This window comes from Rhizobium sp. AAP116, assembly GCF_001295785.1.
Lineage (GTDB): Bacteria > Pseudomonadota > Alphaproteobacteria > Rhizobiales > Rhizobiaceae > Allorhizobium.
The window spans coordinates 1-44,173 of record NZ_LJIB01000018.1 but is presented as its reverse complement, the minus strand read 5'-3'; the positions used below and the strand labels follow the sequence as shown (position 1 = coordinate 44,173).

Here is a 44,173-nt window from a genome sequence, read left to right as displayed (position 1 = left end):
GGGGGGGGGGCGCATTGCGCAACGCCATGTGGAAAACGCTTTGCCGGTCCGCCCCCTCACCCTGCCTCCGCTACGCTCGGCTTCCCTCTCCCCGAGGGGAGAGGAGGGGGTACTCCATCGTCGCGGTCAATTCCCCTCAAGGGGAGACTGACGCACTCACCGCGAATAGGCCGTGATCACCTCAAGAAACGCATCGCCGTAACGCTCCAGCTTCGATTGCCCGATGCCGGAAATCGACAGCATCTCATCCTCGTCCATCGGCCGTTCGGTGGCAAGCGCAACCAGCGTCGTGTCGGGGAAGATGACGTAAGGCGGCACGCCTTGTTCTTTTGCAAGCTCCATGCGCTTGGCGCGCAGGGCCTCGAACAGTTCCTGATCCGCCTGGTCGAGCCCCGCCTTGGCCTGCGCCGTGCGCGAGGACTGGCCACGCGCTGCCTTGCCCGTGGTCGGCCGGTCCTTGCGGAAGCGCACATCGACCTCGCGCTTGAAGACCGCGCGTGCGCTTTCCTCGAGCGTCAGTGCACCAAAGGCCGTGTGATCGACGCGAATGTATCCGGCGGCAAGCAGCTGGCGATAGACCGATTGCCAGGTCTTCGCGGATAGATCCTTGCCCGCGCCGAAGACCGGCATGTCCGTATGGCCGAAACGCATCGTCTTGTCGTTTTCGTTGCCCATGAGCACGTCGATCAGATGCCCGGTGCCGAAGCGCTCGCCTGTCCGGTAGATGGCGGCCAGCGCCTTGATCGCCGCCTCGGAGCCGTCCCAGGTCTCGACAGGTTTCAGGCAGGTATCGCAATTGCCGCAGCCGCCGGCGTGGCTCTCGCCGAAATGCTTGAGGATCGCCTGGCGCCGGCAGCCGGGCGTTTCGCAGATGGCCAAGAGCGCATTGAGCTTGGCCCGTTCCACCCGCTTGATGTCGTCGGCCGCCCCGCCCTCATCGATCATCCGCCCGCGCTGGATGACATCGGCCATGCCATAGGCCATCCACACCTCGGAGGGCAGACCGTCACGCCCCGCGCGCCCCGTCTCCTGATAATAGGCCTCGACCGAACCCGGCAGATCCAGATGCGCGACGTAACGCACATTCGGCTTGTCGATGCCCATCCCAAACGCAACCGTGGCAACCAGGCATAGGTCTTCCTCTTTCAGGAAGGCATCCTGATTGGCATCCCGGATCGCCCGGTCCATGCCGGCGTGGTAGGGAAGCGCCCGGATCCCCTGGTCGTCGAGCCAGCTGGCAGTCTCCTCGACCTTGGCGCGGGAGAGGCAATAGACGATGCCGCTCGATCCCTTGTGGCGCGAGAGAAACCGGAGCAGCTGCTGGCGCGGCTGATCACGCTCGACGATCTCATAGGCGATGTTCGGCCTATCGAAGGAGGTGGTAAAGACTTCTGCCTCTTCTAGCCGCAGCCGGGCAATGATGTCTTCGCGCGTATGCGGATCGGCAGTCGCCGTCAAAGCCAGTCGCGGCACGCCTGGAAAGAGATCTGCAAGCTTGCCCAGTTCGCGATATTCAGGCCGGAAATCATGCCCCCATTGCGAAACGCAATGGGCCTCGTCGATGGCAAAGAGCGCGATTTCCACGCCTTGCATCATCTCGATGAAGCCTGGGGTCGCGGTCCGCTCCGGTGTCACATAGAGAAAGTCGAGCTCACCGCGATCGAGCGCCCGGCGGATCTCGATATACTCCTCGCGGCTCAGCGTCGAGTTGAGAGCCGCCGCCTTGACGCCGAGGCCTTTCAAGGCCTCCACCTGATCGCGCATCAGGGCAATCAGCGGCGAAACGACAACGCCGACACCCTGCCGGCAGAGTGCAGGCACCTGAAAACAGAGCGATTTGCCAGCCCCCGTCGGAAACAGCACCACGGCATCGCCGCCGGACACTACCTGGCTGACCACTTCGGCCTGGCGCCCGCGGAAAGCGGAATAGCCATAGACGCGCTTCAGAACGGAAAGCGGGCCTTCCTCTGCCTGGGCGGAAAAGAGCGGATCGGTAAGGGAGTGAGTCGGCATGATCAGAGGGTTTAGCCGAGAGGGCAGGGGATGGCCACAGCAAAGCAGAAGGGCGCCCAGAAGGCGCCCTTACAATGAACGTGGTGAAACGCCGTTTAAACCCAGCGGTTGAAGCAGCCGTTGACCCGCACAGCCACCTGCTGGTGGTTGAGGTTCAGTGCGATGTATTCGTATTGCAGACCGGTGCTCACCGCGAATTCCTGGAACGCCTTGAATTCATGCAGCTCCCAGCCGGGATAGTTGAAGTATTCGTCGAACAGGATGATCGTGCCGGGCACGATGCGCTCGCGCAGCTGCGTGAAGACGGTCTGCGTCGACGAGTAGAGATCGCAGTCGACATGCAGGAAGGAGAGCGGCCCCGGATGCGAGTCGAGGAAGGTCGGCAGCGTGCGGTCGAACCAGCCGATGACGAGCTCGACATTCGGCTCCACTGCCGGCAGGTCGGTGCGGGCAAACGCGCCCTTTTCATAACCCTCACGCCAGCCCTCCGGCAGCCCTTCGAAGCTGTCGAAGCCGTAAACGGTACCCGGCCGCTGCAGGGCAGTCTGGTTGATGGACCTTCCCGAGAAGACGCCGAATTCGAGACAGAGCCCCGGAACGGTGGCACAGGACAGCGCATAATCCAGCACCTCGGTCGGCGTGTTCAGGCGCTTGGCACCGGTCATCCGCGTGAACAGATACTGCGAAGAGGAAATTGCGGCGGTGAGGTTCGCGATGGATTCCAGATTGAAAGAGCCGCCCGGCTTCTTGCCGGTCATCTCATTGACGATCATTGCGATATATTGGACGAATTGCGGGCTGCCTATTGTAATCGCTTCCATGGTCGTGAGTGCCCTTTGGCGCCGGAGTTTTAGCTTGATCAGCAGTACCCGCAGTGTCTTGCCCGAGCCTGATCTGCCGCAGGCGGGCGGGCCGCGTCTCAGCCCCGGCCGAGTCGCGCCTCTGCGGATCGCCCAGGCCTGTGCACAGCGCCGAAAGGCCCTTGCAGGACGTGGGCCTCCATGTTCCCTTCGACCCATTTCCGCAACGACCAGAAGATTGCCATTCCCTGATGTCCTCTCCCTTGAAACTCTACCTCGCCGGCCCGGAAGTCTTCCTGCCGGATGCCCGCGCCGTGCTCGATGAAAAGGCCGCGATGACGCGTGCCTATGGCTTCGAGCCGATCTGCCCCGGCGACCTCGCCATCCCGCCGGCCCCGACCAAACGTCAGTTCGGGCTCAACATTTCGGAGATCGACGAGAGCTTCATGAACCGGGCGGATGGCGTGATCGCCAACCTGACCCCCTTTCGCGGCATTGCCGCTGATCCGGGCACGGTCTTCGAACTTGGCTACATGTGTGGCGCCGGCAAGATCGTCGCCTGCTACACCAATGTCGCCGAAACCCATTACCAGCGCACACTCGCCTGGTATGAGGGCAAGCTCAGCCGTGACGCCGAAGGCCGAATGCGCGGGCCGGACGGCCACTCGCTTGAAGACTTCGACATGATCGAGAACCTGATGCTGCATGGCGGCGTTGAGCGCCGCGGCGGCCCAGTGGCCGTGCATGCGGCCGAACCCGAAAAGCTCTTCACCGATCTGACTGCCTTCGAGCAGTGTCTGAAGGCGCTGGCGGCAAGGGTCTGAGACAGCGCTCGGCTACCCTGCCGTTCTGATGGCCTCAAAACGCCCAAGGGTTGATGAGAGCGAGCGGATGATCTTCGGTGCAATCTACCGCGCCGCAGGGCCGACCCTCCCCGCAGCGGGGAGGGTGGTTGCCCGCGTCAGGCTTTCTTGGCCGCCGGCTTCGCAGTCGGGTCCTCGAAGCGGATGCCGCAATTGTTCTTGATCGAGGCAGCCTCGATCGCCTTCATCTCGCCCTTCAACCGCGCGACTTCCGCAGCCGACGCGCCGTCGCCCTTGGCGAAGAACAGCGCCGGCCAGAAGAGAACGAGGCCGACCCCGACGGCGACCGCATCATTGTCGGCCTTCTTCTGCTGCGCGCCGCTTGCCGCAATGGCACGGGCCGAAACGGCGGTCGCTTCTTCCCGCAGCCGGTCGCAGGAGAGGCTTTCATAGAGTGTCGGCGAGACATAGGCCGCTTCGATGTCCTGCGGTTTGCTGGCGCAGGATGAGAGCACGGCGGCGAGGCCGAGAACGGTCGCGAGTTTGGTATGCATGGTATACCCCCAGGTTGTTGACCTGAATGGGGTTCCATCATCGCGTTTGCCGGTCAAATGCAAAGATTGCAACTTGAGCTTTAAGATGAGGCTTTCCACAGCCAAGAACGGCAGCAATGCACTTCATGCCGCATGTCGGCCGCCGTTCACGGCAAGGCGCAACCGATCACGGGGCAGTGCTTGTGCGGCAGCGATGACGTCGCCTGAGCTTCGCCTCCGGCGAACCTGACGGCCGTAAAGCCGATGACCAGGGCGACGGCAGCGACGCCGATAAAGAGGATGATCTTTGTCTTCAAGCAGGTCTCGCTCGGGCTATTTTCTGCCGCGCGAAAGCTGCCCTGCCGGACTGGAAGCCGCCCGGCCGTTCGGCCAGGCGCGTCTTCCGGCGCCGGCTTGCCCATCACTCGATCGGCGTGAACACCATGGAATGGCCGTTGATGCAGTAGCGCAAGCCCGTCGGCTTCGGGCCGTCGGGAAAGACGTGTCCCAGATGCCCGCCGCAATTGGCGCAGCGGATTTCCGTGCGCACCATGCCGAAGGCGGTGTCGCGATGCTCGGTCACGGCATCCGCCTTCACCGGCTCGAAATAGCTCGGCCAGCCGCAACCGGCGTCGAACTTGGTGTCGGAGACGAAGAGCGGTTCGTCGCAGGCCGCACAGCGATAAAGGCCCTTGTCGAAATTGTCCCAATATGGCCCGGTAAAGGCGCGCTCGGTGCCGTGCTCGCGCAGGATCCGGTATTGCTCCGGCGTCAGCTGGTCGCGCCATTCGGCATCCGACTTGACGATCTTCGGGGCAGTTGTGGAAGCGGTCATGATGATCTCCTTGGCCAGGCGCGGGGCAGGGCAAAGCCTCGCGGGTGTTGCATGATAGATAGGGAGCCAGAGGCAAGGCGGCAATTGTCTGTCACTGAGCTTTGGTCGTTCGCACCTCCCGTTTCTTTCACGAGAAACTGAACCCCCTCACCGGGAACTCACAGAATCGTGGGTTGACGCGTCCGTGAAGGGACAAGGTTCCGTTTTCGCTTGAGACAAAGGTTGGCTTGTCCTAACACGTGCCACCTTGTATCGACTGATGATCGAGCGCTGATCGTTGCCCACGGGGAGATGGAATGCCTGAGATGACGAGCGACATGACCTGGGTCGCCATGCTGTTGCCGTTTGCCGCCGCCGTTCTGGCGCCGTGGATCGTCTCCCGTCTCGGTGCAAACGGCGCCTGGGTCCTGGCGCTGGCGCCGGCGCTCGCCTTTGCCCATTTCGCCGGCTTCCTGACCGAGATCGCCAACGGCGAGCGGGTGACTGGCGGTTATGCCTGGGTGCCGAGCCTGAACCTCTCCTTCTCCTGGTTCATCGACGGACTGTCGCTCACCTTCGCGCTGCTGATCACCGGCATCGGCACGCTGATCGTGCTCTATGCCGGCGGCTACATGAAGGGCCATCCGCAGCAGGGCCGGTTCATCGGCTTCATTCTGCTCTTCATGGGCGCCATGCTGGGCCTCGTCGTCTCCGACAGCTTCCTGATGCTCTTCGTCTTCTGGGAGCTGACCTCGATCACCTCCTTTCTGCTGATCGGCTTCGACCACACGCGTGAAGCCTCGCGCCGTGCGGCCTTGCAGGCGCTGGTCGTCACCGGCGGCGGCGGCCTGATCCTCTTGGCCGGCATGATCTTCATCTGGAACATCACCGGCGTCAGCCAGCTGTCGTTGCTGCTCTCGACTGGTGACGCGCTGCGTGAAAGTCCCTTCTATCTTGCAGCCCTGTTGCTCGTGCTCGGCGGCGCCTTCACCAAGTCGGCCCAGTTCCCCTTCCATTTCTGGCTGCCCAACGCCATGGAGGCGCCGACCCCGGTCTCCGCCTATCTGCATTCGGCCACCATGGTGAAGGCCGGCGTCTATCTCCTGATGCGCTTGAACCCGGTCATGGGCGAAACGCCCGCATGGGAAATCCTGCTGCCCTTCTTCGGGGGCATCACCCTGATCGTCGGCTCGGTGCTCGCCGTCCGCCAGACGGATCTGAAGCTGATGCTTGCCTACACGACGGTCGCCTCGCTCGGCCTGCTCGTCATGCTGACCGGCTTCGACACCGAGCATGCGGTCGAGGCGGCGGTGCTCTATCTCGTCGCCCATTCGCTGTTCAAGGGCGCGCTCTTCATGGTCGCGGGCGCGATCGATCACGAGGCCGGCACGCGTGACATCACGAAACTGGGTGGCCTCGGCAAGCTGATGCCGATCACCTTCGCCGCCGCCATTCTCTCCGGCGTTTCCATGGCCGGCCTGCCGCCGCTCTTCGGCTTCCTCGCCAAAGAAGAGATCTATTATGCTCTCGCCGGCGCCGAGCCGCGCGCCATCCTCTTCACGGCCGTGGCCGTCATCGGCAATGCGCTGATGTTCGTCATCGCCTTTGCCGTCGGGCTCAAGCCCTTCATTGGCAAGGAAGTCAAGACCCCGAAACATGCCCATGAGGGCCCCGTGCTCCTGTGGATCGGCCCGCTGACGCTCGCCCTCCTGTCGCTCGGCGGCGCGCTCTTCTCCGGTCTTGCCCATCGCTTCATTTCGTCGCCCATGGCTAGCGCCGTCGATGGTGAAATCCAGACCGTGACCATCGGCCTGATCCCCTCGCTGGGGGCCGCCCTCGCGCTGTCCGTGCTGACGGTGCTGATCGGCCTCGTGCTCTATCTCGGCCTCGAGCGCCTGAGGGCCGCCGTCGATCGTCTCGTCATCGGCCTCGGCATCAGCCCCGACCGCGGCTTCGACCATTTCATCTCCGGCCTCGTGCGTTTCTCGACCAGCGTTACGCGCTTCGTCCAGAACGGCCGGCTTGAAACCTATGTCACTCTCTCCTTCATCTTCGTTGCGGTCGTGCTTCTGGCGACGCCGGTGATGTTCGGCGAACTTCCGACTGCGATTCCACTACCGTCGGAAATCGATCTGCATGAAATGGCGATCCTGGTGATCGCGGTCATCGGCGTCATTGCCGTGCTCACGGCCAAGGATCGCCTGACCGCCATCGTCTGCCTTGGCATCCAGGGCTTTGCCATCGCCGTCATCTTCCTGCTGTATGGCGCGCCGGACCTCTCCTTCACCCAGTTCATGGTCGAGACCCTGTCGGTCATCATTCTGGCGCTGGTCATGACCCGCCTCAGGCTGTCGCTCGCCGACCATCGCCCGATGGCGGCGCGCCTGTTCGATGGTTCGCTGGCCATCGCCTGCGGTCTCGGCTTCGGCCTGATGCTGGTGGCCTCGACTTCGGGTCCCTTTGATGGTTCGCTGTCCGCCTTCTTTGGCGAGCACTCCAAGATCATCGCCCACGGCGCCAATGTCGTGAACGTCATCATCGTCGATTACCGCGGTGTTGATACCCTGGGTGAGATCGCTGTCGTGATGATCACCGGCCTGTCGATCCTGGCCTTGATCCGCATCCGGGTGGGTGGCGCTCCGGCAGTTGCGGCCGTGACCCCGACGACCCCCTCCGCCGCGGTGGCCCGTCCGAGCAAGACGAAAGGTGGCAAGCGCTCATGAACACCCTGATCTTCCGAACCTTCGCACCCTTTCTCACCGCGCTGATGCTGGTCTTTTCGATCTTCGTTCTGCTGCGCGGCCATAACGAGCCCGGTGGTGGCTTTATCGGCGGGCTGATCGGCGCTGCGGCCTTTGCCATGTACGGCATCGCCTTCGGCGTCCAGGCCGTGCGCCGCGCCATGGTTTTCCATCCGATGTCGATCGCCGGCTTTGGCCTGCTGGTCTCGACCCTGTCCGGCTTCATCTCCGCGCCGCTCGGTTACCCCTTCATGACCGGTATCTGGGTCTATCCGAGTCTCTTCGGTGTCGAAGTGCCGCTGGCGACGGTGATTTCCTTCGACATTGGCGTCTATCTCGTGGTCGTCGGCACCTTCGCCTCGATCGCGCTTGCACTCGAAGAAAGGGATGACGGCTGATGGAAGTCATCTTCTCGCTCGTCGTCGGTATTTTCTTTGCCGCCGCCGTATACCTGATGCTGTCGAAAAAGATCGTCCGCATCCTGCTGGGCATCGTATTGCTCGGCAATGCCGTCAACATGCTGCTCTTCACCGCCGGTCGACTGACCCCGTCGATTCCGCCGATCATTCCGGGCGGCGTTGACGTGCTGCCGGCTGGCACCGCCAATCCGCTGCCGCAGGCTCTCATCCTGACGGCGATCGTCATTTCCTTCTCCTTCTTCTGCTTCCTGCTGGTGCTGAGCTATCGCGCCTATCAGGACCTTGGCACCGACGACACGGGTGAAATGCGTGTCGCCGAGCCGATGGACGAGCCGCTGCCGCCGAGCGGCTACTGAGCGGGAGACACGAGGACCACATGGCTGCCCCCACAACGACCCCTGCCGACTACGCCGCCGCCTATGTCATGGAGCCGATGACGGCTGCCGACTGGCTCGCGGTTACGCCGATGGCGCTCTGCATTGCCTTCGGCGCGATCCTGATGATGATCCGCCACCGCACCCACTGGCATCCGCCGGTGGCACTGACGGGACTGGCGCTGCTCGTCCTCAACAACGGGCTGCTGCTCGCCAAGGTCATGGCCGACGGCCCTCTGAACATGATGATGGGCCGCTGGCTGCCACCCTTCGGCATTGCCATCACAGTCGATCTTTCCGGAGCATTGCTGGCGCTGTCCGCCGCCATCGTCGCCTTCTGCGGCGCGCTCTACGCCCATGTCGAGATCAACAACAGCGGTCGCCGCTATGGCTTCTACCCGCTTTTGATGCTGCTGATGGCCGGCGTCTGCGGTGCCTTCCTGACCGGCGACATCTTCAACCTCTATGTCTGGTTCGAAGTGCTGCTGATCTCCTCCTTCGGTCTCTTGATCCTCGGGTCCGAGCGGGAGCAGATCGATGGCGCGCTGAAATATGCTGTCCTCAACTTGATGGCGACGACGCTGTTCCTGATCGCTGTCGGCTATCTCTACGCCATCTTCGGCACGCTCAACATGGCCGACATCGCCATGAAGGTACCGCAATATGCCGAGACCGCGCCGCTGATGACGCTGACGGCGCTCTTCATTCTGGCCTTCTCGATGAAGGCTGCGGCCTTCCCGGTGAATTTCTGGCTGCCGGCCTCCTATCACACGCCGCGTGTCGTCGTGTCGGCGCTGTTTGCCGGCCTGCTTACCAAGGTCGGTGTCTACGCGCTGTTCCGCGTCGTGGTCATGCTCTTCCCCGTCGAACGTGAGGCGCTGAGCCTCGTCATCGCGATCGTCGCAGCACTCACCATGATCTTCGGCGCGATCGGCGCACTCGCCCAGAACGATATCCGCCGCTTCCTCGGCTTCGTCGTCATTGCCGGTATCGGCAACATGATGGCGGGCGTCGCGATCGGCGGCGACATGGCGGTGGGTGCTGCGATCTTCTATGCGCTGCACTCCATCCTTCTGATGACGGCGCTCTATCTGGTCGCCGGTGAGATCGGCCGCATCGGCGGCAGCTTCCGTCTCGATCGTGTGGCAGGCCTCTGGACGGCCGCACCTGCCTTCGCCGCGATTTCGCTCGCGCTGTTCTTCGCCGCAAGCGGTCTTCCGCCCTTCTCCGGCTTCTGGCCAAAGGCGCTGCTCGTCAAGGCCTCCATCGACATTGGTGCATGGTGGCTGGCCGCATCGGTCCTTGTCTCCGGCTTCCTGACGACGATCGCCTTTGGCCGCGTATTCCTCTTCTCCTTCTGGCGCCCGGTCGCTGCCGCAGGCCGCGAGCAGCCTACGGCTGTCCCGGCCTCGACGGGTGCGCTACGCTGGCGTTTCACGCCGATTGTCATCCTGACCGGTTTCGTGGTCTGGTTCGGCCTCTTCCCGGACAGCTTGATCGTCGTCACGCAGCAGGCCGCCGCCGGTCTTTCGGATCCCACCGCCTATATCCGCTCCGTCTTCCCTGAAGGAGGTGCCCGATGAGCCTTTATGCACTTAGCATGCTGATGGCGGTGATCTGGGCCACCGTCTCCGGCAGCTTCACGGTCCCCAATCTGATCTTCGGCTTCGTCATCTCGCTCTTGACGCTCTACCTGTTGCGCGAGCGTTTCGTCGGTCGCGACTACACGAGCCGCTTCCGCCGCGTGCTGGCTCTGGTCCTGCTCTTTCTCGTCGAGCTGGCCAAGTCCGCCTGGCGTGTCGCGACGCTCGTGCTACAGCCGAAAATGGATCTGAAGCCCGGGATCTTCGCCTTTCCGCTGACGGTCAAGAGCGATTGGGAGATCTCGCTTCTCGCCAATCTCATCACGCTGACCCCGGGCACGCTCTCGGTCGACGTGTCCGATGACCGCACAACCCTTTACATCCACGCGATTGACTGCTCCGACGTCGAGGCCGCCCGCCGTGACATCGCCGAGGGCTTCGAGAAGAAGATCATGGAGGCATTTGCCTGATGACCCCTGAACTCATCGTCGAATTCGCATCCGTCGTCGCCATCGTCATCCTCGTGATTGCCCTGTTGATGACCGTCTACCGCGTCGTCGTCGGTCCGACCCTGCCGGACCGCGTCATCGCCCTCGACATGCTGGTCGGCATCGTCATCGGCTTCATCGCCGTCATTGCGCTCAGAACCGGCTATACGCTCTATATCGACATCGCGATTGCGCTCGGCCTTGTCGGCTTCCTGGCAACGGTCGCCTTTGCCCGCTTCATCCTGGCGCGCGGCTGCGTCGGGGAAGGGGAGCGGGTTGAGGCTGGTCTCGGTCGGTCGAAACCGGCAAAGACAAAGGCGGCAAAGAACGTCAAGGCAAGCAAACCGGCCGGATCTCTCGGCAAGGAGGGAAAATGATGTCGCTTCTCGCAGCCATCGCCATTGCCGTTCTGACCATCGGCGGCGCGCTCTTCTCCCTGATCGCCGCAATCGGCCTCAATCGCCTGCCGGATCTCTATACGCGGATGCATGCGGCCTCCAAGGCCGGCACGGTCGGGTCCGGCCTGCTGCTGCTCGCCGTTGGCCTGCATGCGGCCGATGTCGCGACCTTCGGCCGTGCCCTGGCCGGCATCATCTTTTTCGTCCTGACGGCCCCGATTTCCGCTCATCTTCTTGCCCGTGCGGCCCACAAGGTTGGCTATAAGCTGTCATCCGCATCGGTACATGACGATATGATGTCATGATGAAACGGCTGATATTTCTGGTTGAGTGAGCGTCTCTATTGAAATCCTAGCTATCCTGCCCAGTGCAAAATGCCTGATCGGCAAATAGAAAAGATTTATACCCGTCAAATCTAGTAGAAATATCAGGTGGACATTTGCGGCAGGGGTGTTAATTCACTTTTGAGAGCGCTGGTCTGTTGCGTTCGTGGTATGTAGGCGAAGTGAACTGCCAGCTATTGGCAAGTCTAACACGTGATCTTGGCTGAATTCTGCGTAGCAAAATGCCGGACGGTTTGGGGCCGACCCGGCAAATTGGTGATCTTCATGGGGGTGTCTTTCGCCTTCCCTGTCCGGCCGGATCGGGAAGACATGTAAACTATTGTCTGCAGGGGCGGCGGCCCCTTCGGGATCTGAACAGGAGAATTGAATGACTGAAACCCAGCAGGGCCCAAGCCAGCAGTTGCTGGTCGAACTGACCGCTGACATCGTCTCTGCCTATGTCAGCAACCACGTCGTCCAGGTCAGCGACCTGACCAACCTGATTGCCGATGTGCATATGGCCCTGAACAACACCGCTTCGCCGGTTCCAGCCCCCGTGGTCGTCGAAAAGCCGAAGCCGCCTGTTCCGATCCGCAAGTCGATCGAGGATGATTATCTGATCTGCCTCGAAGACGGCCAGAAGTTCAAGTCGCTGAAGCGACACCTGATGACCCACTACAACATGACCCCGGAAGAGTACCGCGAGAAGTGGGGCCTGCCGGCCGACTACCCGATGGTTGCCCCGGCCTATGCCGAAGCGCGCTCGCGTCTCGCAAAGGAAATGGGCCTCGGCCAGCGCCGCAAGCGCGCCAAGTAAGCCTTCTTTGGTTTCTCGCGACGCGAGGAAGATCAGGCCGGTCCCGCGACCGGCCTTTTTTTGCATTGGCGGATAGGAAAAAGATCCTCTTCCAATTGTCGGCTGCCATGCTCGCCGCGGCGGCAGTCACCTTTCGATGATTTGAGGGATCACAGCGATGCCCCTAAAATCATGGGGTTCACATTCTCTCAGGCTCTGCTAGCTTTGATAGGAATAAAATCCTTTCTTGGAGCGCGCCATGACCCCCGACGACCCCATCAGCCCGCCACCCGCGATCCTTCCCGCCGCACCATCGGTTGAATGGCAGCCCGCAGCCGAGGCGGATGATTTCTCCGAGCGTCCCCTGACGCCCGAGCGACGGCTGCTCTGCATGATTGTCCGGCAATTGACCGAGGAATTGCTGCGCGCCACAGGCCTCGAACATGATCAGGAGCCTGGCCGCCGGGCCACGAGCCATGTCCGCCAGGTGGCGATGTATGTCTGCCACGTCGCCTATTCGATGCCCATGGGAGAGGTCGCCCAGGCCTTTGGCCGCGATCGCACCACCGTTGGACATGCCTGCCGCATGGTCGAAGACCGCCGCGACGACCGCGCTTACGACACCTTTGTCGCGATCGTCGAGCGCATGGCAAGCGCCGTCCATCTCATCGCCGGCAAGCGCATCTGAAGGAGAGGGCAGATCATGACCCGCAGCGAACGAAAGCAGATCCGCCAGATCCTCCGACGGGCTTTGGCCGGCCCTCTGGAACAGCCTCCGCCCGTCAATGCCGATCGGATCGCCGCGTCGCCGGCCGACGCTTCGCCCGCGCTCCTCGCCCGCCTGTTGGCCGACGGCTTGCTTCTCCGCACCCAGGACGGCCTTGCTCCCACCGCCGAGACAGCTGCCTGGCTTCGCCGCGATCTCTGCGACCTGCCCGACGAGGCCCATGCCGCTCAGCACCGCACGGTCGAGGTCGGTACGCTCGATCTGCCGCAGGGCCGCCAGTCCGTGCGCCGCAACCTGCAGGAATCGCCCCTTTTTCCCCTGCTGCGCCTTAAGGAGAAGGACGGTCGTCCGTTTCTGTCGGAGGAGGCCGTTGCCGCCGGCGAGCGGCTGGCAGCCGATTTCGACTTTGCCGGCCTGCAGCCGCGCATCACCGCCAGCTGGCAGCCGCGGCTCGCGACCCGCAACAAGGGCGCACCGCCGCCGGCAACCGACTTTGCCGATGCGACGCTCTCGGCCCGCACCCGCGTCAATCGTGCCGTGCAGGCCATGGGGCCGGAGCTTTCAGGCGTGGCGCTCGATGTCTGCTGCTTCGGCAAGGGCCTGGAAACGGTCGAACACGAGCGCCAATGGCCGGCCCGTTCCGCCAAGCTGATGCTGCGCACCGCCTTGCTATCGCTCGCCCGCCACTACGCCCCGCCATCCGTCCGGCCCCGCGCTCTCCACTGGGGCGACGAGGGCTTTCGGCCGGAGATCGGCTGAGGGACAGTCACACCAGCCGGCGCGCCGCCTCTTCGCGGATCCGCTGGATCATCGAGCGCAAACCGTTGGCGCGCTGCGCCGTCAGGTGTTCGAGAAGGCCGAGCTGCTTGAAGAGGTCGAGCGCATCGAAGCTGACCACGTCGGACGCCTTCTTGCCGGAATAGGCGGCAAGCACGATCGCGACGAGACCGCGCACGATGAAGGCGTCGCTGTCGCCACGGAAGGTCATTTCGGGATCGGCGCCGTCGCTTGAGGACACCGAGAGCCAGACCTGGCTCGCGCAGCCCTGCACCTTGTTCTCGGCGGACTTCTCGCTGTCGGGCAGATCCGGCAGTGCCTTGCCGAGCTCGATGACATAGCGCATCCGGTCCTCCCAATCATCCAGGAAGCCGAAGTCGTCGATCATCTCGTTCAAGTTAGCCATGCTGCACCCGCTTGTTACGTCGGACCCATATAGTTGAGACCGACAGGCTTTTGAACTGGCTGCGGCAATGAAAGCTGTCGATGCTTCAGGCGTGGGGTCTGGAAAAGAAAAAAGCCGCGCAGCTTGCGCCACGCGGCCCGGCAAATGCCGAATTCAGTCAGGGACAGGCAGACAGGCATCCGGTCTATGGCAGAACCGGCTGCAAGGCGGGGAGGGGGCGGCTGTCCGCCCCGGATTTCGTCAGATGACCGCGTGAGCGTCGGTCATGCGCCTCAAGCCCTCAGGGCTTCGGCGGCTGGTAGGGTTTCGGCAGATGCTTCGGCCGTTCCGTCGGTGTCACCGTGCCGGTGATAACGGGCGCTTCGGTTTCAGCACTGACGAGCTGCGGGCTCTCGACGTGAGGCCTGATGATCTCGACTGCGCCACTCTTCGGCGTCAGGATCTCGTCGGCCACAACTGCCGTGCCCTCATCGGTAAACTGCTGGTCGAGCAGCTGGTAGGCGACGAGCGCCCCTTCGCGGGCACGCTGACCGAGCGCCTGGAAAGTCTGGGCACCCTTTTCGCAAACCTCGGGCTTCTCGACGCAGAGCGAGGTGACATACTCATAGGCACCGCTTGCGGCGGTGATGGCGGCACCCATGTCGAAGCTGGCGCCATCCTTTTCCTCTGCAGGCGGGGCCGCGAGGAAGGACAGTGCGACAAGCGTCGCGGTACAATAGAAAGTTCCCTTGATCAGAAACCACATGGTCTTCACCAAATCCCTGTTGCCGGTCTTTGCCGGAACGGTCCGGGTTTCTCCCCGTACTCGTGAATTCCACCCTAGGTTTGATTCGCCAAAATCGATTTGCGAAAGACGGTCGGTTTTGATGCGAATTCGACTAAAATTTGAGTGATCTCCCCATTTCGGGACGCTTAGGCAAAACTTTAGCGGTCACCGTTAAGCATAAATGTGGCGCTGGCCCCGCAATCCACCGCTTTTGGCCTGGTGACGCAGACACAAATCTTAACGGTCATCAGAAAACTTGAATGATTTCAGTGCTTACGCCCCGTTAACCATGATTTGGAAAGCCTCGTTCGGCTGTCCTGTTTCGGGTCAGAACGGCTAGGCCGGGGCCCGTCCGGGGCTCTGCCTTATCTATTCCTTAAGCGCGTCGGCCTATCCTCAGACCCATAAATCAGATGAACCGGTCGCGGATTTCTGGCGTGGTTGTATTGCGTAAAATGTCGGCTGCACTGACGGTAAAGATGGACGGGCTCCTGGCCCGCCTTCTGGTGCGTCATGCTGTCGGCCGTCCGGTCGACCGGGCCGAGATCGTCGCCTTGCGCCGCCTAACCCTTGCTGTTCTGCCCGCGGTCGTCGCCGTGCCCGCCATCCTCACTCTGGTCTTTGGCGTTGCGACCGGCCTGCCGATCGGTTTTGCCCTCGTCACCGCTCTTTATCTGCTCGCAGCCCTGGCGCTGGTCTCGGGCCTTCGCCTCGGAAGCGAGCAGGACGAGGCCGAGACGGCGATCGCCACCACCACGGCCGACCCTTATGAATACTGCCCCGGCCTGTTCCTGACACTCGACGCGACCGGCATCGTCCGCGCGGCCGGTGGTCGTGACCGCCAGATGTTCCTGTCTTTCCTGCGCGAGCCGCTGTCGCGTGCCTTTGTCGAACAGGTGCATGTCTCCGACCGTCTGGCCTTCGTCCAGGCGCTCGACGAGCTGCGCCTCGGTGCCGATGTCGTAGTAACCGATCTCAGGCTCGATCGCCCGGTGATCGGCCTCGATCAGGCACAGTTCCTCAATGTCCGTCTCGACATGACCGCCGTCCGGTCCGACGATGGCACGCTTGCCGGTGTCCGCGCCCAGATGCTCGATATCGAAGGCGAGATGCTGATGCGCGACGAGGTGGCCCGCAAGGAAGAAGAGGCAAGCGCCGCCCACGAGATCAAGAGCCGCTTCCTCGCTGCCGTCAGCCATGAGATGCGCACACCGCTCAACGCCATCCTCGGCTTTTCCGATATCCTGGCCGGTGAATATTTCGGCAAGCTCGAAAACGACCGCCAGCGCGAATACGTCCAGCTGATCCGCCAGTCCGGCGCGCACCTGCTCTCTGTCGTCAACACCATGCTCGACATGTCGAAGATCGAGGCCGGCCGCTACGAACTGATGCTCGAGGATGTCGATCTCGCGCAGTCGCTGACCGAATGCGAACGCATGCTTTCGCTGCAGGCCCAGACCAAGGGCGTCAAGCTGAGCAGCCGTCTGCCCAAGGGCCTCGGCGAGATCTCGGCCGATGGCCGGGCACTGCGCCAGATCGTCATCAACCTCGTCGGCAATGCCATCAAGTTCACCGATGCCGGTGGCGCCGTGAACATCGATGCCACAAGACAGGGTAACGAAGTCACGATCAGCATCAGCGATACCGGTATCGGCATCTCGCCGGACAAGATGGCGCTGATCGGTCGCCCGTTTACACAAGTGCAGAACGATCTCAATCGCAACTACGAGGGTTCCGGCCTTGGCCTTTCGCTGGTAAAGGGATTGACGGCTCTCCATGGCGGCACGTTCAGGATCGAAAGCCGAGCAGGCGAGGGCACCGTGGTCATGGTGACGCTGCCGGCGGACGGTTCGGGCGCCAGGGCTGCCCGTGAAACGAACATGGTCGAATTCCCGCCGCGCCTTGCCGAAGCGGGGAGTGATCTGACAAGGGGTGGGAAAGCACCGGGGCATGACGAAGCGAAAGCGAAAATCGCCTGAGAAGAAGAAGGCGGGCTCAAAGGTCCTCCTGGTTCTCTCGACGGGCGCTGGCGCCCTTGCGCGGCTTGCCGGACGTCATCCGCGCGCCGTGGGTGGCGCCTTCTGCTTTACGCTGGTCTTCGGAACGATCGCCGCCAATGCCCTCTGGTACCAGCCTGGCCAGCATCCCTCGCCATTCCTGCGCACCCGCGATGCTGCCGATTTTAGCGTACTCGCCGGCACGCCGCGTAGCCCGCTGTTGAGCGAGCAGGACGCAGAAAACGTAACCACCTTCCGCATCGAACGCGAAAAGCCGGGCAGCGAGGCGGCGCCCTCGGATACGACCAATGCCCGCCCGGCGACCGCACCGGCTCAAACCGCGACATCAGTCTCTCCCGTGCCCGCCAGCCTTCCCGCCAATGCCGCGGAAACGGCGGGTCTCATTCGCCAGGTCCAGAGTGAACTCCTGCGCCGCGGCCTCTATGATGGCGATGCCGACGGTGTCATCGGGCCGCGCACCGAGACCGCGATTGCCATCTTCCAGAAAACCGTCGGCATGGAGGCCAACGGCCTCGTGACGCCGGAACTCCTGGCGGCGCTGACGCTTGATCGCGGCATCACCGCCGCCGTTCCGGCGCAGCGCCCGGTGATGGATGTAGATGCGCCAGGCGAAGACCCGGTTGCCGCCGCGATCCGCAGCGCTGAAACCCAGGTTGTCACCGCGCCGCGGCGTCCGGTGACAGCCACCCAGCCGGTTCCACCGAAAACCGTCGAACCGACGGCCCCGCCGCCGGTCCAGCAAGCGAACTTCGATCCGGGCCTCGTCATGGAAATCCAGCGTGGCCTCTCCAACATGGCCTACAAGAACATCCGCATCGATGGCGTGCCCGGCGAAGACACCCGTGCCGCCATCCGACGCTTCGAGCGCCACTACCAGCTGCCGGAAACCGGCGAGCCGAGCGCGGCGGTCCTGAAGAAGCTCAAGGCCATCGGTGCCTTGTGATCATGTGCCCCTGAAGCGACGGCGGCTTTAGTCCGTCCACGGCAGCAAGCCCTGATGTGGCGCGGCTGGCGCCGTGAAGCTTGTCGAATGCAGGCTCTCCCCCGCCTCGATGCGTTCGTAGAGAGACAGATAGCGCGCGGTCATGCGCTCCGCCGTGAAGTTCTCCTGGAAATGCTGATGGATCGCCGCGCGGTCGAACCGCCCGATATCCCGTATTGCCTCCGCCAGCACGTCGCCCTTGTCCGACAGGCAACCCACATGCTGCGGTACCAGTTCCGGCAGGGAACCGTAAGGCGTGGCAAAGACGGGCAGGCCGAAATACATCGCCTCGATCACCGCAAGCCCGAAAGGTTCGTGCCAGCGCACCGGGAAGAGCAGGCCAGCAGATCGCCCGAGAACGTCAGCCTTGCCCGCATCATCGACCATGCCGTGGAAACGAGCATTGGGATCGAGCGTCAGGCGCAGCCCCATTCTCAGGTTCAGGCGATACCCTCCGAGCACATCAAGCCGCCGCCCGGCCTTGCGGGCGACCCGGATCGCGCCTCGCACATTCTTCACCTTCCAGGCCGCCTTGGCGAGAAAGGCGAGGGACTTACCGCCATGGCCAAGGTCCGGCTCGGGATAGACGCGCGGATCGAGCCCGTTATGCACGAAGGCCGTGCCGCCATGGCGCGCGGCATGGTCGGCAGAGACGAAGATCGAGTTGCGGTGCAGCCGGGCACCGGCCGCATTGCCATGGATCGTCTGACAGGCCTTGCCGTCGAAATCCGGATCGAGCCCGATATGGCTGTGAAAGACATCCGCCTCACGCGGGATCTGCGCCTCGAGCGGCCGAGCGGGCTCGATGACGGTGAGTGGCCCATAGTGCCAGGTCGAGCCCGCCGGCCCCAGGAGCCCGATCACATGACCCTTTTCCGCAAGCGCGCGGCCAAGCCAGGCGATGATGCGTTCCGTCCCGCCGTAACGCAGCGCGGGAATGCGGGTATGAGTGGCGAGGACAATGTGCATGGCAGCCCTGGTTCACGTTTCTGTGATTTAGCATGCCGGATCGGTGTCCGACAATTCTCCAACGCCATGTGCGGATGGCTTTCGACCAGCGCTCCCTGAAACTTTAGTCTAGGTGAGTTCTCGTGGTGCCTAAAGAAAGGCCTCATTAATCATACAGATGTTAGCATCCGTCGATTGGAGGAGGATGATCCATGACTGCAGCGATGAACGCGCGCTACGATGATGACCAGCAGGATGTGGCGGAGACCCCGCGTCCACCGGAAATCGATGCTGCCACCTTGCGCGGCATAGTCCAGCGCCTGGCCGAAGAGGCCTCGACGCTCGGCGTCGATCTCGTTGATATCGCTGGAGCGATCCAGGACGTGGCCGGCATTTCCAAACGCCATGCGGTGACCTTCGACGGCATTACCCGAACAGCGCTGTCGATCGCCGAAACCAATCGCGATGTCGCAAGCTCCCTGCGCGAAACGGATCAGACTGCGGGCGAAGCCCGCCGGATGCTGACCGACAGCGCGACCCGCCTGACCGGCGCCATCGACAAGATCGACCACATGGTCGAGACATCAGAGGAAATCGGCACAGAGATCGGCAGCTTCTCCCAGTCGCTCGCCGAGGTCGACAAGGTCGCCGAAGAGATCGGCACGATCGCCCGGCAGACCAATCTCCTGGCGCTGAATGCCGCGATCGAAGCTGCCCGTGCGGGCGAAGCCGGCAAGGGTTTTGCCGTAGTTGCAGCCGAAGTCCGCGCGCTCGCGCTGCAGACGTCCCAGGCGACCGGTGCCATCCAGGAAACCCTGAACCAGATCCGCCAGAAGATCGTCCGCCTGAACGATGCCGGCCGTGGTGCGACCGCCAGCGCCCGCGACGTGCGCGAGACCTCCCAGGCGATGAACCACTCCTTCTCCGCCATGGAGCAGGTCATCACCCGCATTCTCGACGGCTCCTCTGCGATGGCCCAGACGACCGACCGGGTCGATCGCCAGTGCTCGGAATTCGTCGCGACCTTGAGCGACATGTCCGCCGAAGTCCGCCAGTCCGACCATCACCTGCAGCAGACCGCAGGCCGTGTGGACAAGGTGGTGGCTCTCTCGGAAACGCTGATCCAGCTGACCGCAAGTGCCGGCATCCGCACGGCCGACAGTGACTGGATCGACACCGCCGTCGATGTTGCCGCCCGCATTTCCCACGCCTTCCAGCAGGGCGTCGACAGCGGCCGGATCCGTACGGCCGACCTTTTCGATCGCAATTATCGTCCGATCCCGGGAACTGATCCTGTGCAGATGATGACCGGTTTCACCGATTTCACCGACCAGGTCCTGCCCGGAATCATCGAGCCGGTTGCCGCCTCGTCGGACCGTATCGGCTTCTGTGCCGCCGTCGACGAAAACGGCTACCTGCCGACCCACAACAAGAAGTTCTCGGCGCCACAGCGCCCGGGCGACACGGTGTGGAACACCGCCAACTGCCGCAACCGCCGCATCTTCAATGACCGCGTCGGCCTCGCCGCCGGCCGCTCCACCGCCCCCTTCCTCGTCCAGACCTATCGTCGCGACATGGGCGGCGGCAATTTCGTCCTGATGAAGGACATCTCCGCCCCGATCTTCGTCGCCGGAAGGCATTGGGGTGGGCTGCGGCTGGCGGTGAAGGTGTAATCGTCCGATTGCAGTTGGCAACGATTGATCAAGATCGGCGTGTGCCTGGGCCAGGGAAACCCAAGTAGATGCAGCGTATCGGTCTTCTCAGTCGGATCGCCTTTTCATTGTCTTGCGCAGGCAATGCAGATGCATTACTTTGAGCCTTGTTTCCTGCGAGGCTGGCGATGACTATGCGACCCGACGAGATTTCGAAGCTCACCGACCGGTACCAGACGACGGTGCCGACGGGAGTGCGCAAGCAGTTGCAGCTTCGTAAGGGCGACCAGATCCGTTATCGTACCGATGCGAGCGGTCGGGTGTATATCGAAGCCATGGCTGAGGAGCGCGATCCGGCCCTCGGCTCATTCCTGGATCTTCTGGAACGAGATGTGATGGATCATCCCGAACGGCTGAAGCCGATGGAGGGAGCGCTGGTGCAGCGGATCGGAGCGCTGGTCGGAGATATCGCCGTCGATCTCGACGCGCCTCTGTCGCCCGAAGATGAGTGAAGTCCGCGCGCCCTTCGCCGCCAACGGCTGGGCCATCTATGCTCACCCGCTCTTTCTCGATCAGTTGATGACCCTCACGGACGAAGTCGAAGTGCGCAAGCGCCGTGACCCGGAGACTTGGCGTCGGAAGAATGCCTCGAAACGGCTGGCCGCCATCCTCAAGCTCGTGACGACCGATATCCCGGCCGATCCGGGCGCCCCGCAATTCCGTCAGGGTGACACGCTGGGCAGTCACGGCAAACACTGGTTCCGGGCAAAGTTCTTCCAGCAATACAGGCTGTTCTTTCGCTTCGACAGCAGCCGAAAGATCATCGTTTTCGTCTGGGTCAACGATGAAGATACACTTCGCGCCTACGGCAGTCGATCCGATGCCTATTCGGTCTTCAAGGGCATGCTCGACAATGGGCATCCGCCAGACGATTTCGATGCGGTCCTGAAAGAGGCCAAAGGGGCAGCCGCTCGCTTTGCGCAATTGATAAGGCCGGTCAACGAATCCTGAGCCCCTTCCAACCCTCGACGCCGCCCGCGCAATCCCCTAAACCCTTGCCCATGCGCATTCGCTCCGACATCTTCGTCTCCGCACTCACCCGTCGCGTCTTCTCCGACGGCGGTTATGCCGCTGTTGTCGCCAAGGGCTCGGAGGCCTCGGGAGCGGTCTTCGTGCGCCAGCGCTTCCGCGATGGTCTGGAGACACTGTATGGCCCAGCCCCTCAGGCCATGATCGATGACGAGACACGCGACGACCGCGTGTTCGAGCCCCGCCTCGTTCGTGCCGAACCCGAGACCGTGGAGGCTCTGATCGCGCGTGAACAGAAGTTCGACAGTGACCTCTGGCTGGTCGAGATCGAGGTGGAGGATCTCGGTACATACCTGACACTGGCGGATACGAAGGATTGAGCGGCCAACAAAGCGCCACTTCACCCTCCCCTTGAGGGGAGGGTCGGCGCAAAGCGCCGGGGTGGGGTGACCACTGGCTACGGCGGCTGCGAAAACCCACAACAGGCACGACTGCTGCCTACTGCCTACCGCCTATGTCCTGGGTCTACCGCTTGCGCGCCCTAAGCACCTGCCGCCCATGCTCGTCGCCCACGGGCTGACGCTTGGGGGCGGCCTGGTTGGCCGCGACGAGCGGGATACTGCTCGGTGCCGCCGGATGCTCAACGCCGTCACGCACCTCGGCCTGCATCTCGTCGCCGGCAAAGGTATAGCGGTCGGCACGGATCCAGCTGTCGATCCGGGCTTCGGCCTGGTCCGGGTCAATGCCGAACAGGATGCTCTCCGCCCGGCTTGCACCATTCTCGCGACGCGCGAGATGCGGGTAGATGTGCTCCAGGATGAAGATCGCCTCGCGATCCTCAATGGCAACGCCGGCAAGCGTCGTTGCGAGCTGACGCCCGGAAATGTCGAGCAGGATGCGCTCGGCAAGCCAGCGGCTCGAGGTCAGCATGTCGGCGAGCGTCGTGGCAAAGAAGCCACCGTCATGGGTGCGGGCAAAGCGGACGAGCAGGGCGGTCTGCACCAGCGTCGCCTGGCGTCGGCCGAGCCGATCGCTGCGGGGCGGCCGCTGCTGAGCGGCCATGCGCTTGATCGTCTGGCGCAGCGCCTCTTCGCGGCTCTCTGCTGCAGGCTCGGCCACAGCGTCTGATGCGGCGCCCGGCAGGTCGCGCATCTCGAGATCTGCCATCACGGTGTCGAAGCTCGAAGCCGGCATCTTGGCCGCCTGCAGAGGCTGCATTTCCGGCGTCTGCTCATCTGCCTTCACCTTTTCCGGCCGCGGCGGCAGGGCATGGCGCAGCGACACCAGCGCGTCGATGACCGTCGGCGACAGCCGCTCGCGCTTGACGATGGCGCGGGCATGGTCGGCGCCTTGCGTGCGCGCGATCATGATCAGCATGTCGTCGGAGAGTGCCGGAGAGGAGGCGAGAAAGGGGGCGGCGACCGAAATCGGCTGAGAGGCGATGAAGGCGGCGACCGAGAGCGGCAGGTTCGGGCTCTGTGACAGGGCCGCGACAGCTTCCCGACGCGCTTCGGCAGAGGATCCGGCAAACAGTGGCTGAAACAGCTCGGCAAATTGTCGGAGTTCCGACTTGCCGGGAAAGGAGAGCGCCTGGAAACTCGTGACCGTGGCCATCAGAACGACATCCTTGTTCCGCGCGCCGGCTGGCCTTTCAAGCTCCCTGAACTGTTCGCTCACGACTACCCACTCCAACGCAATACAGATGTGTGCGAGATTAGAACGAATTTGTTAGCAAGCTGTTAACTAACCTATGGCTTCTTGTGGACAGGCGGATGGTCAAGTCAGAAGATTCGCCGCATGTTTCTGATATTAGGCATATGCGTACCCCGTTTCGTGGGGTGAACCGCGACAGGGGGAACGCGTCGGAGAAAGGCGCAGATGACCCTGGTTTGTGTGAGACTTTCCGCAGCATGAACCGGATTGTGCCGGCCCTCGTAAATGGAGGGCAGGGCGAGATGACCCTCTCGACCCTCTCGATCTTTCTTCTCGAAAGGAGACGAGCATGGCGGATATCATCAGGATTTCGGACCGGCTGAACCCCTCGCGCCGTTCGGCAGGCACGCGTGAGCATAAGGCGGAGATCCTCTTCTTCACGGGCATCCGCTACGAGCGGCTGGATCCCAACGCCATCTGGCCACGGGTGGAATTGCCGACCTTGCCGGCTCTACCGTCACCAAAGGGACCTTTTTTCGGACCCGACCGCCGGCCTTGCTGAGCAACATCGTCTCATCATTCGCCGTTGCCGGTCATCGTCCGGCCTTCTGCGGCTGTTCGCTGTTCCGCGATCCAGGCCAAGTCGTCAATCCGATTCCAGCGATTCATCGGTTGTAAATCGTTTAAGTAGGATAAGATAAAATAAGAAGTCGTGGCAGGACGCCGCGATCAACCGCTGCCCCTCGGTACGGGCGCCTATTGCGGAGCCAGGTCGACGGCCCATGCTGATGAAGATTGCCAAGGATCGCATTCGCAAGGGAATGTTCATTGAAAGCGTCGCGTGCCCCAGCCAGGAATTCCCAAGACGCCGCTTCGTCCTGAAAACGGACAAGGACATCGCCGCGATCCTCGCCTCCTCCGCGACCAACGTATCGATCAATCTGAGCCTTGGTGTTGATCTGGACGGACGCAAACCCGCTGTCGCCCCTGCAGCGGCCAAATCCGCAACAGGCGATCGCGCCCGCAGGGAAGCCGTGCGCGGAACGGTCAGCCAATGTGCAAAGATGCTGCGCTCCAGCCTCGGCGATATCGTGTCCGGCCGCTCCCTCGACATGTCCGAGCTGTCACGCGCCGCAGATGACAATGGCGAACTCTGGTCCGACAGCACCGCGATCGCTCTGGAGGTGACCCGCCTCAAGAGCAAGGACGAGACCACCTATGTCCACTCGCTCGCCGTCAGCGGTTTGATGACGCTTCTCGGACGCTCATTGCAGATGGACGATGAAACGGTGCGCATCCTCGGTGTCGCCGGCATGATGCACGATATCGGCAAGCTGCTGATCCCGAACGAAATCCTCAACAAGCCCGGCAATCTGACGGACCGCGAGCGCGTGGTCATCCGCAGCCACCCGGAGGCGGGTTACCAGCTTCTGAAGTCCTATCCGGAGATCCCGCAAGTTGTTCTCGACGTCTGCCGCCTGCATCATGAGGTTCTCGATGGCTCCGGCTATCCGCTCGGTCTGAAGCAGAAGGACTTGAGCCTGCCCGTTCAACTGAGCGCGGTCTGCGATGTCTTCGAGGCCCTGACATCCGTGCGTCCCTACAAGCGTCCCTGGTCGACATCACAGGCGCTCGACTGGATGTTTGCCCGTCCCCATCATTTCGATCGCAAGATGGTCATCCGTTTGGGCAGCGTGCTCAGCGACGGGCCGATCGGCTAAGACTTGTTCAGCGCCCGGTAAACGGCATGCATTCCGCATCGGCGAGAAACGCCGTGGCATCCGCCTCATAGCTTGCCTGCGGCGCCAGTACCCGCAGAACCACATAGCCTTCCATGCCCGGATGCTCGACCAGGATGGTTTCGGCGAGCGCCGCGATCGGCGTCTTGCGGAGCTGCGCCACCTGCACCGGGGTCGCGACCAGCACGTCGAGATCGCCGGCAACGGAGGTGCGGTCGTTCATCGAGAAGACTTCGTTGGCGTCCCGGTCGTAGATCGCGACCGACCAGAAATCGACGCCGCCGCCAAGGGCAATGAGGGATAGCGGCTGGCGGGCAATGTCGAAATGGCAGACCGCGACCCGAAGATAAGGATCGAGGTTCGACAGGCCCACCGCATCGGGCGCAGCTGACAGCGGGTGGAAGACAAAGGGTGTGCCTTCGGCTGTCACCCTTGTATAGGCGTCGCGCCCTGTGAAATGCGGCACGCCGAGAATGATGATGATGTGCAGGAGCACCGCACCGAAGAAACCGGTCAGGATGGCATAGAGAAGCTTGCTCATTGGCCACATCCGATCTGCTCGATGACCGGCATGGCAAGACCGGACAGGCCCGTCGAGGCGGCCGCCGGGGTGTCGAGCAGTGTCAGCACCAGCTGGAATGAGCCGGCATCGGGGATTGCGAGCCAGTTTCCGGATTTTGCCGTGCGCGAGATCGTGATGTCGAATGTCCCGTCACGGCGCCTCAGAACCGTCTGGGAATTCTTCGCCGCCGGAAGTTCGGGACCTGCATCCAAGGGATTGCCGTCGGCATCGGCGGCATAAAGCGTCCACAGCCTCGCCGTGGGTGTGCGCCCGCTCATCCGGTAGGAGCAGGTCCCCGTCAGCGTCAACCCGTCCTTGTCGCGAGAGGCGGTGAACTGCAGCCCCTCGGCAGACCCGTAAAGCAGCCGCCCGCCCTTGGCCCGGTGCGCCTTGGCGTAAGGATCGGCAGACGCCGTCTGCGCCGCCGGAAACGCCCGCCATCCCGCCACCTCGATTGCCCCGAACCCGACGGAGGCGTTCAACATCGACAACGCCGACAGGATCCCGCCTCCGAAGGCGATGACGAGCGCAGTGGCGACGATGAGGGGAACACGAAACACGGGCGGGTCGAGACCTTCGGCAATGCAGGCGCATTCGCGCCGGGCGGCAGTGCCCGAGGGGTATCACTGATTCGGGAGTGAGGGAAGTTTGAGGGCAGGGGGGAGCGGAACTTGACACAGCCGTTGCTGCACGTCGCACCGAGTGTCTTTCGTCCCCTCAGTTCGGAACGCTTACTGTCACACCAGAACTCCAATCCCGTGCTTCTCTACGATTGCGAGAAGCTTCAGGGCCGGGCCACTGGGGCGTTTCGAGCCATTTTCCCATTTCTGCACGGTAGAGGGGCTGATGTTGAGATAACGGGCAAAAACCGGTTGGCTTACATGGTTGCGCTCGCGCAGCGCCTTGATGGCATCCGGCGACATGGCGTCCGGAACAACGAGGCAGGTCTCGTCAAATCGGCGCATCGTCTGCTTGTCAATGGTGCCTGCTTCCAGCATGCCTGCAACGGCGCTGTGAATCGCCTCGAATGCGTCAGACTTATAGTCCGCTTTAGCTGTCATTGCAGATCTCCGTTATTGCACCGCTCTCCAATTCCGCTGCTATATCGTCCGTCGTCTTGCGGCGGTAAAGCATGGCCAGTGAACGAAAAGCCTTGAGCTCGTCGTCATCGATGCTCGCCCTGTCCTGCTTCGCAAACAGGTAGGCGAACACCCAGAATTCGCCCGCCTTGGTCAGAAGAATTGCGCGTTGCCTGTTGTCGTCCAACCGCTTCTTGAATACGCCGCCGCCCAGATCATCGGCTTGTCCGCGAACGGTCTGAACAACAGCTTGGCATAGAGTCAAATCATCGATCCGGGCTTTCCGTGCCGCTCTAGCAAACCATGCCGTCTTGAACACCCGATATGATGTCATAAGCTAGCACCTAGTGCAATAGATCTCAGGCCGGCAATGAGCAATTCCGCCAATGAGCAGTGTAGATGTGTCGTGAGGAAGTGCAACTGCAGATATGAGTCTGCTGTCCTTCAGCATTCTCGGCCGCTCATCCGCCGCCTGAGCTAGAGAGGGGCGGCACCTGTCTCTGCTTGGAAGGAAGACAAGATACGGGCGCTGGTAGACAGCTTGGTGAATAAAGGTCCGAGCTCCCGTTCGCCTACCGCAACACCCCCGCCGCCAGCGCTCGCTGGATGCCTCTCACATCTGTGCCCTTCTTCAAGGTCTTGGTCACCGGTTCATGGCTGCCCGACACCCAGATCTTCAGCTCGCTGTCGAGGTCGAAGGTGCCCGCGGTTTCGACGGAAAAGCGGGTGATGGCGCGGTAGGGGACGGACATGTAGTCGACCTTCGAGCCGGTAATGCCCTGCACGTCGATCAGGATCAGCCGCTTGTCAGTGAAGACAAACACGTCGCGGATGACACGGAAAGCGAGCGAAACCCGCTCGCCGTCGATCAATACGCCATCCAGCCGTTTGGCGAGATCGGAAGGATCAACGCTCGATCCATGGCCCAGCAATCCGTCGAACAAACCCATTGTGATCCTCCATCTGTGGTTAGAGCGGAGATGGGAAGAGGCGGCGACGCGGTCAAGGTAGGGGCGCGCTCTCTGCCCCTCACACCCGCTCGCAAAAGGCAATGCGGTTGCTGAATGGATCCGTTACCGTCATCTGGAGCCCCCATGGCGCGTCCTCCAGCCCCGGTTTGAGGTAGCGATAGTCCTTGACCGTCAGATCCGCATGGAAGCTCTTCACGCCCCGCATCCAGGTGAAGGCCTTGGCGCCGGGCGAGGCATCACCCGCGTGCTCCGACAGGTGCAGCACGCAAGCGCCACGCGACACCTGGCAGTAGAGCGGATAATTCTCGCCGAAGCGATGTTCGAAGTCGACGGTGAAGCCGAGATAGTCGCGGTAGAATTCCATCGCCTTGTCGACATCGAAAATGCGGAAAATCGGGATAGGCGGCTCGAAAGAGATCTTGGCCGGCGGCGTCTCTCCAGCCTCAATCCGGGCCGCTAGGATGTTCCATTGTTCGAAGCCCAGCTGTCTTGCGACGAGTTCCAGAGCCTGGGAGTGGCTGATCTCGAGATTGCTCTTGGCCAGCTCCGCCTTTAGCGATCTGGCCATCAGTTTGGCGTCACGCACGTCGCGCATCGTCGTCCCTCCGCAGTGGCAAACGGTCCGATCAGTGTCCGCATCTGCTGATCCGTCGCCACCATTTGAAAGGGCAAGGATAAGGACGTCGTTTCGTGATGCGTTCACCATCGCGCTCTGGAATAAGCGCCGCGGAGCGGCAGGCTGCATCGGCCAGATCCCAGACTAGCAGAGCCTGACCGCATGACAAGAGTATGGGACTGGCAGAGCGTCAAGCCTGCCTCCGACTTTCGTGCGACTACCCCACCTTCTCGTAAAATGCCTCCAGCGTCGCCACCTCCACCCCGAGCTTGGTGAGCGAGGCATGCACGCTCATGTGGCGTTCGTCATGCAGGATGAACCAGTCGTCGAAACCGAACCGCGTCTTCGAACCATCGGCATCCGGCACGTCGCGGGCATATTGCCAGCGGAAGGCGCAGCCGGCTTGTTCGCCCTCGGCCGTGCCGTCGATCAGCGTTTCGCGGCCCTCATAGCGGTTTTCGCCACGCTTCAGGATCGTCCAGTTGAGCGTGTCGGAATGACCGTCGTCGAAGAAATAGTCTTCCGTCAGCGACAGCACATTGGCGCTCGTATCGAAGCGCCCGCGGGCGTCGATCGTGAACCGGTTCTGGAAGCCGCCGAGGCGACCGATGGTCATCCCATAGCCGCGCAGCGTGCCGGAGAAAAACTCCTCCAGAATGAACCTGGGCTCTCTGTCTGCAAAATCCTCGAGTTTCAAGGCATCTCTCCTGGTTTGCCGATTGGTCCGGTGAAACACGAGGGAGGCGGCTCCGGTTCCCTTGGGGTTCAAAGACGCACTTTGGCCCCTTACGCTTTTGCCTCCGCCGCGCTATCTGGTCGTCAGACAACCCAATCCACGAGGAGGATCACCATGGGCAAGCGGATCGTATTCACCGGCGGCAGCGGCAAGGCGGGGCGCCATGTCGTGCCCTATCTCTTAGGTAAGGGGCACAAGGTGCTGAATGTCGACCGCGCCGTGCTCGACGTGCCGGGCGTGCACACGCTCCTGACGGACGTGACCGATGCCGGTGAGGTCTTCAACGCGCTCTCCTGCCATTTCGGCTATGAGGGCTATGAAGAAGCGGGCGGCCCGAAGCCGGCCGATGCTGTCGTGCATTTCGCAGCCGTCCCGCGCATCCTGATGCATCCCGATAACAGGACCTTCGCGGAAAACACCGTCTCGACCTACAACGTCATCGAATCCGCTGCAAAGCTCGGCATCAAGAAGGTGATCATCGCCTCTTCCGAGACCACCTATGGCGTCTGCTTCGCCGAAGGCGACAAGGATTACAAGGGATTCCCCCTGACCGAGGAGTATGACGTCGATCCGATGGACTCTTACGGCCTGTCCAAGGTCGTCAACGAAAAGACCGCCCGCGCCTTTGCCATGCGGTTCGGCATCGACGTCTACGCCCTGCGCATCGGCAATGTCATTTCGCCTGAGGACTATGCAAACTTCCCCGGCTATCTCGCCGATCCGCCATGCCGCAAGCGCAATGCCTGGGCCTATATCGATGCCCGCGATCTCGGCCAGATCGTCGATCTCTGTGTGGCAAAGGACGGCCTCGGTTTCCAGGTCTTCAACGCCGTCAACGACACGATCACCGCGACCGTGCCGACCCGCGAATTCCTCGCGAAATATGCCCCGAACACGCCGATCACGGGTGAGATCGACGGCTTCGATGCGCCGCTGTCGAACCGAAAGATCCGCGAGTTGCTCGGCTTCAAGGAAGAGCACGACTGGCGGAAATACGTGAAGGTCTGAGGCGACCTCGCGCCGTGCGAAGAAGGGCATGCGCACGGCGCGACAGCCGCTGACACCCAGGTCGCTTCCCCATCGGCGCATAAGGTGGGGAACGCTCATTGCCTGTAAATTTTTACGGGTAAAATCCTAAATTGGTGGATGAAATGCGCGGGTTTTTCACATATGAGGAATATAGAAAAACCCTTCATTTCTAGGGTTTATGAACGGCCCAAAGAACAGTCATGCACGAAAAGCGCATGGAAATCGCCAATTGCGCGCAGATCGAAGTGCGCGGCCAGAGCTTCGTCACCTTCGATGTGGCGATGCAGGGTCACGTGATCTCGACGATTGATGCACCGTTGCTGTCGGGGCGAATCCTCTGGTCACACGCGGCGATCCATGGCTATCGAGATTTCGATCCGCGGGAACGCACGGAGTTGGAAGTCGAGGTCGGCCGCATTTTGATTGGCGACAATACCGCAGAAAACGGCGAGCGGGACGAACGCCCTGCCAGCTGGCACTGATCATCAACCCGGCGCAATCCAGCGCGGCAGTTGCAGCGCCACACCGACCGCCAAGGCTAGAGCGGTCGTGATCGCCACGAAAAAGGCGAGTAGAAACAGCCCCGTCGCCCGGGCGCTGCCGATCCCCAGATCGCGCCGGAACCAGCGGATTTCCGCCTGCCCATACCAGACGACCGCACCGACGAAGACGGCCGCCGCATAGGCGGTACCTCGCTCCCCCGGTATGGCCAGAAAATCAACCGAAAGACCGACCAGGAAGACGAAGGGCGCAGCCACATAGCACTGGCTGAAGAAGGGCGGCCGCAGCGTCGACCGCTTCAGGATCAGCCTTTTGTGCAGGATCAGCGTCACGGCCATGACCATCGGAAAGATCCCGAAGATGACGCCGCGCACGATGAGCAGGTTGGAGAAGGAATGGGTGAGTGCGGTGACCTCCGTCGGCGAGGCCACGGAAGGAAATGCCGTCGACAGAGCCTGCGAAAGCAACAGCGTGATCAGGAGAAACAGGGGCGGGCTGATCGTATCGTCATACTGGTCTTCCGGCCGGTCCTCCAGCTCGTCATCGGCATAGCGCATCATGCTGAGCGGCTGGGTGAAGGCGCGCCAGAAGGTCATCGGATAGAAGACTAGCCAGGAAACGAGCTCGTAGAGCAGTTCCTCCAGCGACTTCAACAGCCTCATGAAATCCATGCATATTCCCCGACTGACCTGTGGCGACCGAACGCCCTTGGCTGGTCGCACGCGACGATGCCAGCCGCAAAGAGAGGGCGCAAGACCGGCGCGACAAACCCGCCGCACCCGATCCACCTGCAGCCTGGGCTCGAACCTTGCGTTGCTAACCCCATTCCCACGCCCGCCCGCGGTCTAGCCCTCATCCTGAGGCGGGAGCGTAGCGACCCTCGAAGGACGAGGGCGGATGGCAAAGTTGAGGCCTCGATCCTTCGAGGCCCCCGCCCTGCGAGGCACCTCAGGATGAGGGTGGAGATCGCCCGCGAAGCGGCGGGTGGAGGTGATCACGCCTCAGGCATGCTCAAGCGCCCACCCATCCCGGAACTTTGCTCCAGCGCTTCCCCGCAAGGGCAGGGTCCGCCCTTGAGAATCGCCCCGCCACCTGCGAGTGTCGCGCGGTTCGAAACCTGCCGGAGACTGAATGCTCGCCCTTTTCCGCAAGACGCCGATCCTCGGCGCGCTTCTCGCCCAGGTCGTCGCCCTGCCGGTGGTGGCCACCGTGACGGCGCCGCTGTCGACCTCGGTCGAGCGCCTGCCGCTGATCGCGATCGCGCTCGTCCTGCAGGGCGCGCTTGCCGCACTGATCTGTGCGCTTCTGCGCCTTCCGCGCTGGTGGCTGTTGATCGCCTTCCTCTTTCCGCTCGCCATGGGCTCGGTCATGCTGCTCGGCAATCTGCCGGCCTGGCCCTTCGGCCTTGCCTTCCTCCTACTGGCGCTGGTCTTTTCCAACACCACTCGCGGCCGCGTGCCGCTCTATCTCACCAACCCCGAAACGGCTTCGGTCCTGAAGGACATGATGCGCGATCGCGGCGCGACCCGCATGCTCGACCTCGGCTGCGGCCTCGGCGGCGTGGTCCGCGCGCTGGACGGCGAGGGAAGGCGGGCGCGCGGTGTGGAGAACGCGCCGGCCGTCTATCTCGCAGCCCGCCTCATGTCGCGTATCTCGGGCAAGGGCGAGATCCGCCGCGGCGATCTCTGGAAGACGGACGTCGCCCAGGAAGATCTCGTCTACGCCTTCCTCTCGCCCGCCCCCATGGCCGCCCTCTGGCAGAAACTGTCGAGCGAAATGAAGCCAGGCAGCCTCTTTGTCTCCAACAGCTTTGCCGTGCCGGATGTCGATCCCGACGAGATCTGGGAACTGTCCGATGCCCGCAAGACACGGCTCTTCCTCTATCCGATCGGCAAGGCGCAGGAGGGGTGAGGTCTTGCCTTCTGCCCACAGGCGGGGAGAAGCGGACCAAAGGCCGGATGAGGGCAGGGGACGCCAGGGTCAGCCGTATCCAGCACCGTTGGCGCCTCAGGTCCGAGGTCACCGGCACCGCAGCGCGGATCAACTTGACCCGAAGCCGGCCGCTTCAAGCTTGGCCCGAAGCTCATCATCCGTCGCCTGTTCCAGAGACAGCAGGCCGAGATAGGCATCGCCCTCTTGGCCCAGCGCCGACCAGAAGGCCGGCTCGGTCTTCAAACCCTGCCGCCGCAGCGCCTGAATGGCGCTTTTGAACCCGTCACCGCCGAGCCCCAGCAAGCGCCGTTCCATCTCGAAATGGCGCCAGCCGAACTGCTCGGCGACAGGCAGGGGACTGGCGAAGATTTCGAAATCCCACCCGCATGCTCGAAACGTCGCAATCACCGGCCGGTCTCTCGCGATCCACTGCCAGATGCGAATCCCGCTCATTTCGCCATAGAACCGCAGCACATCGGCAACAAAGGCCTCGTCATCCGGCGCACAGCAGAGAATGTCGATGTCGCTGGTCAGGGTGTCGACCCCGAGCGGCGGGGTGCCCGCGATATGCGGATCATACGCCGCAAGCGCCTCCAGGATGCCGATTAGATGCACGGCGGTCTGATAGTCGGTCCGCGACACTGGCTCGCCCCCTCGCATGATTGACCTGCGGACCTAACGCCGGAGGGGGAGCGGATCAAGGCGGGTGGTTGTGGGGGGCAGAGGTGGTGGCGGCTTTGCGCCAATAGCGGTCATCCTGCCTTTCCTTAAAGCTGTGTGATCCATTCATGGCCGGGATACATCGCCTCCAGCCAACATCGTAGGTCGGCTTTTTCCTGAACGTGAAGCTTCGGCAACGCAGCCTGGAAGTCTGCAGCATCTTTGGGCCGAATGTGTTTTGCCTTAAACAAAAGGACGAGAGCAGGAGCGAGATAAGGAATTCCGGATGGTGTTTCTCGAACGACAGTCGATCTAGGCAACTGCAACGATGGGTCGCGCTTGTAAATCCAGATTTCCGGGGTGCCATGTTCGATCATCATGTCTATTCGCCAGCAAGCGTTGGCCGTGTCGGCTCCCCACAATTGGTGGGTCTCTGGTCGAGGCCTCATTTCAGGAGCAAGATAAGCAAACATGCCGTTATGGACCTCGAAGAAATCTAGCTCGGGTAACTGGGCGCGAAAAAGATCGAGATCATCCGAAAGTATGCAGAACTCCAGGTCCTCATGATCGCGAGACTGGTAGCCCTGCCACAGGTCCAGTGCCCAGCCTCCGACCACATACCAGGGTGAACTCTGGTAGCGGAAGCGCTGGAAAAGCAGTTCCGGTGTCCAGGCATCCCACGCATCATCGGGAAAATGCTGCATCCCCATCCTCTGCCTTTCTATCTACTCGACTGCCGCATTACTCAGTTAGGAATAACGGCCCTTCGCATCGCGGACGATGATATCATTGATGCGTCTGGCTTTCCGATACCACATGCCGCGTATGTCTGCTCCGGGCCGACGGCAGCCATGCTCGACACGCGCCAACACCGCCCCTTGGCTCCGAATGCCTGATTTGTCGCCATCAGAAGCAGATGCCCCTCTTAACGGCATCAAAAGCTTTCTCCGCTATCGAAAAGTCCATGATTTCCAACGGTTTATTTAAAAATTTATTGGCATGTCTGTTTCTGGTGGTACTGGCAAAACTGGGTGCCGATACCGCCTATGCGAGCGATACGACCAGCCTTCGCCCGTCCTGCTGGGCTGAAGCCACGCTTTCGGATGATCCCGTTGCGGTGGCGCGCGATGAACAAAGATGGTCCTGCTCCGGCGCGGGCCAGGCGTTCTCGATCGCTGCCGAGCGTGTGCTGCTTCGTTTCGATATCGAACCCGATCAGACACCGCCGCGATATCTTCTCTCGAGGCGAAGCGCGCTCGAAGCCGTGCATCTGCTGGCGATCGACAAGGATGGTGGAATTCGCCAGACGTCCTATCCTTCCGCCTCCTTGCGCAGCTCGATGGCTGGTGGCTACTTCAATGCAGCCCTGCCTGATGTCACGGAGATGACCCGGCATGTCGTCGCGGTCGTTGATCTGCCCTCTCACCAGATGACATTGGAGCAAGCCTATCTTTCACCTGCGGACGCAGGCGCTGGCCGTGACGATCTGCGGTTTCTGCTGTTGATGGCCGGGCTCTCCGGCATGCTCGTCATGCCCCTCATTTTCAATGCAGCATTCTACCGTGCCCTCCGGCAACCCTTCGTTCTCTGGCACTCGGCGCTGACATTGTCGCTGCTGATGACGCTTGCCGTTACATCAGGTCTGTCGGTCGTGTTCTTCGATCCTCCGCCCATGACGCTAAGCTGGATGACGACGCTGATCTTCGGTTTGACGATCGCTTCAGGCGCGATGTTCACCTACAGCTTCATCGAGCAAGGAATGCTGCATCCGCTCCTGCGGCGCATCCTTCCCTATTGTGCCGCATGGGCGATCTTCCTCAGTGTCTTCCACGCGAGCTTCCCCTTCGTGGCCCGTCCGGTGCAATCGACCGTCTACACGGCAGCATTTACCCCGGTTCTTGCCGTCTTTCTCTTCTCCATGATCGACTCATTGCGCCGCGGAAGCCGCGCCGCAAGGTTCCAGGCCATTGGCTACGCGCCATTGATACTGGTCGGACTGATACGGTTGGTGACGGGCGTAATCCCGGGACTGCCCAGCCAGGATGCCATGCTCCTGTTCTATTTCGGCTGCATGTTTGAAGTGCTTCTCACAACGCTTGGCGTGGCAGATCGGTTTGTACTGATCAGACGTGAGCGAGATCGTGCGCTGAACGAGGCGGAGCTGCTCGAGCGTCTGTCTGAAACCGATCCGTTGACGGGTTTGCTCAACAGACGCGCGATCGAGCGCCATTTCGAGCAGCTTCGCACCGACCGCTTTGCCGCACTGGCTGTCATCGACGTCGATCATTTCAAGGCGATCAATGATGGCTACGGGCATGGTGTTGGCGATGAGGTGCTGAAGGCAGTCGCTGCCGCACTCAAGGCCGGGCCGGACGTACGCGCCTATCGCCTGGGTGGCGAAGAGTTCCTGCTGGTGCTGCGCGGGCATGACGTCGATGGAGAGGCCGAGCTTCGCCGCCAAGCGATCCCGACGACCGTCGCCGGCGCCGTTCCTGCACTCGCCGGGGCCGTGACTGCAAGCATGGGCATCACCTCGATCTCCGGCGATGAAGGCTTTCCCACTTTGTATGAACGGGCCGACAAGCTGCTTTACGAAGCCAAGAGGGCCGGACGCAACAGAACTCGCGGCGGCAACAGGGGAGGCGCAGTCGGCGAAAGCCCCGCACTCACCCTCACGCCACCACCCGCGCCTCGTCCTCATCGAGGCTGACGCGCCAGGTGTTGCGGCCGTCGGCCTTGGCGGCGTAGAGCGCGCGGTCGGCCATGTCGAGCAGGCGCTCGAAGTCGCCCTCGGACTGGATCGTGCCCGAGACCGCGCCGACGCTGATCGTTACATAGGTGTTCCGGTCGCCGGTAAAGCCGTGGGCGATGCCGAGCTGGCGCACGGCGCGGCGCAGGCTCTCGGCCAGCGTCGGAGCCATGTCCCTGTCGGCGTCGGAGAAGATGGCGAGGAATTCTTCGCCGCCATGGCGGGCGAGATGCGCCTCCATCGGCAGGGCCCGGCGCATGGCGCGGGCCACCCGTTTCAGACATTCGTCGCCGGCGCCATGGCCATAGGCGTCGTTATAGGCCTTGAAGTGATCGACATCGGCAACCAGCAGCACCACGCGCCGCGCCTCGTCCGGCACTTCCGTCGCAAGCCGCATCAGCTCCATTTCGGTGCCGCGGCGGTTGGCAAGCCTGGTCAGCGGGTCGGTGACGGAGAGCCGGGCGAGATCCTTGTTCTGCCGCGACAACTCCCGCTTCAGCGCTTCGTTTTCCTGCATCTGCAGATGGCTGGTAAGCGCCTCCACCTCGAGCTGATAGGAGACCAGCAGCGTCATCAACACCGTCGGCATGTAGACCGCCAGATGCTGGATGACATAGGAGGGGCTGGCCCCCTCCAGGAACCAGATGACGGAATAGTTGAGGCAGAAGGTGAATATGCTGGCGCGCAGCGCCGGACGGAACGGCGAGGCAGCGGCAATTGTGATTGCCATCTGGAAGGTCGCGGCCGCATAGAAATAGGTGAGCACGCCCGGGCTCGAACTGGAAACGAGGATCGCGCACCAGCAGACATTGGCGAGAAGCGCGACGAGGATCGCGGCGATCTCCTTCTTCTCGATCGGATGATTGCCGGCAATGTAGACGAGCAGGCCAATTGCGATCGGCAGCATCACGCCGAAGCGCAAAACCGCCGACAGCACGGTGACATCGCCGAGCAACCACAGATCGAAGAGAAAGCAGGTGAGATAGAAGATCAGAACACAGACAACGGCAGCCTTCAGCATTCGGCTGCGCAAAGCTGCGCGATCTTCGAGAAACGCCGCATACTGCTCCACCGTCAATCGGGGCCTAGCGGGAAGTCCGAGCCATCTCATCATGGATGTCCAATCACCGATTGAAATATATGAACCGTCGAAACAGCCGAAATGTATGTTTGGCCCCCTTAATTTGGGGTGAAGGCGATGTGCCAATACGAGAAATCATGGATGAACACAAGCGAGATGGTTAACCGTTGGTGAACGCTTGACGACCTGGAAAGCCTTGGAGACTGCAACCTGTTTCAATTCAGGATGGTAGGGAAGGGCGGGCGCAGGCCTGTGCCTCGATGGGACGCACGGAGTGCCGAAAGCCGACGCGCCGCTGTCGTGATTCGCATCCACCGTGCTTGAGACGAAGTAAACTTGTGATTGTCTTAACGACCGGTCGAGCCGGTCGTTTCGGGCTCTATCGCCGCCTGTGCCGTGCCCGCCGGTGCCGAAAGCGCGTCGGCAGATTTCAGCCGCGTTGCAAGCTCCCGGATCAGGCGGGTCGATTGCGATGACAGCGAGCGCGGACGCACCATCGGCGGCAGAGCATCCGGATTGGCGGCATCTGCGACTTCGGGCTTGGCTTCCCTCTCCGGCATCGGCTGGTCGACGCCGGGGATCGGCTTGATGTCGATGCCCTGATGGGCATAGTCCATCAGCTTCTTGAAGGTCATGGCCGGCAGCGAACCGCCCGTCATGTTGTTGGTCGAGGTGTAGTCGTCGTTTCCGAACCAGACGGCGGCGGTGTAATTGCCGGTATAGCCGACGAACCAGGCATCGCGGTAAGCCTGGGTCGTACCGGTCTTGCCGGCGGTCAGGATCCCGTCGACGGCCGCGCGCCGTGCCGTGCCGATATAGGGGATCTTGGTCATCATCTGGTTCATCGAGCGGGCGGCCTGTTCCGACAGGATGCGCTCGGGCGCGGGCGCGTCGCGCTCGAAGTCGTAAAGCACCTCGCCGGCATAATTGACGATCTGCGCGATGCCGTGGCGGCGCGAGGCATAACCGTCGGCCGGTAGCACGGCATAGGCGGTCGCCTGATCCATGACGGTGACTTCCGACGTGCCGAGCGGGATCGTCACGTCCTTCTTGATCGGCGTCTCCACACCCATCGCCTTGGTCGTCTGGATGATCGCGTCGATGCCGAATTTTTCCTTGGCGAGCCGGACCGGGATCGTGTTGATCGATTTCGCCAGCGCCGTTTCCATGGTCACCCGGCCGGAAAAGCTGCGACCGTAGTTCTGCGGGCTCCAGTTGCCCCAGGCGACCGGCGCATCGACAACCACGGTTTCCGGCGTATAGCCGTTCTCCATGGCCAGCGCGTAGGTGTACATCTTGAAGGACGAACCGGGCTGGCGCAGCGCCCTTGTCGCGCGGTTGAACTGGCTCTCGCCATAGTCGCGTCCGCCGACCATGGCGCGCACCGCCCCGCCGTTTTCGACCATCACCAGGGCGCCCTGCTTGACGTTGTAGCTCTCGCCATATTCGCGCAGAGACGAGGCGACCGCCTCTTCGGCTGCCTGCTGCAGGCCAAGATCGATTGTCGTGCGCACGACCAGCGTATGATCCTTGAAGCGGGCCGCGATGCGCTGCACCTCCTCGAAGGCCCAGTCGAGGAAGAAATCGGGCGCATCCTTCTCGTCGCGGTCGATGACGGAAGCCGGATTGCGGCGTGCCGCGACCACCTGGCCCTCGGTCATCAGCCCGCTCTGCACCATGTTGGTGAGAACGTCGTTGGCGCGGGCACGCGCCGCCGGCAGGTTGACATGCGGGGCATATTTCGCCGGCGCCTTGAAAAGGCCGGCCAGCATCGCCGCTTCGGCAAGCGTCACTTCGGTGATGTTCTTGCCGAAGTAGAACTGCGAGGCGGCTGCTGCGCCAAACGTGCCACCGCCCATATAGGCGCGGTCGAGATAGAGCGACAGGATTTCCTTCTTCGACAGGTTCGCCTCGAGCCAGAGCGCGAGATAGGCTTCCTTGATCTTGCGCTCGATCGACCGCTCATTGGTGAGGAAGAGGTTCTTCGCCAGCTGCTGCGTCAGCGTCGAGCCGCCCTGCACCACTTCGCCGGCCTTGGCATTTTCCGTCATGGCGCGCGCAAGACCGATGAAGTCGATGCCGAAGTGATCGAAGAAGCGCCGGTCTTCCGTCGCCAGAACCGCCTTGACCAGATGGTCCGGCAATTCGTCTACCGGAACGGAGTTTTCATGAATGATGCCGCGATGGCCGATCGTGTTGCCGTAGCGATCGAGGAAGGTGACGGCGAAATTGTCGTGGTTGCGCCAGTCCTTCTTGGTTTCCTCGAAGGCCGGCTGGGCAAGCGCGAGCAAGAGCACCATGCCCGCCGTGCCGAGCGTCATGGCTTCGCCGGCGATCTCGAAGCCGAGCTTCTTGAGGCCGCGCACACGGAAGCGGCGAAAGAAGATGGTGATTTCTTCCCAGGCCTCGGCGAGGTCGTAACCGGCATTCCACAGCGTCGAGTCAAGCCAGCTGTCGATCTTGAGAAAGATGTGACGCTTCAGCTTCTGTGGCTTTTCGGTGCTGGTCCCAGCAGCGCCCGAAGCTGGCCGATCGCCGCTGTCGGCGCCGCCGAGGCGCTCCGCAGGCTGAAGATCGTCAGGCTTGTCGTTGTCGGCCACCGTGGCTTTTCCCGAAAACTTGTTGTCGGCTCCCTTGACGCGCCCGCCGATTGGGATCAGGACCCGGAGAGATTACGGGCGTGTCGTCATTATGTGAGTGATGGTCGATTTGCCGTAAAAGAACAAGCGGTTTCGCCGGCCATGGTGAACCCGGCGCGGCCCCGGACGCGCTTTTGGCGGCGGGCGTTGCACCCCGGCCACCGACTGGTCGAGGATAGCGGCCAGCACCGCAGCCAGATGCCACAGCAAGACCGAAAGACCACAGTCAGTTGAACGAGACGATGACCGAACAGCCCTTCTGGAAGACCAAGACGCTGGCCGAAATGAGCAACGCAGAATGGGAAAGCCTCTGCGATGGCTGTGGCCTCTGTTGTCTCAACAAGCTCGAGGACTGGGACACCGGCGAGGTGGTCTTCACCTCGGTTGCCTGCAAGCTGCTCGATGGCGACAGCTGTCGCTGCTCCGACTACGAGAACCGCCAGGAAACCGTGCCCGACTGCATCCAGCTGACGCTCAAGGGCCTGCGCGAAATCCAGTGGCTGCCGCCGACCTGCGGCTATCGGCTGATCGATGAAGGCCTCGACCTCTATTGGTGGCACCCGCTGGTCTCGGGCAGTGCGGAAACGGTGCATCAGGCCGGGATTTCCGCCCGCGGCCGGACGATCTCGGAGGAGGGGCTCGATGTCGAGGATCTCGAGGATTACGTGGTCGACTGGCCGATGCGAGTTGGAGAGGAACGGGATTGAGGGGCTCGCGGGCGGTGGGCCAGGTTTTATCATGCTGATGATGGAAACCATCGTCATGCTGGCTACTTCGCGGCCCGAGGACCTCGAAGCCCTTTAGCTCCACAATTCCGCACGCATCCAGGCCTCCGGCAGCAGCAGCCGCCCGGCGAGATCGTCCTCGCCGCCATCAAGCCTCAGCCATTGCCAGGCCTCTGTCCATTCGGCGGGCAGTGGATAGGGTGGAATGACATGGCTTGCAGATCTGAAACCTGAACGGCTGTAATAGGCGGGGTCGCCGAGCACCAGCACCTCCGCCACACCCGTGGCCTTTAGGCGGCTCAAACCTGCGGCGATCAAGGCCTTGCCGATCCCCTGGCGCTGATGACCGGGATGAACGGCGAGTGGTCCGAGCAGGGCGACGGTCTCGGACCGGTCTTCGAGCTTTCCGTGGGTGAAAAGAACGTGCCCGATCAGCCTGTCGTCTATATGGGCTGAGAGCGAAAGGACGGCTGGATCGGCGAGCAAAGCCTCGACCAGCGGCACAAGATCCTCCTGCGGAAAGGCGGCTGCATAGAGGGTGGGGATGTGCGATTTATCGGCAAATGGCGTGTCGCCGATGCTGCATCTGGCGGGCATCTCGTTTCCTCCGGACATGCGTTCATGCCTAAGGCAACGGCGGTTTGGCGGCAAGCCCGGGATGGCGCGGCAGGCGACGAGGATCGCGCGTTTGAGTGAGTGTGGCGCGGCACCACCGAACGTCCATTGCCGCCGTCATTCAATTGAATTACGCTGCCTTCTTGGAGGCCGGCATGACCAACGCACTCGTCCAGACACGCATCGATCCCGATATCCGCGACCGCGCGGCCGCTGTGCTGGAGAGCATGGGGCTGACGGTATCCGATGCCGTGCGCATTCTGCTGACACGCACCGCCAATGAAGGTGCTCTTCCGATCGAACTCCTCTCGGATCCCGCTGTTCATGATGCCTGGTTCCGCGCCAAGGTGCGCGAGGCGCTGGAGGATGTCCGCGATGACGTCGAGGATGATGCTGTGGCGGACATCTTCGCACAACGCAGAGCGGCGGCCCTTGCCAAGGATACTGGACGTTGAGGCTCACCTGGTCAGCTCTGGCAATTGCTGACCGCATGGCGATCTTTGACTTCATCGAGCGGGACAATCCGGCTGCAGCAATTCGCATCGATGCGAAAATCGAGGCGGGTATCCGTCAACTTCTCCAGTTTCCGGAGAGTGGACGGACCGGGCGGGTGTCGGGGCCAGAGAACTGGTCATTGCGGGAACACCCTATATTGCCGCCTATTCGGTTCTTTCTGATCGAATCCGTATTTTGCGCGTTTTGCATGGTGCTCAGGTTTGGCCAGATAGCCTCTGAACCCTTTTGAGCTAGAAATCGTCACAGCACCCCCTTGACCCTCCCATGATGGGAAGGTCCATCTATGGTGGCGGAGGTGACCGCTATGAATATGCAGTCCAAGCCAGATGTGGCCAATAACAAGAACGAAACCATCTTTTTGCCTGTCGAGGGCATGACCTGCGCATCCTGTGTGCGGCGGGTGGAAAAGGCCGTGGCATCCGTGCCGGGGGTCGAGGCGAGCGCGGTGAATTTTGCGACCGAGACGTTGTCTGTGACCCCGGGAAAGGGCTTCTCGGCAGGCGCTCTGCTCGAAGCGATCGACAAGGCCGGCTATGAGGCCAAGGCCGAGACGCTGGTGCTGGAGGTCGAGGACATGACCTGCGCCTCCTGCGTGTCGCGGGTTGAGAAGGCCTTGAAATCCGTGGCCGCCGTCGAGAGCGCAAGCGTCAATCTGGCGACCGGCGAGGCGGTGGTGAAGGTGCTGGGCGGGGCCGATGCCTTGCCGGCGCTCACCGCAGCCGTGGCCAAAGCGGGCTATGCGGTCAGGCTCGTCGGTGCTTCGACGGATGAAGCCGCGGCCGAAGAAGGGCAGGGGGGCGCTGGCCAGGCCAGACCCGGTGAGGTTCCCGGGGCGGCGCATCCGGCGGTCTCCACAGGCCAGGCCGACGACAGCCGCGAGGCGCGCCGGGAGAAGGAGATATCGGGGCTGAAGCGCGATTTCCTGATCGCGTTTGTCCTGACACTGCCGCTCTTCGTCATGGAAATGGGCGCGCACATCTATCCGCCGCTGCATCATGTGCTGATGCAGATTTTCCCCGGCAACAGTCTGTATCTCCTGCAGTTTGCGCTTGCGACGGCGGTTCTCGCCGGTCCCGGGCGACGCTTCTATCTGAAGGGTATTCCGGCGCTCTTGCGGCTGGCGCCCGACATGAACGCACTCGTCGCGATCGGCACGGGGGCGGCCTATCTCTATTCCGTCGTGACCACCTTTGCGCCTGAAATCCTGCCTGTCGATGCCCGGCATGTCTATTACGAAGCGGCGACCGTCATCGTCTCGCTGATCCTGCTCGGTCGGCTGCTGGAAGCGCGCGCCAAGGGCCGGACGGGGGCGGCGATCCGCAAGCTGGCAGGCCTGCAGGCAAAGACTGCGCGGGTCGAGCGTGAGGGGAAGACGCAGGATGTGTCGCTCTCCGAAGTCAGGCTCGGTGACGCCGTCGTGGTCCGTCCGGGAGAGCGCATTCCGGTCGATGGCCGGGTGATCGACGGGGCAAGTGCCGTCGACGAGGCGATGATCTCGGGCGAGCCGATCCCTGTCGAAAAGGGGCCCGGCGCCACCGTCATCGGCGGTACGGTCAACGGCTCCGGAAGCTTCCGTTTCGAGGCGACGGGCATTGGCGCCGACATGATGCTGTCGCGCATCATCCGCATGGTCCAGGAGGCGCAAGGGGCGAAACTGCCGATCCAGAAACTGGTCGATGAGGTGACCGCCTGGTTCGTGCCCGCAGTGATTGGCATTGCCGTCGCCACCTTCTTCGTCTGGCTGATCTTCGGGCCGGAGCCCGCCTATACGCACGGGCTCGTGGCGGCGGTGGCCGTGCTGATCATCGCCTGCCCTTGTGCCATGGGGCTCGCCACGCCGACCTCGATCATGGTCGGAACCGGCCGTGCCGCCGAACTCGGCGTGCTCTTCCGCAAGGGGGAGGCGCTGCAAAGTCTCTCCGCCATCGACTGGGTGGTGATGGACAAGACCGGCACGATCACGGCCGGAAAGCCCGAAGTGAACGAGATCGTGACATCAGAAGGGTTCGAAGAGGCCGAGGTGCTGCGGCTGACCGCAAGCCTTGAGGCGCGCTCGGAGCATCCCCTGGCGGATGCCATCGTTCGTGCGGCGGAGGCGCGGGGAATTCCGCTGTCTGCCGTGGAGAATGTCGAGGCGGTGGCAGGCTTTGGCGTCACCGGGCTCGTTGACGGGCGGAAGATTGCAGCGGGGGCTGACCGGTTCATGGTGAAGCTCGGGGTGATGGCAGAGGGCGAGACATCGGATCTCACCGCCGCCGTCACCCGTCTGGCCGATGAAGGCGCAAGCCCGCTTTACGTTGCCATCGATGGTAAGCTCGCAGCGGCAATTGCGGTCGCCGATCCGATCAAGGAGACGAGTGAACAGGCGATTGCAGCCCTGAAGGCCCGGGGTCTGAAGCTGATGATGGTGACCGGCGACAACAGGCGCACGGCAGAGGCCGTGGCGAGGAAGGCCGGCATCGATGCGGTGGTGGCCGAAGTGCTGCCCGAGGGAAAGGTGAGCGCAATCAAAGCGCTGCAGGCAAAAGGTGAGAAGGTCGCCTTTGTCGGCGACGGCATCAATGATGCGCCGGCGCTCGCCACCGCCGATGCCGGGATTGCCATCGGCACCGGCACCGACGTGGCGATCGAAAGCGCCGATGTCGTGCTGGTCGGCGGCGACCTCTTGGGCGCGTTGCATGCGATCGAGCTGTCGGACAAGGTCATGGCCAATATCCGCCAGAACCTGTTCTGGGCCTTCGGCTACAATGTCGCGCTGATCCCGGTGGCAGCGGGGCTGCTCTATCCGCTTTTCGGCGTGACCTTTTCGCCGATGCTGGGGGCGGCAGCCATGGGGTTGTCGAGCGTGTTCGTGCTGACCAATGCGCTGCGGTTGCGGACGGCGAGGGTGACGGCGGTCTTTACCTCCCCTTGAGGGGGAGGTCGCGCGGAACGCGCGGGTGGGGTGATGCTGGTGTGCGCCGCTTGTTCACCCCCCCCC

48 protein-coding genes and 1 pseudogene are annotated in these 44,173 nt (G+C 62.4%); 27 read left to right on the top strand and 22 right to left on the bottom strand.

Annotation, left to right across the window (positions count from 1 at the left end; translation table 11 throughout):
• Nucleotides 1-156 precede the first annotated feature (156 nt).
• Nucleotides 157-2,013, bottom strand: a complete 1,857-nt coding sequence (gene recQ, locus IP85_RS11685; protein ID WP_054149856.1) for a DNA helicase RecQ — start codon at nucleotides 2,011-2,013, stop codon at nucleotides 157-159.
• A gap of 95 nt (nucleotides 2,014-2,108) precedes the next feature.
• Nucleotides 2,109-2,834 carry a TylF/MycF/NovP-related O-methyltransferase gene (locus tag IP85_RS11680; RefSeq protein ID WP_197278009.1) on the bottom strand — a complete coding sequence of 242 codons (726 nt, stop codon included), beginning with the start codon at nucleotides 2,832-2,834 and terminating at the stop codon, nucleotides 2,109-2,111.
• Nucleotides 2,835-3,064: 230 nt separating this feature from the next.
• On the opposite strand from IP85_RS11680, the gene IP85_RS11675 reads away from it, so the two are divergent.
• Complete coding sequence (locus tag IP85_RS11675; protein WP_054149854.1) at nucleotides 3,065-3,637, top strand: nucleoside 2-deoxyribosyltransferase; 573 nt, start codon at nucleotides 3,065-3,067, stop codon at nucleotides 3,635-3,637.
• Between the two features lie 137 nt (nucleotides 3,638-3,774).
• Here IP85_RS11675 and IP85_RS11670 read toward each other — a convergent pair whose 3' ends face one another.
• The 3 genes from IP85_RS11670 to msrB form a co-directional block, all read right to left on the bottom strand.
• Nucleotides 3,775-4,170, bottom strand: a complete 396-nt coding sequence (locus tag IP85_RS11670; RefSeq protein ID WP_054149853.1) for a hypothetical protein — start codon at nucleotides 4,168-4,170, stop codon at nucleotides 3,775-3,777.
• 146 nt (nucleotides 4,171-4,316) lie between these two features.
• Nucleotides 4,317-4,466, bottom strand: coding sequence for a hypothetical protein (locus IP85_RS22190; protein WP_156322857.1), 150 nt, complete (start codon nucleotides 4,464-4,466; stop codon nucleotides 4,317-4,319).
• A 104-nt stretch (nucleotides 4,467-4,570) separates the two neighbouring features.
• Nucleotides 4,571-4,984: a peptide-methionine (R)-S-oxide reductase MsrB gene (gene msrB / locus IP85_RS11660; RefSeq protein ID WP_054149851.1), complete on the bottom strand. Its 414-nt coding sequence runs from the start codon at nucleotides 4,982-4,984 to the stop codon at nucleotides 4,571-4,573.
• A gap of 305 nt (nucleotides 4,985-5,289) precedes the next feature.
• On the opposite strand from msrB, the gene IP85_RS11655 reads away from it, so the two are divergent.
• From IP85_RS11655 to IP85_RS11610, 10 genes are all read left to right on the top strand, one after another.
• Nucleotides 5,290-7,686, top strand: a complete 2,397-nt coding sequence (locus IP85_RS11655; RefSeq protein WP_054149861.1) for a putative monovalent cation/H+ antiporter subunit A — start codon at nucleotides 5,290-5,292, stop codon at nucleotides 7,684-7,686.
• Complete coding sequence (locus tag IP85_RS11650) at nucleotides 7,683-8,102, top strand: Na+/H+ antiporter subunit B (protein ID WP_054149850.1); 420 nt, start codon at nucleotides 7,683-7,685, stop codon at nucleotides 8,100-8,102. Before IP85_RS11655 ends, IP85_RS11650 begins: the two co-directional genes overlap by 4 nt.
• Nucleotides 8,102-8,479, top strand: a complete 378-nt coding sequence (locus IP85_RS11645; protein WP_054149849.1) for a Na+/H+ antiporter subunit C — start codon at nucleotides 8,102-8,104, stop codon at nucleotides 8,477-8,479. Before IP85_RS11650 ends, IP85_RS11645 begins: the two co-directional genes overlap by 1 nt.
• Nucleotides 8,480-8,499: 20 nt before the next feature.
• The gene (locus IP85_RS11640; RefSeq protein WP_054149848.1) at nucleotides 8,500-10,080 is read left to right on the top strand and encodes a Na+/H+ antiporter subunit D; all 1,581 of its coding nucleotides are present in this window, start codon (nucleotides 8,500-8,502) and stop codon (nucleotides 10,078-10,080) included.
• On the top strand, nucleotides 10,077-10,550 hold the full coding sequence (locus IP85_RS11635) for a Na+/H+ antiporter subunit E (protein WP_054149847.1): 474 nt from the start codon (nucleotides 10,077-10,079) through the stop codon (nucleotides 10,548-10,550). The genes IP85_RS11640 and IP85_RS11635 overlap by 4 nt, the downstream gene beginning before the upstream one ends.
• Complete coding sequence (locus IP85_RS11630; RefSeq protein ID WP_054149846.1) at nucleotides 10,550-10,945, top strand: cation:proton antiporter; 396 nt, start codon at nucleotides 10,550-10,552, stop codon at nucleotides 10,943-10,945. The genes IP85_RS11635 and IP85_RS11630 overlap by 1 nt, the downstream gene beginning before the upstream one ends.
• Nucleotides 10,942-11,271 (top strand): monovalent cation/H(+) antiporter subunit G, encoded by a 330-nt coding sequence (gene mnhG / locus IP85_RS11625; RefSeq protein WP_054149845.1) that lies wholly within the window; start codon nucleotides 10,942-10,944, stop codon nucleotides 11,269-11,271. The genes IP85_RS11630 and mnhG overlap by 4 nt, the downstream gene beginning before the upstream one ends.
• 406 nt (nucleotides 11,272-11,677) lie before the next feature.
• Nucleotides 11,678-12,106, top strand: coding sequence for a MucR family transcriptional regulator (locus tag IP85_RS11620; protein ID WP_054149844.1), 429 nt, complete (start codon nucleotides 11,678-11,680; stop codon nucleotides 12,104-12,106).
• Nucleotides 12,107-12,344: 238 nt separating this feature from the next.
• Nucleotides 12,345-12,773: a helix-turn-helix domain-containing protein gene (locus IP85_RS11615; protein ID WP_054149843.1), complete on the top strand. Its 429-nt coding sequence runs from the start codon at nucleotides 12,345-12,347 to the stop codon at nucleotides 12,771-12,773.
• A gap of 15 nt (nucleotides 12,774-12,788) precedes the next feature.
• Nucleotides 12,789-13,571 carry a DUF6456 domain-containing protein gene (locus IP85_RS11610; protein ID WP_054149842.1) on the top strand — a complete coding sequence of 261 codons (783 nt, stop codon included), beginning with the start codon at nucleotides 12,789-12,791 and terminating at the stop codon, nucleotides 13,569-13,571.
• A gap of 7 nt (nucleotides 13,572-13,578) precedes the next feature.
• Here the strand turns inward: IP85_RS11610 and IP85_RS11605 are convergent, their stop codons facing one another.
• Together IP85_RS11605 and IP85_RS11600 are read right to left on the bottom strand one after the other, a co-directional pair.
• Nucleotides 13,579-13,995 carry a SufE family protein gene (locus IP85_RS11605; protein WP_054149841.1) on the bottom strand — a complete coding sequence of 139 codons (417 nt, stop codon included), beginning with the start codon at nucleotides 13,993-13,995 and terminating at the stop codon, nucleotides 13,579-13,581.
• Between the two features lie 280 nt (nucleotides 13,996-14,275).
• The gene (locus tag IP85_RS11600) at nucleotides 14,276-14,740 is read right to left on the bottom strand and encodes a DUF5330 domain-containing protein (RefSeq protein WP_054149840.1); all 465 of its coding nucleotides are present in this window, start codon (nucleotides 14,738-14,740) and stop codon (nucleotides 14,276-14,278) included.
• A gap of 458 nt (nucleotides 14,741-15,198) precedes the next feature.
• On the opposite strand from IP85_RS11600, the gene IP85_RS11595 reads away from it, so the two are divergent.
• Together IP85_RS11595 and IP85_RS11590 are read left to right on the top strand one after the other, a co-directional pair.
• The gene (locus tag IP85_RS11595; RefSeq protein WP_245280856.1) at nucleotides 15,199-16,740 is read left to right on the top strand and encodes a HAMP domain-containing sensor histidine kinase; all 1,542 of its coding nucleotides are present in this window, start codon (nucleotides 15,199-15,201) and stop codon (nucleotides 16,738-16,740) included.
• Nucleotides 16,712-17,722: a peptidoglycan-binding protein gene (locus IP85_RS11590; RefSeq protein WP_054149838.1), complete on the top strand. Its 1,011-nt coding sequence runs from the start codon at nucleotides 16,712-16,714 to the stop codon at nucleotides 17,720-17,722. The genes IP85_RS11595 and IP85_RS11590 overlap by 29 nt, the downstream gene beginning before the upstream one ends.
• A gap of 27 nt (nucleotides 17,723-17,749) precedes the next feature.
• Here the strand turns inward: IP85_RS11590 and IP85_RS11585 are convergent, their stop codons facing one another.
• On the bottom strand, nucleotides 17,750-18,730 hold the full coding sequence (locus tag IP85_RS11585) for a glycosyltransferase (protein ID WP_054149837.1): 981 nt from the start codon (nucleotides 18,728-18,730) through the stop codon (nucleotides 17,750-17,752).
• A 203-nt stretch (nucleotides 18,731-18,933) separates the two neighbouring features.
• Between IP85_RS11585 and IP85_RS11580 the strand changes: the two genes are divergently transcribed.
• The 4 genes from IP85_RS11580 (at nucleotide 18,934) to IP85_RS11565 (ending at nucleotide 21,770) form a co-directional block, all read left to right on the top strand.
• Nucleotides 18,934-20,382 carry a methyl-accepting chemotaxis protein gene (locus tag IP85_RS11580; RefSeq protein WP_054149860.1) on the top strand — a complete coding sequence of 483 codons (1,449 nt, stop codon included), beginning with the start codon at nucleotides 18,934-18,936 and terminating at the stop codon, nucleotides 20,380-20,382.
• A gap of 167 nt (nucleotides 20,383-20,549) precedes the next feature.
• Nucleotides 20,550-20,873, top strand: coding sequence for a type II toxin-antitoxin system PrlF family antitoxin (locus IP85_RS11575; protein WP_054149836.1), 324 nt, complete (start codon nucleotides 20,550-20,552; stop codon nucleotides 20,871-20,873).
• Complete coding sequence (locus IP85_RS11570) at nucleotides 20,866-21,372, top strand: type II toxin-antitoxin system YhaV family toxin (protein WP_054149835.1); 507 nt, start codon at nucleotides 20,866-20,868, stop codon at nucleotides 21,370-21,372. The genes IP85_RS11575 and IP85_RS11570 overlap by 8 nt, the downstream gene beginning before the upstream one ends.
• Before the next feature lie 50 nt (nucleotides 21,373-21,422).
• Nucleotides 21,423-21,770, top strand: a complete 348-nt coding sequence (locus tag IP85_RS11565) for a DUF1491 family protein (protein WP_054149834.1) — start codon at nucleotides 21,423-21,425, stop codon at nucleotides 21,768-21,770.
• Nucleotides 21,771-21,915: 145 nt separating this feature from the next.
• On the opposite strand, the gene IP85_RS11560 is transcribed toward IP85_RS11565, so the two are convergent.
• On the bottom strand, nucleotides 21,916-23,004 hold the full coding sequence (locus IP85_RS11560) for a DUF2336 domain-containing protein (protein ID WP_054149859.1): 1,089 nt from the start codon (nucleotides 23,002-23,004) through the stop codon (nucleotides 21,916-21,918).
• A gap of 388 nt (nucleotides 23,005-23,392) precedes the next feature.
• On the opposite strand from IP85_RS11560, the gene IP85_RS11555 reads away from it, so the two are divergent.
• Together IP85_RS11555 and IP85_RS11550 are read left to right on the top strand one after the other, a co-directional pair.
• Nucleotides 23,393-23,605 (top strand): hypothetical protein, encoded by a 213-nt coding sequence (locus IP85_RS11555; RefSeq protein ID WP_054149833.1) that lies wholly within the window; start codon nucleotides 23,393-23,395, stop codon nucleotides 23,603-23,605.
• A 220-nt stretch (nucleotides 23,606-23,825) separates the two neighbouring features.
• Nucleotides 23,826-24,764 carry an HD-GYP domain-containing protein gene (locus tag IP85_RS11550; RefSeq protein ID WP_054149832.1) on the top strand — a complete coding sequence of 313 codons (939 nt, stop codon included), beginning with the start codon at nucleotides 23,826-23,828 and terminating at the stop codon, nucleotides 24,762-24,764.
• 7 nt (nucleotides 24,765-24,771) lie between these two features.
• Here the strand turns inward: IP85_RS11550 and IP85_RS11545 are convergent, their stop codons facing one another.
• The 7 genes from IP85_RS11545 to IP85_RS11515 all read right to left on the bottom strand — a co-directional run bounded on the left by IP85_RS11545 (nucleotide 24,772) and on the right by IP85_RS11515 (nucleotide 28,707).
• Complete coding sequence (locus IP85_RS11545) at nucleotides 24,772-25,323, bottom strand: hypothetical protein (RefSeq protein WP_054149831.1); 552 nt, start codon at nucleotides 25,321-25,323, stop codon at nucleotides 24,772-24,774.
• Complete coding sequence (locus IP85_RS11540) at nucleotides 25,320-25,904, bottom strand: DUF1214 domain-containing protein (RefSeq protein ID WP_054149830.1); 585 nt, start codon at nucleotides 25,902-25,904, stop codon at nucleotides 25,320-25,322. The genes IP85_RS11545 and IP85_RS11540 overlap by 4 nt, the downstream gene beginning before the upstream one ends.
• 177 nt (nucleotides 25,905-26,081) lie before the next feature.
• A complete protein-coding gene (locus IP85_RS11535; RefSeq protein ID WP_054149829.1) occupies nucleotides 26,082-26,405 on the bottom strand; it encodes a DNA-binding transcriptional regulator in 324 nt (107 codons plus the stop codon).
• The gene (locus IP85_RS11530) at nucleotides 26,395-26,757 is read right to left on the bottom strand and encodes a type II toxin-antitoxin system RelE/ParE family toxin (RefSeq protein ID WP_054149828.1); all 363 of its coding nucleotides are present in this window, start codon (nucleotides 26,755-26,757) and stop codon (nucleotides 26,395-26,397) included. Before IP85_RS11530 ends, IP85_RS11535 begins: the two co-directional genes overlap by 11 nt.
• Nucleotides 26,758-26,995: 238 nt before the next feature.
• Nucleotides 26,996-27,373, bottom strand: a complete 378-nt coding sequence (locus tag IP85_RS11525) for a PH domain-containing protein (protein WP_054149827.1) — start codon at nucleotides 27,371-27,373, stop codon at nucleotides 26,996-26,998.
• A 79-nt stretch (nucleotides 27,374-27,452) separates the two neighbouring features.
• Complete coding sequence (locus IP85_RS11520; RefSeq protein ID WP_054149826.1) at nucleotides 27,453-27,989, bottom strand: glyoxalase superfamily protein; 537 nt, start codon at nucleotides 27,987-27,989, stop codon at nucleotides 27,453-27,455.
• Nucleotides 27,990-28,227: 238 nt separating this feature from the next.
• The gene (locus IP85_RS11515) at nucleotides 28,228-28,707 is read right to left on the bottom strand and encodes a DUF3833 family protein (RefSeq protein ID WP_054149825.1); all 480 of its coding nucleotides are present in this window, start codon (nucleotides 28,705-28,707) and stop codon (nucleotides 28,228-28,230) included.
• Nucleotides 28,708-28,860: 153 nt separating this feature from the next.
• Between IP85_RS11515 and IP85_RS11510 the strand changes: the two genes are divergently transcribed.
• Nucleotides 28,861-29,754: an NAD(P)-dependent oxidoreductase gene (locus tag IP85_RS11510; protein WP_054149824.1), complete on the top strand. Its 894-nt coding sequence runs from the start codon at nucleotides 28,861-28,863 to the stop codon at nucleotides 29,752-29,754.
• Between the two features lie 236 nt (nucleotides 29,755-29,990).
• Nucleotides 29,991-30,257 (top strand): hypothetical protein, encoded by a 267-nt coding sequence (locus IP85_RS11505; RefSeq protein WP_156322853.1) that lies wholly within the window; start codon nucleotides 29,991-29,993, stop codon nucleotides 30,255-30,257.
• A gap of 3 nt (nucleotides 30,258-30,260) precedes the next feature.
• Here IP85_RS11505 and IP85_RS11500 read toward each other — a convergent pair whose 3' ends face one another.
• Nucleotides 30,261-30,947, bottom strand: a complete 687-nt coding sequence (locus IP85_RS11500) for a hypothetical protein (protein ID WP_054149822.1) — start codon at nucleotides 30,945-30,947, stop codon at nucleotides 30,261-30,263.
• Between the two features lie 460 nt (nucleotides 30,948-31,407).
• Here IP85_RS11500 and IP85_RS11495 point away from each other — a divergent pair, with 460 nt between their 5' ends.
• Nucleotides 31,408-32,187 carry a class I SAM-dependent methyltransferase gene (locus IP85_RS11495; protein WP_054149821.1) on the top strand — a complete coding sequence of 260 codons (780 nt, stop codon included), beginning with the start codon at nucleotides 31,408-31,410 and terminating at the stop codon, nucleotides 32,185-32,187.
• A gap of 129 nt (nucleotides 32,188-32,316) precedes the next feature.
• On the opposite strand, the gene IP85_RS11490 is transcribed toward IP85_RS11495, so the two are convergent.
• Both IP85_RS11490 and IP85_RS11485 read right to left on the bottom strand, forming a co-directional pair.
• A complete protein-coding gene (locus IP85_RS11490) occupies nucleotides 32,317-32,850 on the bottom strand; it encodes a DUF4269 domain-containing protein (RefSeq protein WP_082347664.1) in 534 nt (177 codons plus the stop codon).
• A 125-nt stretch (nucleotides 32,851-32,975) separates the two neighbouring features.
• On the bottom strand, nucleotides 32,976-33,572 hold the full coding sequence (locus IP85_RS11485) for an amino acid transporter (RefSeq protein WP_082347663.1): 597 nt from the start codon (nucleotides 33,570-33,572) through the stop codon (nucleotides 32,976-32,978).
• Between the two features lie 308 nt (nucleotides 33,573-33,880).
• On the opposite strand from IP85_RS11485, the gene IP85_RS11480 reads away from it, so the two are divergent.
• Nucleotides 33,881-35,578: a diguanylate cyclase gene (locus IP85_RS11480; RefSeq protein ID WP_245280855.1), complete on the top strand. Its 1,698-nt coding sequence runs from the start codon at nucleotides 33,881-33,883 to the stop codon at nucleotides 35,576-35,578.
• Here the strand turns inward: IP85_RS11480 and IP85_RS11475 are convergent.
• Together IP85_RS11475 and IP85_RS11470 are read right to left on the bottom strand one after the other, a co-directional pair.
• A complete protein-coding gene (locus tag IP85_RS11475; RefSeq protein ID WP_245280854.1) occupies nucleotides 35,541-36,731 on the bottom strand; it encodes a GGDEF domain-containing protein in 1,191 nt (396 codons plus the stop codon). The genes IP85_RS11480 and IP85_RS11475 overlap by 38 nt on opposite strands.
• Before the next feature lie 314 nt (nucleotides 36,732-37,045).
• On the bottom strand, nucleotides 37,046-39,181 hold the full coding sequence (locus IP85_RS11470) for a PBP1A family penicillin-binding protein (RefSeq protein WP_236759360.1): 2,136 nt from the start codon (nucleotides 39,179-39,181) through the stop codon (nucleotides 37,046-37,048).
• 398 nt (nucleotides 39,182-39,579) lie between these two features.
• Between IP85_RS11470 and IP85_RS11465 the strand changes: the two genes are divergently transcribed.
• Entirely contained in the window at nucleotides 39,580-40,044 is a 465-nt protein-coding gene (locus IP85_RS11465) for a YcgN family cysteine cluster protein (RefSeq protein WP_054149816.1), read from the top strand.
• Between the two features lie 93 nt (nucleotides 40,045-40,137).
• Here IP85_RS11465 and IP85_RS11460 read toward each other — a convergent pair whose 3' ends face one another.
• Nucleotides 40,138-40,659: an N-acetyltransferase gene (locus IP85_RS11460; RefSeq protein WP_054149815.1), complete on the bottom strand. Its 522-nt coding sequence runs from the start codon at nucleotides 40,657-40,659 to the stop codon at nucleotides 40,138-40,140.
• Between the two features lie 173 nt (nucleotides 40,660-40,832).
• On the opposite strand from IP85_RS11460, the gene IP85_RS11455 reads away from it, so the two are divergent.
• The 3 genes and pseudogenes from IP85_RS11455 (at nucleotide 40,833) to IP85_RS11445 (ending at nucleotide 44,107) form a co-directional block, all read left to right on the top strand.
• Nucleotides 40,833-41,132 (top strand): type II toxin-antitoxin system RelB/DinJ family antitoxin, encoded by a 300-nt coding sequence (locus IP85_RS11455; RefSeq protein ID WP_054149814.1) that lies wholly within the window; start codon nucleotides 40,833-40,835, stop codon nucleotides 41,130-41,132.
• Nucleotides 41,129-41,412 (top strand): annotated as a pseudogene (locus IP85_RS11450) (type II toxin-antitoxin system RelE/ParE family toxin). Before IP85_RS11455 ends, IP85_RS11450 begins: the two are co-directional and overlap by 4 nt.
• An 85-nt stretch (nucleotides 41,413-41,497) precedes the next feature.
• Nucleotides 41,498-44,107 (top strand): heavy metal translocating P-type ATPase, encoded by a 2,610-nt coding sequence (locus IP85_RS11445; protein ID WP_054149857.1) that lies wholly within the window; start codon nucleotides 41,498-41,500, stop codon nucleotides 44,105-44,107.
• The last annotated feature ends 66 nt before the right edge of the window (nucleotides 44,108-44,173 follow it).

Bases quoted from the DNA above. Each gene is read 5' to 3' on its own strand.
- recQ (WP_054149856.1), bottom strand. From the start codon at position 2,013: ATGCCGACTCACTCCCTTACCGATCCGCTCTTTTCCGCCCAGGCAGAG.
- IP85_RS11680 (WP_197278009.1), bottom strand. From the start codon at position 2,834: ATGGAAGCGATTACAATAGGCAGCCCGCAATTCGTCCAATATATCGCA.
- IP85_RS11675 (WP_054149854.1), top strand. From the start codon at position 3,065: ATGTCCTCTCCCTTGAAACTCTACCTCGCCGGCCCGGAAGTCTTCCTG.
- IP85_RS11670 (WP_054149853.1), bottom strand. From the start codon at position 4,170: ATGCATACCAAACTCGCGACCGTTCTCGGCCTCGCCGCCGTGCTCTCA.
- msrB (WP_054149851.1), bottom strand. From the start codon at position 4,984: ATGACCGCTTCCACAACTGCCCCGAAGATCGTCAAGTCGGATGCCGAA.
- IP85_RS11655 (WP_054149861.1), top strand. From the start codon at position 5,290: ATGACGAGCGACATGACCTGGGTCGCCATGCTGTTGCCGTTTGCCGCC.
- IP85_RS11650 (WP_054149850.1), top strand. From the start codon at position 7,683: ATGAACACCCTGATCTTCCGAACCTTCGCACCCTTTCTCACCGCGCTG.
- IP85_RS11645 (WP_054149849.1), top strand. From the start codon at position 8,102: ATGGAAGTCATCTTCTCGCTCGTCGTCGGTATTTTCTTTGCCGCCGCC.
- IP85_RS11640 (WP_054149848.1), top strand. From the start codon at position 8,500: ATGGCTGCCCCCACAACGACCCCTGCCGACTACGCCGCCGCCTATGTC.
- IP85_RS11635 (WP_054149847.1), top strand. From the start codon at position 10,077: ATGAGCCTTTATGCACTTAGCATGCTGATGGCGGTGATCTGGGCCACC.
- IP85_RS11630 (WP_054149846.1), top strand. From the start codon at position 10,550: ATGACCCCTGAACTCATCGTCGAATTCGCATCCGTCGTCGCCATCGTC.
- mnhG (WP_054149845.1), top strand. From the start codon at position 10,942: ATGATGTCGCTTCTCGCAGCCATCGCCATTGCCGTTCTGACCATCGGC.
- IP85_RS11620 (WP_054149844.1), top strand. From the start codon at position 11,678: ATGACTGAAACCCAGCAGGGCCCAAGCCAGCAGTTGCTGGTCGAACTG.
- IP85_RS11615 (WP_054149843.1), top strand. From the start codon at position 12,345: ATGACCCCCGACGACCCCATCAGCCCGCCACCCGCGATCCTTCCCGCC.
- IP85_RS11610 (WP_054149842.1), top strand. From the start codon at position 12,789: ATGACCCGCAGCGAACGAAAGCAGATCCGCCAGATCCTCCGACGGGCT.
- IP85_RS11605 (WP_054149841.1), bottom strand. From the start codon at position 13,995: ATGGCTAACTTGAACGAGATGATCGACGACTTCGGCTTCCTGGATGAT.
- IP85_RS11600 (WP_054149840.1), bottom strand. From the start codon at position 14,740: ATGTGGTTTCTGATCAAGGGAACTTTCTATTGTACCGCGACGCTTGTC.
- IP85_RS11590 (WP_054149838.1), top strand. From the start codon at position 16,712: ATGACGAAGCGAAAGCGAAAATCGCCTGAGAAGAAGAAGGCGGGCTCA.
- IP85_RS11585 (WP_054149837.1), bottom strand. From the start codon at position 18,730: ATGCACATTGTCCTCGCCACTCATACCCGCATTCCCGCGCTGCGTTAC.
- IP85_RS11580 (WP_054149860.1), top strand. From the start codon at position 18,934: ATGAACGCGCGCTACGATGATGACCAGCAGGATGTGGCGGAGACCCCG.
- IP85_RS11575 (WP_054149836.1), top strand. From the start codon at position 20,550: ATGACTATGCGACCCGACGAGATTTCGAAGCTCACCGACCGGTACCAG.
- IP85_RS11570 (WP_054149835.1), top strand. From the start codon at position 20,866: ATGAGTGAAGTCCGCGCGCCCTTCGCCGCCAACGGCTGGGCCATCTAT.
- IP85_RS11565 (WP_054149834.1), top strand. From the start codon at position 21,423: ATGCGCATTCGCTCCGACATCTTCGTCTCCGCACTCACCCGTCGCGTC.
- IP85_RS11560 (WP_054149859.1), bottom strand. From the start codon at position 23,004: ATGGCCACGGTCACGAGTTTCCAGGCGCTCTCCTTTCCCGGCAAGTCG.
- IP85_RS11555 (WP_054149833.1), top strand. From the start codon at position 23,393: ATGGCGGATATCATCAGGATTTCGGACCGGCTGAACCCCTCGCGCCGT.
- IP85_RS11550 (WP_054149832.1), top strand. From the start codon at position 23,826: ATGCTGATGAAGATTGCCAAGGATCGCATTCGCAAGGGAATGTTCATT.
- IP85_RS11545 (WP_054149831.1), bottom strand. From the start codon at position 25,323: ATGAGCAAGCTTCTCTATGCCATCCTGACCGGTTTCTTCGGTGCGGTG.
- IP85_RS11535 (WP_054149829.1), bottom strand. From the start codon at position 26,405: ATGACAGCTAAAGCGGACTATAAGTCTGACGCATTCGAGGCGATTCAC.
- IP85_RS11530 (WP_054149828.1), bottom strand. From the start codon at position 26,757: ATGACATCATATCGGGTGTTCAAGACGGCATGGTTTGCTAGAGCGGCA.
- IP85_RS11525 (WP_054149827.1), bottom strand. From the start codon at position 27,373: ATGGGTTTGTTCGACGGATTGCTGGGCCATGGATCGAGCGTTGATCCT.
- IP85_RS11520 (WP_054149826.1), bottom strand. From the start codon at position 27,989: ATGCGCGACGTGCGTGACGCCAAACTGATGGCCAGATCGCTAAAGGCG.
- IP85_RS11510 (WP_054149824.1), top strand. From the start codon at position 28,861: ATGGGCAAGCGGATCGTATTCACCGGCGGCAGCGGCAAGGCGGGGCGC.
- IP85_RS11505 (WP_156322853.1), top strand. From the start codon at position 29,991: ATGGAAATCGCCAATTGCGCGCAGATCGAAGTGCGCGGCCAGAGCTTC.
- IP85_RS11500 (WP_054149822.1), bottom strand. From the start codon at position 30,947: ATGGATTTCATGAGGCTGTTGAAGTCGCTGGAGGAACTGCTCTACGAG.
- IP85_RS11495 (WP_054149821.1), top strand. From the start codon at position 31,408: ATGCTCGCCCTTTTCCGCAAGACGCCGATCCTCGGCGCGCTTCTCGCC.
- IP85_RS11485 (WP_082347663.1), bottom strand. From the start codon at position 33,572: ATGCAGCATTTTCCCGATGATGCGTGGGATGCCTGGACACCGGAACTG.
- IP85_RS11475 (WP_245280854.1), bottom strand. From the start codon at position 36,731: ATGATGAGATGGCTCGGACTTCCCGCTAGGCCCCGATTGACGGTGGAG.
- IP85_RS11465 (WP_054149816.1), top strand. From the start codon at position 39,580: ATGACCGAACAGCCCTTCTGGAAGACCAAGACGCTGGCCGAAATGAGC.
- IP85_RS11460 (WP_054149815.1), bottom strand. From the start codon at position 40,659: ATGCCCGCCAGATGCAGCATCGGCGACACGCCATTTGCCGATAAATCG.
- IP85_RS11455 (WP_054149814.1), top strand. From the start codon at position 40,833: ATGACCAACGCACTCGTCCAGACACGCATCGATCCCGATATCCGCGAC.
- IP85_RS11445 (WP_054149857.1), top strand. From the start codon at position 41,498: ATGAATATGCAGTCCAAGCCAGATGTGGCCAATAACAAGAACGAAACC.